This is a genomic window from Streptomyces sp. NPDC046821 (assembly GCF_040645335.1).
GTDB lineage: Bacteria > Actinomycetota > Actinomycetes > Streptomycetales > Streptomycetaceae > Streptomyces.
In genome coordinates, this window is the sequence record NZ_JBEYYB010000001.1 from 277,389 (window position 1) to 334,192 (window position 56,804).

Annotated in this window: 50 protein-coding genes, 1 tRNA gene and 1 pseudogene (2 of these 52 cut by a window edge); 24 read left to right on the plus strand and 28 right to left on the minus strand. The window is 70.6% G+C overall.

The window, feature by feature from the left end:
• On the plus strand, positions 1-180 hold the final stretch of the coding sequence (locus tag ABZ893_RS01415; RefSeq protein WP_361394903.1) for a DUF4389 domain-containing protein. The gene continues 489 nt to the left of window position 1, outside the view; only the last 180 of its 669 coding nucleotides appear in the window; its start codon lies off the left edge, out of view; the stop codon is at positions 178-180.
• 11 nt (positions 181-191) lie between these two features.
• A complete protein-coding gene (locus ABZ893_RS01420) occupies positions 192-1,061 on the plus strand; it encodes a universal stress protein (protein WP_361394906.1) in 870 nt (289 codons plus the stop codon).
• Between the two features lie 30 nt (positions 1,062-1,091).
• Here ABZ893_RS01420 and ABZ893_RS01425 read toward each other — a convergent pair whose 3' ends face one another.
• The 4 genes from ABZ893_RS01425 to ABZ893_RS01440 form a co-directional block, all read right to left on the minus strand.
• Positions 1,092-1,913 (minus strand): ABC transporter permease subunit, encoded by an 822-nt coding sequence (locus tag ABZ893_RS01425; protein WP_361394908.1) that lies wholly within the window; start codon positions 1,911-1,913, stop codon positions 1,092-1,094.
• Positions 1,910-2,860, minus strand: a complete 951-nt coding sequence (locus ABZ893_RS01430; RefSeq protein ID WP_361394911.1) for an ABC transporter ATP-binding protein — start codon at positions 2,858-2,860, stop codon at positions 1,910-1,912. Before ABZ893_RS01430 ends, ABZ893_RS01425 begins: the two co-directional genes overlap by 4 nt.
• A 91-nt stretch (positions 2,861-2,951) precedes the next feature.
• A complete protein-coding gene (locus ABZ893_RS01435; protein WP_361394914.1) occupies positions 2,952-3,134 on the minus strand; it encodes a hypothetical protein in 183 nt (60 codons plus the stop codon).
• Positions 3,135-3,217: 83 nt separating this feature from the next.
• Entirely contained in the window at positions 3,218-4,117 is a 900-nt protein-coding gene (locus ABZ893_RS01440; RefSeq protein ID WP_361396050.1) for a universal stress protein, read from the minus strand.
• Positions 4,118-4,314: 197 nt separating this feature from the next.
• On the opposite strand from ABZ893_RS01440, the gene ABZ893_RS01445 reads away from it, so the two are divergent.
• Entirely contained in the window at positions 4,315-5,055 is a 741-nt protein-coding gene (locus ABZ893_RS01445; RefSeq protein WP_361394918.1) for a VOC family protein, read from the plus strand.
• A gap of 13 nt (positions 5,056-5,068) precedes the next feature.
• Here ABZ893_RS01445 and ABZ893_RS01450 read toward each other — a convergent pair whose 3' ends face one another.
• The 3 genes from ABZ893_RS01450 to ABZ893_RS01460 all read right to left on the minus strand — a co-directional run bounded on the left by ABZ893_RS01450 (position 5,069) and on the right by ABZ893_RS01460 (position 7,235).
• A complete protein-coding gene (locus ABZ893_RS01450) occupies positions 5,069-5,857 on the minus strand; it encodes a hypothetical protein (protein WP_361394921.1) in 789 nt (262 codons plus the stop codon).
• A 47-nt stretch (positions 5,858-5,904) separates the two neighbouring features.
• Positions 5,905-6,468 (minus strand): DinB family protein, encoded by a 564-nt coding sequence (locus ABZ893_RS01455; protein WP_361394923.1) that lies wholly within the window; start codon positions 6,466-6,468, stop codon positions 5,905-5,907.
• A gap of 122 nt (positions 6,469-6,590) precedes the next feature.
• Positions 6,591-7,235 carry a carbonic anhydrase gene (locus tag ABZ893_RS01460; RefSeq protein ID WP_361394926.1) on the minus strand — a complete coding sequence of 215 codons (645 nt, stop codon included), beginning with the start codon at positions 7,233-7,235 and terminating at the stop codon, positions 6,591-6,593.
• Positions 7,236-7,374: 139 nt separating this feature from the next.
• On the opposite strand from ABZ893_RS01460, the gene ABZ893_RS01465 reads away from it, so the two are divergent.
• From ABZ893_RS01465 to ABZ893_RS01475, 3 genes are all read left to right on the plus strand, one after another.
• Complete coding sequence (locus ABZ893_RS01465) at positions 7,375-8,067, plus strand: GNAT family N-acetyltransferase (protein WP_361394929.1); 693 nt, start codon at positions 7,375-7,377, stop codon at positions 8,065-8,067.
• A gap of 102 nt (positions 8,068-8,169) precedes the next feature.
• Positions 8,170-9,369 carry a MalY/PatB family protein gene (locus tag ABZ893_RS01470; RefSeq protein WP_361394932.1) on the plus strand — a complete coding sequence of 400 codons (1,200 nt, stop codon included), beginning with the start codon at positions 8,170-8,172 and terminating at the stop codon, positions 9,367-9,369.
• A gap of 94 nt (positions 9,370-9,463) precedes the next feature.
• Positions 9,464-10,042 (plus strand): dihydrofolate reductase family protein, encoded by a 579-nt coding sequence (locus ABZ893_RS01475; RefSeq protein ID WP_361394935.1) that lies wholly within the window; start codon positions 9,464-9,466, stop codon positions 10,040-10,042.
• Between the two features lie 79 nt (positions 10,043-10,121).
• Here ABZ893_RS01475 and ABZ893_RS01480 read toward each other — a convergent pair whose 3' ends face one another.
• A complete protein-coding gene (locus tag ABZ893_RS01480) occupies positions 10,122-11,087 on the minus strand; it encodes an antibiotic biosynthesis monooxygenase (RefSeq protein WP_361394938.1) in 966 nt (321 codons plus the stop codon).
• Positions 11,088-11,213: 126 nt separating this feature from the next.
• Here ABZ893_RS01480 and ABZ893_RS01485 point away from each other — a divergent pair, with 126 nt between their 5' ends.
• From ABZ893_RS01485 to argG, 4 genes are all read left to right on the plus strand, one after another.
• Positions 11,214-12,041, plus strand: coding sequence for an FAD binding domain-containing protein (locus ABZ893_RS01485; protein ID WP_361394941.1), 828 nt, complete (start codon positions 11,214-11,216; stop codon positions 12,039-12,041).
• 22 nt (positions 12,042-12,063) lie between these two features.
• Positions 12,064-14,781 (plus strand): molybdopterin cofactor-binding domain-containing protein, encoded by a 2,718-nt coding sequence (locus ABZ893_RS01490; RefSeq protein WP_361394944.1) that lies wholly within the window; start codon positions 12,064-12,066, stop codon positions 14,779-14,781.
• A gap of 198 nt (positions 14,782-14,979) precedes the next feature.
• Positions 14,980-15,774 (plus strand): hypothetical protein, encoded by a 795-nt coding sequence (locus tag ABZ893_RS01495; protein ID WP_361394946.1) that lies wholly within the window; start codon positions 14,980-14,982, stop codon positions 15,772-15,774.
• A 148-nt stretch (positions 15,775-15,922) separates the two neighbouring features.
• Positions 15,923-17,359, plus strand: a complete 1,437-nt coding sequence (argG, locus tag ABZ893_RS01500; protein WP_361394948.1) for an argininosuccinate synthase — start codon at positions 15,923-15,925, stop codon at positions 17,357-17,359.
• 80 nt (positions 17,360-17,439) lie between these two features.
• On the opposite strand, the gene ABZ893_RS01505 is transcribed toward argG, so the two are convergent.
• Positions 17,440-19,326, minus strand: a complete 1,887-nt coding sequence (locus ABZ893_RS01505) for an ABC transporter ATP-binding protein (protein ID WP_361396052.1) — start codon at positions 19,324-19,326, stop codon at positions 17,440-17,442.
• A gap of 154 nt (positions 19,327-19,480) precedes the next feature.
• Between ABZ893_RS01505 and ABZ893_RS01510 the strand changes: the two genes are divergently transcribed.
• Positions 19,481-20,245: a crotonase/enoyl-CoA hydratase family protein gene (locus tag ABZ893_RS01510; RefSeq protein WP_361394950.1), complete on the plus strand. Its 765-nt coding sequence runs from the start codon at positions 19,481-19,483 to the stop codon at positions 20,243-20,245.
• Positions 20,246-20,278: 33 nt separating this feature from the next.
• Here ABZ893_RS01510 and ABZ893_RS01515 read toward each other — a convergent pair whose 3' ends face one another.
• Both ABZ893_RS01515 and ABZ893_RS01520 read right to left on the minus strand, forming a co-directional pair.
• Positions 20,279-21,337 (minus strand): DUF4073 domain-containing protein, encoded by a 1,059-nt coding sequence (locus tag ABZ893_RS01515; protein WP_361394953.1) that lies wholly within the window; start codon positions 21,335-21,337, stop codon positions 20,279-20,281.
• 168 nt (positions 21,338-21,505) lie between these two features.
• Positions 21,506-22,381: a GNAT family N-acetyltransferase gene (locus ABZ893_RS01520; protein WP_361394956.1), complete on the minus strand. Its 876-nt coding sequence runs from the start codon at positions 22,379-22,381 to the stop codon at positions 21,506-21,508.
• Between the two features lie 175 nt (positions 22,382-22,556).
• On the opposite strand from ABZ893_RS01520, the gene ABZ893_RS01525 reads away from it, so the two are divergent.
• Entirely contained in the window at positions 22,557-23,567 is a 1,011-nt protein-coding gene (locus tag ABZ893_RS01525) for an SPFH domain-containing protein (protein ID WP_361394959.1), read from the plus strand.
• On the plus strand, positions 23,564-24,463 hold the full coding sequence (locus ABZ893_RS01530; protein WP_361394962.1) for a hypothetical protein: 900 nt from the start codon (positions 23,564-23,566) through the stop codon (positions 24,461-24,463). Before ABZ893_RS01525 ends, ABZ893_RS01530 begins: the two co-directional genes overlap by 4 nt.
• Before the next feature lie 167 nt (positions 24,464-24,630).
• Here ABZ893_RS01530 and ABZ893_RS01535 read toward each other — a convergent pair whose 3' ends face one another.
• Entirely contained in the window at positions 24,631-25,542 is a 912-nt protein-coding gene (locus tag ABZ893_RS01535) for a YceI family protein (RefSeq protein WP_361394964.1), read from the minus strand.
• Between the two features lie 364 nt (positions 25,543-25,906).
• Here ABZ893_RS01535 and ABZ893_RS01540 point away from each other — a divergent pair, with 364 nt between their 5' ends.
• Positions 25,907-27,097, plus strand: a complete 1,191-nt coding sequence (locus ABZ893_RS01540) for a hypothetical protein (RefSeq protein ID WP_361394966.1) — start codon at positions 25,907-25,909, stop codon at positions 27,095-27,097.
• The gene (locus tag ABZ893_RS01545) at positions 27,094-28,383 is read left to right on the plus strand and encodes a hypothetical protein (protein ID WP_361394969.1); all 1,290 of its coding nucleotides are present in this window, start codon (positions 27,094-27,096) and stop codon (positions 28,381-28,383) included. Before ABZ893_RS01540 ends, ABZ893_RS01545 begins: the two co-directional genes overlap by 4 nt.
• Before the next feature lie 16 nt (positions 28,384-28,399).
• Here ABZ893_RS01545 and ABZ893_RS01550 read toward each other — a convergent pair whose 3' ends face one another.
• Positions 28,400-29,875: an NAD-dependent succinate-semialdehyde dehydrogenase gene (locus ABZ893_RS01550; RefSeq protein WP_361394971.1), complete on the minus strand. Its 1,476-nt coding sequence runs from the start codon at positions 29,873-29,875 to the stop codon at positions 28,400-28,402.
• A gap of 271 nt (positions 29,876-30,146) precedes the next feature.
• A complete protein-coding gene (locus tag ABZ893_RS01555; protein WP_361394974.1) occupies positions 30,147-31,406 on the minus strand; it encodes an aminotransferase class III-fold pyridoxal phosphate-dependent enzyme in 1,260 nt (419 codons plus the stop codon).
• Between the two features lie 146 nt (positions 31,407-31,552).
• Between ABZ893_RS01555 and ABZ893_RS01560 the strand changes: the two genes are divergently transcribed.
• A complete protein-coding gene (locus ABZ893_RS01560; protein WP_361394977.1) occupies positions 31,553-32,068 on the plus strand; it encodes an NUDIX domain-containing protein in 516 nt (171 codons plus the stop codon).
• 274 nt (positions 32,069-32,342) lie between these two features.
• On the plus strand, positions 32,343-33,416 hold the full coding sequence (locus ABZ893_RS01565; protein WP_361394979.1) for a mechanosensitive ion channel family protein: 1,074 nt from the start codon (positions 32,343-32,345) through the stop codon (positions 33,414-33,416).
• A 62-nt stretch (positions 33,417-33,478) separates the two neighbouring features.
• On the opposite strand, the gene ABZ893_RS01570 is transcribed toward ABZ893_RS01565, so the two are convergent.
• Positions 33,479-33,907: a VOC family protein gene (locus ABZ893_RS01570; protein ID WP_361394982.1), complete on the minus strand. Its 429-nt coding sequence runs from the start codon at positions 33,905-33,907 to the stop codon at positions 33,479-33,481.
• Positions 33,908-34,054: 147 nt separating this feature from the next.
• Here ABZ893_RS01570 and ABZ893_RS01575 point away from each other — a divergent pair, with 147 nt between their 5' ends.
• Positions 34,055-34,870 (plus strand): alpha/beta hydrolase, encoded by an 816-nt coding sequence (locus tag ABZ893_RS01575; RefSeq protein ID WP_361394985.1) that lies wholly within the window; start codon positions 34,055-34,057, stop codon positions 34,868-34,870.
• Between the two features lie 9 nt (positions 34,871-34,879).
• Here ABZ893_RS01575 and ABZ893_RS01580 read toward each other — a convergent pair whose 3' ends face one another.
• The 8 genes from ABZ893_RS01580 to kdpF form a co-directional block, all read right to left on the minus strand.
• Positions 34,880-35,893, minus strand: coding sequence for a DUF2599 domain-containing protein (locus ABZ893_RS01580; protein ID WP_361394988.1), 1,014 nt, complete (start codon positions 35,891-35,893; stop codon positions 34,880-34,882).
• A gap of 134 nt (positions 35,894-36,027) precedes the next feature.
• Complete coding sequence (locus ABZ893_RS01585) at positions 36,028-37,842, minus strand: APC family permease (protein WP_361394991.1); 1,815 nt, start codon at positions 37,840-37,842, stop codon at positions 36,028-36,030.
• A gap of 136 nt (positions 37,843-37,978) precedes the next feature.
• A complete protein-coding gene (locus ABZ893_RS01590) occupies positions 37,979-40,525 on the minus strand; it encodes a sensor histidine kinase KdpD (protein ID WP_361394994.1) in 2,547 nt (848 codons plus the stop codon).
• A 91-nt stretch (positions 40,526-40,616) separates the two neighbouring features.
• Complete coding sequence (locus ABZ893_RS01595; RefSeq protein WP_361394997.1) at positions 40,617-41,300, minus strand: response regulator; 684 nt, start codon at positions 41,298-41,300, stop codon at positions 40,617-40,619.
• 134 nt (positions 41,301-41,434) lie between these two features.
• Positions 41,435-42,103, minus strand: a complete 669-nt coding sequence (locus ABZ893_RS01600; protein ID WP_361396055.1) for a potassium-transporting ATPase subunit C — start codon at positions 42,101-42,103, stop codon at positions 41,435-41,437.
• 25 nt (positions 42,104-42,128) lie between these two features.
• Positions 42,129-44,270: a potassium-transporting ATPase subunit KdpB gene (gene kdpB, locus ABZ893_RS01605; protein ID WP_361395000.1), complete on the minus strand. Its 2,142-nt coding sequence runs from the start codon at positions 44,268-44,270 to the stop codon at positions 42,129-42,131.
• Complete coding sequence (kdpA, locus tag ABZ893_RS01610) at positions 44,267-45,946, minus strand: potassium-transporting ATPase subunit KdpA (protein ID WP_361395003.1); 1,680 nt, start codon at positions 45,944-45,946, stop codon at positions 44,267-44,269. The genes kdpB and kdpA overlap by 4 nt, the downstream gene beginning before the upstream one ends.
• Before the next feature lie 8 nt (positions 45,947-45,954).
• Positions 45,955-46,044, minus strand: a complete 90-nt coding sequence (kdpF, locus tag ABZ893_RS01615) for a K(+)-transporting ATPase subunit F (protein ID WP_037659531.1) — start codon at positions 46,042-46,044, stop codon at positions 45,955-45,957.
• Positions 46,045-46,416: 372 nt separating this feature from the next.
• On the opposite strand from kdpF, the gene ABZ893_RS01620 reads away from it, so the two are divergent.
• On the plus strand, positions 46,417-47,634 hold the full coding sequence (locus ABZ893_RS01620; RefSeq protein ID WP_361395006.1) for a metallophosphoesterase: 1,218 nt from the start codon (positions 46,417-46,419) through the stop codon (positions 47,632-47,634).
• A 142-nt stretch (positions 47,635-47,776) separates the two neighbouring features.
• Here ABZ893_RS01620 and ABZ893_RS01625 read toward each other — a convergent pair.
• Positions 47,777-47,850, minus strand: a tRNA-Pro gene (locus ABZ893_RS01625).
• Positions 47,851-47,960: 110 nt separating this feature from the next.
• Here ABZ893_RS01625 and ABZ893_RS01630 point away from each other — a divergent pair.
• Both ABZ893_RS01630 and ABZ893_RS01635 read left to right on the plus strand, forming a co-directional pair.
• The gene (locus ABZ893_RS01630; protein ID WP_361395009.1) at positions 47,961-48,485 is read left to right on the plus strand and encodes a DUF309 domain-containing protein; all 525 of its coding nucleotides are present in this window, start codon (positions 47,961-47,963) and stop codon (positions 48,483-48,485) included.
• Positions 48,486-48,584: 99 nt separating this feature from the next.
• On the plus strand, positions 48,585-50,657 hold the full coding sequence (locus tag ABZ893_RS01635; protein ID WP_361395012.1) for an MDR family MFS transporter: 2,073 nt from the start codon (positions 48,585-48,587) through the stop codon (positions 50,655-50,657).
• Positions 50,658-50,735: 78 nt separating this feature from the next.
• Here ABZ893_RS01635 and ABZ893_RS01640 read toward each other — a convergent pair whose 3' ends face one another.
• Complete coding sequence (locus tag ABZ893_RS01640; protein WP_361395014.1) at positions 50,736-51,491, minus strand: sulfite exporter TauE/SafE family protein; 756 nt, start codon at positions 51,489-51,491, stop codon at positions 50,736-50,738.
• A 165-nt stretch (positions 51,492-51,656) separates the two neighbouring features.
• Between ABZ893_RS01640 and ABZ893_RS01645 the strand changes: the two genes are divergently transcribed.
• Entirely contained in the window at positions 51,657-52,298 is a 642-nt protein-coding gene (locus ABZ893_RS01645; protein WP_361395017.1) for a precorrin-8X methylmutase, read from the plus strand.
• 54 nt (positions 52,299-52,352) lie between these two features.
• Here ABZ893_RS01645 and ABZ893_RS01650 read toward each other — a convergent pair whose 3' ends face one another.
• Positions 52,353-53,129 carry a cobalt-precorrin-6A reductase gene (locus ABZ893_RS01650; protein ID WP_361395020.1) on the minus strand — a complete coding sequence of 259 codons (777 nt, stop codon included), beginning with the start codon at positions 53,127-53,129 and terminating at the stop codon, positions 52,353-52,355.
• Positions 53,130-53,170: 41 nt separating this feature from the next.
• On the opposite strand from ABZ893_RS01650, the gene ABZ893_RS01655 reads away from it, so the two are divergent.
• Positions 53,171-54,271, plus strand: a complete 1,101-nt coding sequence (locus ABZ893_RS01655; RefSeq protein WP_361395023.1) for a cobalt-precorrin-5B (C(1))-methyltransferase — start codon at positions 53,171-53,173, stop codon at positions 54,269-54,271.
• Between the two features lie 35 nt (positions 54,272-54,306).
• Positions 54,307-54,432, plus strand: a pseudogene (locus ABZ893_RS01660) (cobalt-precorrin-5B (C(1))-methyltransferase); the annotation flags it as partial.
• 241 nt (positions 54,433-54,673) lie between these two features.
• On the opposite strand, the gene ABZ893_RS01665 reads toward ABZ893_RS01660, so the two are convergent.
• Complete coding sequence (locus ABZ893_RS01665; RefSeq protein WP_361396057.1) at positions 54,674-55,312, minus strand: response regulator transcription factor; 639 nt, start codon at positions 55,310-55,312, stop codon at positions 54,674-54,676.
• A protein-coding gene (locus ABZ893_RS01670) for a histidine kinase (RefSeq protein WP_361395025.1) crosses the window boundary here: on the minus strand, positions 55,309-56,804 show its 3' portion. The gene runs 259 nt beyond the window's last position; only the last 1,496 of its 1,755 coding nucleotides appear in the window; the start codon falls outside the window, past its right edge — the gene reads right to left on this strand; it ends in the stop codon at positions 55,309-55,311. The genes ABZ893_RS01665 and ABZ893_RS01670 overlap by 4 nt, the downstream gene beginning before the upstream one ends.

Genomic DNA, 56,804 nt, shown 5'->3' on the forward strand with positions numbered 1-56,804 from the left:
CTGGCCTTCACCGGCAAGTACCCGCGCGATCTCTTCGATCTCGTCGTCGGGCTCGACCGGTGGGTGCTGCGCGTCGCGGCCTATGCCGGGCTCATGACCGACGTGTACCCGCCGTTCCGCCTCGACATGGGCGGGGACGAGCCCCTCGACGCTGTGCCGGACCCCGTCCGGGAACCCTGAGGATGGCCATCATGAGCAGATTCGTCGCCGTCGGCCTCGACGGCTCCGGGGAGAGTCTGGCGGCCGCCCACTGGGCCGCGGGCGAGGCGCTGATGCGAGGGGTCCCGCTCCGGCTCGTCCACGCGGAAGCGCGGTCGACCGCCCGCAACCTCCTCCCCCACGCCGGTGCCGAGACGCGGGCCCGGTGGGCGGAGAAGCTGCTGAGCGACGCGGCGGACGAGCTGCGCGACAGCCACCCCGGCCTGGACGTCACCACCGAGTCACGCGACGAACCGCCGTCGAAGGCGCTCCCTTCCGTGGCCGACTCGGCGGACATGCTCGTCCTCGGTTCCCGGGGCCACGGCACGCTCCTGGGGTTCGTCCTCGGCTCCGTCGGCATGGCGGTCATCCACGCGACGGAGCGGCCCGTGGTGCTGGTGCGCGCGGGTAAGAACGGCACTGAACTACCCGCTGTGGACAGCGAGTTGGTGGTGGGCGTCGACACCGGCAGGCCCTGCGACGCCCTGCTGGCCTTCGCGTTCGAGGAGGCGGCCCGCCGGTCGGTCCGGCTGCGGGCGCTGCACAGCTGGGACCTTCCTCAGTCGGCCGGATACGGAGGCGCGTACGACCCGGGACTGCGCGCCCAGGCCGAGAAGGAGGCGCAGTCCGGCCTGGACGAGATGCTGCGCCCGTGGAGTGCGACGTACCCCGAAGTCGCCGTCACCGCACAGGCGTCGGTCGGGCGGACGGCGTGGCAGCTCGTGGAGGCGGGGGCCGGGGCGGGGCTCGTCGTGGTGGGCCGGCACATCCGCCGGACCGCGGTCGGCACCCACATCGGCCCGGTCACCCACGCGGTACTCCACCACTCGCGGGCACCTGTCGCGGTCGTCGCACACGAGTAGCCGCGCCCCCGCTCTGGGGGCTGAGTCCGCTCACGGAGCGAGGTCGCGGCGGCACAGCAGGAAGTGCGCCGCCAGGAGCCCCGCCGCGCCGACCCCCACCAGTACGGCGAGCTGCGGCCAGAGGATCGCGCCCCGGGCCAGGGCGTCGCCCGGTGCGTAGTAGTGGAAGGGGCTCACGTACCGCAGGGGTGCGGCCGGGTGCCACGCGAGGGCGATGAAGTTGAGGGCGAACCCCACGGCGCCGATCGCGACGACCGTGCCGAGGACCTGGGACCGTCGCCGTCCAGCCGCGGACACCGCGAGCGCGGGCCCGGTCATGCAGAGCGTGAACGCGTATCCCATGACCCCGGCCGCGAGTACGCCCCGGAGGCCGACGTGCGCGTGGATCTGCGGGGAGAACGCCACTCCGGCCGCGACGGTCAGCGTGCCGGCCGCGACCAGCGCGGCGGAGGCGAGGAGGAGCGCCGCGGTGCGTTCGGCGAGGAGCCGCGTACGGGTGACGGGCCGGACCATGACGAGTTCGACGGTGCCGGATTCCACGTCGGCGGCCACGGCGGCAGCGGCGAGGGAGCCGATCACCGTCAGCTGGAGCGCGATCCAGAACGGGTGGACGAGGCCCGCGCCGAGCAGCCCGGGATAGCTGGCGATGGACACGTCCCCGGTGGAGCCGCTGAACGCCCGGTACGCCGAAGGCGGCTCCCGGCCGGCGGCGGAGAAGATCTGGCCGGGAGGGATCGCGTGGGTCACGACGATGATCAGCGTCTCGAAGGCCACCATGCCGATGAGCACGGCGAGGAGCATTCGCCGCCTGCGGTGCAGGGCGAGCCAGAGCAGTGGCAGGCGGGTTTTCATGACCCGTCGCCCTCGAACGCCCGGTCCTGGTTTCGGTACAGGTCCAGGAACGCCTCGTCGAGGCCCGCCTCCTCGACGGTGATGTCGGCGACGGGCAGGGACAGCAGCTGACGCAAGGTGTCCGTGATGTCACTTGGCGGTACGAGGAGTTCGGCGCGGTCGCCCTGCCAGCGCGGACTCCAGCGGTCGGCCGCCCCGAGGCTGCGAGGACCGGCGGCGCCCGTGCCGTCGAGGGTGACGCGGATCCGGCGCGCACGCGCCTCCCGGAGCGCGGCGACGCGTTCGACGGCGACGAGCCGGCCCTCACGAATGATGGCGACCCGCTCGCAGGCCCGCTGAACCTCCGGCAGGACGTGGCTGGACAGCAGCACCGTGCGGCCTGCCCCGGCGGCCTCCGCCATCAGCGCGTAGAACGTCTCCTGCACGAGCGGGTCCAGGCCCTCCGTCGGTTCGTCGAGCACGGCGAGTCTGGGCTCGTGCTGGAGTGCCTGGACGAGCCCCAGCTTCTGCTTCATGCCGCGCGAATAGCTCTGGACCGGGCGTCGCAGGTCCCGGTCCGAGAGGTCGAGGCGTTCGCACAGCTCCCGGCGGCGGGGCGACGGCGCCTGTTGCAGGGCGGACAGCAGATCCAGGGTCTCGTCACCCGTGAGTTCGGGATAGAACCGCAACTCACCGGGGAGATAGCCGAGTACGGGCGCGAGTCGCGGGTGGTCCAGGGTGGGGTCGAGGCCGAGAACGCTCGCGCTTCCGGTCGTCGGGCGCAGCAGTCCGGCGAGACAGCGCAGGGTCGTTGTCTTGCCCGCTCCGTTGGGTCCGAGGAGGCCGAAGACCTCGCCGGCCTCGACGGTCAGGGTCAGCGATTCGACGCCGACGACCGATCCGTAGCGCTTGGTGAGCCGGCTCAGCTCGATGGCGGGAGTTCCGCCGGGCCCGCCCCGTTCCGACATACGACCGCCCTCCCGCAGCTGGGTCCGAGGACGAAGTGACGCACTTCTTCCTCAAGGATGCACCGGAGGCCGACTCGTGCAGACGGGTCGGTCAGAGAAAGGCCGCCGAGACCTGGACGGTGTGCACGGGACGTTGCGGCAGCTCGTCCTTCACCGCGGGACGCTGGAAGGGCCCGGGTGGCTTGGGCGGCGCGTGGCCGGTGGCCGCGTGGCGTTCGAGTCTGCTCGGCAGAGTCGAGTTCCTGGCGAGGTGACGTCGGTTCCTACGGGGCATAGCCACTCCCCTTCTGTGTCGGGCGGGCTCGCCGACGGCGATACGCGGGTCCCGTCCCACGTGGTGCCGTTCGGCGGGGTTCGTCATGGGGCACCGTCCGCCGGGGACGGGTGGTGCTGCGGTACGACGGCGACCGGGCACTCGGCGTGGTGGAGCGCCCGGTGGGCGACCCTGCCGAGTTCCAGACCGAAGAGTGAGTCCCGCCGTCGCGCCCCGACGACCAGCAGATCGGCCGCTGCGGAGCGCTCGGCCAGCACCCGTCGGGCGGGGCCCTCGACCGTGCTTCTGCTCAGTCGTATCTGAGGGTGCTCGCGCACCATCGGCAACAGGGCCTTGTCGAGGAAGTCCGACGCCCGCCGTTCGAAGTGCGCGTCGAACTCGCCGGTCATGAGCGGGTGGTGGACGGGGTCGCGGGCCGCCCGGCGCCAGGTGCGGACGACGTCGAGTTCGACATTCCGGACGGCTGCCTCGTGGAAGGCGAACCGGACGGCCGGCGAGTCCACGTCGTGATCGCCGATGCCGAGCAGGATCCGCTCGTGGCGCCCCTCAAGTGCGTGCCGGTCCCCGCGGACGACGACGACCGGGCCGCTCGACCGGGCGGCCACGACAAGGCCGACGGACCCGAGCAGCAGCCCGGCCAGCGCTCCCCTGCCACGTGACCCGACGACGAGGAGCACGGCGTCGTACCCCTGCTTGAGGAGCGCGCCGGTCGCGTCCTCGGCGAGGACGTCCGTCGTGATGGTGAGGCCGGGTACGCGCAGGCGGGCCCGGTCCGCGGCCGTGCCGACGATGTTCTCCGCGAGCACCTGGGCGGAGGGCCGCTCGGCGGTCGACGCGAGTACGACGCCTTCGTAGCGTTCCCACAGCGAGGCGTGCACGATGCGCAGCGGGCGGCCGCGCCGCATCGCTTCGTCGGCCGCCCAGTCCAGAGCCGCGAGACTGCCGTCGGATCCGTCGACGCCTACCACCACGGGCGCGTCCATCGCCGCCACCGCCTTCCCGGGCGCGGTCTCCCTCGCAGCCACGCTCGCACCCGGCACGCTCCCCCGGTAGGGCCGGTCGGTCCCGCACCCGGCACCGCAAGCCGGTAGCGCGCAGTATCGCTGCTGGTCAGCGCCTTGATCGTGGCTCGCCAGAAAACCCCTGCGGAGGTCGTCGCAGCGTGCGTAGGGTCGCGGGCATGACACTGCGACCTGTCCTGGTGAACATGAAGGCCGTCGACGACGCGGCGATCGGCCGGTTCTGGGCGGAGGCGCTCGGCTGGCGGATCAGCAGCCAGGAACCGGGCGCGACCGCCGCCAAGCCCGAGGGCTTCGACTGGCGGGACCCGGTCGGCGTCTGTATCGACGTCATCGCCGTCCCGGAACCCAAGACGACGACGAAGAACCGGGTGCACCTCGATCTCGCGACCAGCTCGGCGGCCCATCAGGCGGAGCTGGTCGCCCACCTCCAGGCGCTCGGTGCGAAACCGGCCGACGTGGGCCAAGGTGACGTGCCGTGGACGGTGCTCGCCGATCCGGAGGGCAACGAGTTCTGCGTGCTTGAGCCTCGCGAGTCGTACCGCGACACCGGGCCGCTCGCCCGGGTCGTGGTCGACTGCGTGGATCCGCGTGCCATGGCCCGGTTCTGGGGCGAGGCGGTGGACTGGACCCTGCACAAGGTGACCGACGACCACGCGGTGTGGCGCTCGGCCAAGGGCGTCGGCCCGTATCTCGAATTCCGCCGGGGCGGTGCGAAGACCGTGCCGGACCGGGTTCATCTCGACGTGGTGCCGGACGTCGGTGACGACAAGGCGGCCGAGGTGGCCCGGCTGCGGGCGCTCGGGGCCACCGATCTCGACGTCGGGCAGGGCCCCGACGTCTCCTGGACGTGCCTGTCGGACCCGGAGGGACACGAGTTCTGCGTCCTCTCCCGGTCCTAGTTCACCGCTCAGGTCAGTGCAGGTCCGCCTGGAAAGGGTGGCGGTGGTCGGCCGGGCAGGTGAAGACACGCAGGTCTCCCGACCGGCCGACGACCACGTCCGTCTCGATGTCGCTGGCCGCGGTGAACAGGAGCGTCATGGCCGTGCCGCAGTCGTCGCAGGTGAAGACCCTCGGCTGGTTCAGGTGCCAGGTCGGCCAGCCGCCGAGTTTCCAGCCGGCGAGGCGGGTGATGACGTCGCCGCCGTCGCCGGTCGCGCGGACCAACTCCTCGAGCCGTGGCTGGAGTTCTTCCGGCAGCTCATCACGGAACGGGAAATCGGTCACGGGCTCGGCGGTGATGGTGCAGGCCTGCGGGAGATAGCCGTCCTCCTCGTGGCGCGAGGGCGGGGGCGGAGTCGTCGGCGGGCCGGTCACGTCGGCGGCCCGGCGCCAGCGCAGGGCGACCACCGGGCCGCCTTCGGCCTGCTGGTCCGGCGCGTCCCAGTGCTCGTTCGGGCACCACAGGATCTGCAACAGGTCGACGCCGTCGGGCCACCAGGGTCCCGGCGCGTCATGCCGGAAGATCTGCGCGACGGGCACCATGGCCGTCGCGGGCTCGCCGTCAGGGTCGGTCTCGTCGGGCTCGGCGCACTCGGGCCACGGTTCGTCGCCCGGCCACAGCAGCGGCCCGCCGATCGAGCTGTCGTGAGGGCCCGGCTCCCCGCGCGTGGGGTGCAGGATGACGGCGTCGCGCGCGTGGGGACCCAGCTCGGGCAGCACGCCGAGTATCGCCTCGACCGTCGGACGAGGGGTGCGGATCATCGTTTCTTCCAGTCAACTCGGATGCGTACGTTGGCAGTTCGGTACGGTCAGCAGCCGTAGGGCTGGAGCACGAGGTAGCCGTCGACGCGGCTGAGCAGGTCGGACGCGGGGTCCGACGGGAGCGCGTGGCCGAGGTTCTCGGCGCGGACCTCACCGATCCACTGGTCGTGCTGGTACTCGTGGTTGATCAGCGCGGTCAGCAGATGGGTCGCGACGATGGCCAGCTGATTCGGCGCACCCACACGTCCGGCCGCGATGTCTCCGATACGGGCGTGGACGCGCTCGGCGACGGTGTCGCGGAACGTGGCGAGGCGGTCGACGGTGGGCAGCGCTCCGCGGAACTTCTCCGGGTTGGCGGAGTCCATCACGGCGTCCAGTTCCGGGTCGGGGCTCGGCTCGGCGGCGGTGAGGTTGCGGACCATGAAGTGCGCCACGTGTGCCTGGTGGCCGAGGTGCCAGCCGATGGCGCTGGAGTCCTCGTTCGGGCGCCAGATCACCTCGTCGGGGGTGAGGTCCCGCCACAGGTCGTCGGTGTAGGCGCGGGCACGGTCGTACTCGTGCAGCAGCCCGGTGAGGTCGGGCAGGCTGTGCGGGTTGCGCAGGTCGGGCATGGGGTCTACCTGTCGGTTCCGGGGGGATGGAGCGGCGGGGTGTCGCGATGTGCGTGCCAAGTCAGGCGTTCACCGCGGGGGCCGGTAGGCCCGGCTCCGCCACGCCGAACGCCGACGGCCCCTCAGTCCCGTACCTCGTACTTGTCGCTCAGCCCGCGCGAGGCGATCAACTCCGCCGTTCCGTCGGCGAGTTGGTACGCCATGCCCACGACCGCGACCCGTCCGGCGTCCACACCCTCGGCGAGTGCGCGGGAACGTTCGAGGAGCAGGTCGACCGTGTGCCGGATGTGCTCGTGCAGGATCTCCTGCTCCGTCACCCGTCCGGCGGCACGCGCCGAAAGAACGCTCGGTGTCACCCGTTCCACCACGTCACGCACGAAGCCCCCGGGCGTCGCACCGTCCTCGACGGCGGCGCGGGCAGCGCCGACGGCCCCGCACGAGTCGTGCCCGAGCACCACGACGAGCGGGCAGTCGAGCAGGCTCACGCCGTACTCGATGCTGCCGAGCACCTCGGTGCCCACCACATGGCCGGCGGTGCGCACCACGAACAGGTCGCCGAGACCCTGGTCGAAGATGATCTCGGCGGCAAGACGGGAGTCGGCGCACCCGAACATCACGGCGAAGGGGCTCTGCGACGAGGTGATCTCGGCGCGGCGCGCGGCATCCTGGTTGGGGTGGGCGGACGCTCCGGCCACGAACCGGCGGTTGCCCGCCAGCAGCGTCTCGAAGGCCTCGTCGGGCGTGGTGGGTGTGAGCGCGTCTGTCATGGACGCAGCCTACGATCCGGTTCCGGGCCCGCCCACTCGGGAGTACACCGACGTACGAGTAGACCGTGCACCTGACAGAACGAGCACACCGCGTACGCGGCAGAACGAGTACACCCATGCACTCGGCAGAAGGACACACATGCACGTCCCCCACGACACAGCTCTCGACCACCCGGTCGCCGCGTCGCTCGGCGGCCACCACGCCCACCTGGCCCGCCGGCTCGGCCAAGCGGCCACGTATCACCCGGACGTCGCCACCTTCGCCGCCGTCTCCGCCGCACCGGGGCCGTCCGCGTGGTCCGACCTGGCCACCCTGCTCGGCCCCGGCGAGTTCGCCGACATGTTCAGCTCCCCGGCATCACCCCCGGCCGACTGGGCACCGGTGTTCACCCTCGACGGCTTCCAGATGGTCCACGTGGCGCCCGGCGCTGCTACGAGCCCCGCCCCCGAGGTCGTCGAACTCGGCCCCGCCGACGTCCCCGACATGCTCGACCTCGTGGCCCGCACCAGCCCGGGCCCCTTCCGCACCCGTACGCACGAACTCGGCACGTATCTCGGCATCCGCGAGAACGGCGCGCTGGTCGCGATGGCAGGTGAGCGCCTGCGTCCGCCCGGGTGGACCGAGATCAGCGCGGTGTGCACGGCGCCCGAGGCACGCGGCCGGGGTTACGCCGCCCTGCTCGTCCGGGACCTGATCGGCCGTGTCGAATCCCGGGACGAACGCCCCTTCCTGCACGTGGCGGCCGCCAATGACGCGGCCGTCGCGCTCTACAAGCGCCTCGGCTTCGAGGTGCGCAAGCCCGTGACGTTCCGCGGCTTCCGCACGCCCTGACCTGCCACCTGACTGCCACCTGCACGGATCTTGCGCGGCGGGCCGGGGCCGGGTCAGAGTTTCGGCAGCCGTCAGTCGGACACCCAACCCCGGGGATGAACTGTGAGCGACGAATTCTCGATATTCGACGAGGTCATCGAACGCAAGAAATCCAACTCCATGAAATGGGACACCGCCCCGGAATTCCTCGCCCCCGAGGAAGCGGCGGCGGATCCCCTTCCGATGTGGGTGGCCGACACCGATTTCAAGGCCCCGCGCGCGGTTGTCGACGCACTGCACGAAGCCGTGGACTACGGCATTTTCGGTTATCCCGGCGGTCCTTCCGACGGCTATCTCGACGCCGTGACCGGCTGGCAGGCCAGACGGTTCGGGTGGGAGGTGGACCGGCGCTGGGTCGTCCAGACCGCCGGCATCATCACCAGCCTGAAGACGGCGGTCCAGGCGTTCTCCGCCCCCGGCGACTCCGTCCTCATCCAGCCGCCGGTGTACGCCCACTTCCACGAGGACGTCCTGCTCAACGGCCGCCGCCTCGCGTACGCGCCCCTGCGGCGCACCGAAGACGGCTACGCCTTCGACCCGCGTACGTTCGAGGCCGCGATCCGGCCCGACACCAAGATCTTCATCCTGAGTCACCCGCACAATCCGACCGGGAATGTCTGGTCCGAGGAAGATCTGCGCACGATGGGCGAGATCTGCGCCCGGCACGGCGTTCTCGTCATCGCGGACGAGATCCATCAGGACCTGATCATCAATCCGGCCAGGAAGCACATCCCGTTCGCGTCACTCGGCGAGGAATTCGCCCGTAACAGCATCACGTGCGCGGCGCCCAGCAAGACGTTCAACCTGCCGGGCCTCCAGTGCGCGAACGTCTTCATCCCGGACCGGAGAATGCGGGAGGAGTTTGCCCGCCAGTACGAGCGCAACGTCTTTCCCGTGGCCAATGTGCTGGGCGCGGTCGCCGCCGAGGCCGCATACACGCACGGCGAGCCCTGGCTGGAGGAGCTCCTCACCTATCTGCGCGGCAATCACACGCACTTCGCCGAGGCCGTGAACGCGGCCACCTCCAAGGTGCGGGTGCTGCCCGCCGACTCCCTCTACCTGGCGTGGATGGACTGCCGGGGCCTGGGCATGGACGCGGCGGACCTGGACCGGTTCATGCTGCTCAACGCCCGCCTGTGGCTCGACAAGGGGCAGAAGTTCGGCCGCGAGGGGCACGGCTACATGCGGGTCAACCTCGGCTGCCCGCGCGCCACGGTGGACGAGGCGATCCACCGGCTCACGACGGCGGTCGCCGCACTCTGAGCGGACGCCGCGCGGCTGCGGAAGCGGCGGTCCCACCCGAGGCTTGAGGGGACAGGTCCGGCGGACCTGTGCCCGACCGAGGGAGAGGCCCCGCGTGGGAAAGATCGTGATCAGCGAGAACGTCTCGCTCGACGGCGTCATCCAGGACCCGACCGGCGACGAGGACTTCCGGCACGGCGGCTGGTTCGGCCGCATGGGCGACGAGGACCTGATGGAGTGGACCAAGGTCGAGTACGACGAGGCCCTCGGCACCTCGGCGCTGCTGCTCGGGCGGCGGACCTACGAGTGGTTCGCCGCCCGGTGGCCGTCACGGACCGGCGCGTGGGCGGACCGGCTGAACAGCCTCCCCAAGTACGTCGTGTCCTCGACGCTCGACGACCCCGGATGGACCAACTCGACGGTCCTCATCGGCGAGGTGGCCGCCGAGGTCAGCAAGCTGAGGCGGGAACTGGACGGGGACATCGTCGTGTACGGCAGCGGCAGGCTCGTACGCACACTGATCGAGCTCGATCTGGCCGACGAACTGCGCCTCATGGTCCATCCCGTGGTGCTCGGCGGCGGGCACCGCCTCTTCGGGGAGAACGGCTACGAGACGTCTCTGCGGCTCCTCACCACGCGGAGCGTCGGCCAGAGCCTCGCCCGGCTCACCTACGCGTTCGCCCGGGACGCCTAGCGCCGGAGTCGGTTCCGGGCACATTTCGGAACCGGCGCATTTGGTTCCGGGCACATTTCCCCGGCCGGCCATTGCCAGGTCAGCCCGTCGTCAGGGCGAAGACAAGGATGGTCAGGGCCCAGCACAGGACCACGGCTCCCGCGCCCAGCACTTCGACCCGTACGGTGTGGGTCCGGCCGGGCCGGAGCCAGAAAGTCAGGGCCCGGTTCACCAGCGGCATGAGCAGCCAGGTCAGAATGCTGACGCTCAGTACGTTGCTGAAGAACAGGGCGAGATATCCGGGGACGCCCCAGACGTCGAATTCATGACCCACGCTCAGATTCAGGAGCATGACCGTGGGATAGAGCGCCAGCACGACCGTCATGGCCTGTTTCCAGTTGGCCGGGGCCTCCTCGTCCTCGTCCGAGCCGAACCGGAACCAGCCGCCGAACGCCGACCCCATTTTGCGGACCTCGTAGGACGCGAAATATTCGCGCCCTTCCTTCAGCAGGTCCTCCCTGATGCTGGAATCCAGCCAGGCTTCGAGATGTTCACGGGTGTCGTACCGGAAAACGACCACCCAGTTGTCCTGGATCCCCTCGACGGGACGGAAGAATTCGGCCCCCATGAAGCCGGGGCGCTTCTCCTGTTCTTTCAGGACCTTGTCCTGCCAGCGCTCGAACTCGGCTTCCCGGCCAGGCCGTACCTCGTGCGAGACGACCGCCGTGACCCCCTCCTCCTGGTCGGGCTCCTCGATGTGGCCACCTGCGAGGACTTCCTGGGTCGGGGTGCCGTCGAGCAGCGCGCTGCCTTCGTCGAGCAGCTCCCGGCGTGCGGTCGAGTCGAGCCATGCGGTGAGCTGGTCCGTGCCCGCGAAGCGGAACACCACGACCCATTCGTGTTCGTCCCCGGATCCGGGGGGATAGGTCTCCGTCCCCTTGAATCCGTCGAAGCGCCGAACGGTCCGGTTCACCTTCTCCTGCCAGCGGTCGTACTCGTCGTCAAGGCCGTCCCGCACTTTCTGGGAGGTGACGACGGTCGCGGTGCCGCTTGCACGGATACCCATACGGCGTAGTCTAGTTCAGGGGGAATCGCGACGAAACTTGAATTCTCGCGATACTCGGGGACAGATGCTCGGGGATGGATGCCCGGGGATAACCGTCGCACGATCATCGCGCGAGAGACCGACCCCATGGACCTCAACACCATTACGGAAGTTGTCCGTCGCCCGCTCGATCAGCCCGGCGCGCAATGGCGCGAAGGCGATGCGTGGCTCGCGGGCGGTACGTGGCTCTATTCCGTGGAGCAGCCGAGCCTGCGCCGAATGCTCGATCTGACGGCGCTGGACTGGGCGCCGCTCGTCCCGAGCCGGGATGGGCTGGAAATCGGTGCGACGTGCACCATTCGCGATCTGTATTCCTTCGATTTTCCGGAGGACTGGATCGCCGGCCCCCTTCTCGCCACGAGCTGCGAAGCTTTCCTGTCCTCGTTCAAGGTATGGAATTCGGCGACCGTGGGCGGCAACATCTGTCTGTCCCTGCCCGCCGGCCCCATGATCACGCTGGCGGTCGCGCTGGAGGCGCGGTACGAGCTGTGGGCTCCCGACGGGTCCACCCGCACCGTCGACGCGCTCGACTTCGTGACCGGCGACCACCAGAACGTGCTCGCCCCCGGGGAAATCCTGCGGCGCATCGAGATTCCGGACCGTGCGCTGAGGAAGCGCACCGCCCACCGCCGTTTCACGCTGACCCGTCTCGGCCGTTCGACGGTCTTCCTCGTCGGCACGCGCACGCCGGGCAAGGGAGACCTGCTGCTCACCGTCACGGCCGGTACGACACGGCCTGTGCGCTTCGCTTTCGACGCCCTGCCCGATGCCTCGGCTCTGCGGCAGCGCATCGACGCCGTCCCCTCCGGCCTCTGGTTCGCGGATCCCAACGGGACCCCCGATCACCGCCGCCATCTGACGCAGCACTTCGCCGAAGAGATCCGCCGCGAACTGTCGGACGGTGACGCGCCATGACGTATTCGGACGGTGATGGGCCATGACATATGTCGTGAACGGCAGGAGTTTCGACGAACAGCCGGATCCCGGCCAGTGCCTGCGGACTTTCCTGCGCTCGCTCGGCCATCACGGCGTCAAGAAGGGGTGCGACGCGGGCGATTGCGGCGCGTGCACGGTGTGGCTGGACGACAGTCCGGTGCACAGCTGCATCACCCCCGCGTTCCGCGCGGAGGGCCATGAGGTGACCACGATCGAGGGGCTCGGGTCGCCAGGGCAACTGCACCCGATGCAGCGGCAGTTCCGCGACGCCCCGGGGTTCCAGTGCGGCTTCTGCACCGCGGGGATGATCATGACGTCGGCGACCTTCACCGAGGCGCAGAAAGCGGATCTGCCGCGCGCGCTGAAGGGCAACCTCTGCCGCTGCACCGGCTATCGGGCGATCGAGGACGCGGTGAACGGCGTCGTCGGCGTCGAGACCGCCGCGCCGGGCAAGGCCGTCGGGACGAGCGTCGGCCCGCCGGCGGCCGAGGGCGTGGTGACCGGCCGCGCCGAGTTCACGATGGACACCCATGTCGAAGGAATGCTGCACCTCAAGGTGCTGCACTCACCGCACGCACACGCCCGGATCACCTCCGTCGACAAGACCGCGGCAATGGCGGTGCCGGGCGTGCACCGGGTCTTCACCTGGGAGGACGTGCCGCGTAAGCGGTTCTCCACGGCGATCCACACCGACCACCTAGTCGATCCGGACGACACGTACATCCTCGACGACACGGTCCGCTTCGTCGGCCAGCGCGTCGCCGCGGTCGTGGCCGACACGGTCGGCGCGGCGGAAGAGGGCTGCCGCAGGCTCCGGGTGGAGTACGAGGAGCTGCCGGCGGTGTTCGACCCCGAGGCGGCGATGGCCGACGGCGCTCCCCAACTGCACAGCGCGGACGATCCGTTCGTCCGCGACGTGGCCCACAACGTCCTGCTGGAGCTGCACTCGCACATCGGCGATGTCGACGCGGGGTTCGCCGCTGCCGACGTGATCCATGAAGGAACGTACTCGTCGCCGCGCGTGCAGCACGCGCATCTGGAGACCCACGGCTCGATCGCCTGGGTGGAGGACGGCCGGCTCAACGTGCGGACCAGCTCTCAGTCACCGTCGATCGCGAAGGCCAAGCTCGCGCATCTCTTCGCGCTGCGCCCGGACCAGCTCCACGTGTTCTGCGAGCGGGTCGGTGGCGCATTCGGCGGCAAGCAGGAAGTGATCTCGGAGGATCTGGCGGCGCTCGCCGCCCTGGACACCGGGCGGCCCGTCTGCTTCGAGTACACGCGCGAGGAGGAGTTCACCACGGCCTCGCCGCGGCACCCCATGACGCTCGCGGTCAGGCTCGGCGCGAAGGAGGACGGCACTCTCACGGCGCTCCAGGTCCGCAACGTGTCGAACACCGGCGCCTACGGCAACCACGGCGGCGAGACCCTGTACGCGGGCGGCGCCGCCGTCATGATCTACCGCTGCCCGAACAAGAAGTACGACGCGTACTCCGTCTACACGAACACCGTGCCGAGCGGGGCGCTGCGCGGTTACGGGATGACGCAGCCGGCGTTCGCCGTGGAGTCGGCGATGGACGAACTGGCCCGCGCCGTGCACCTCGACCCGCTCGAACTGCGACGGCGCAACATCGTGAAGCCGGGCGATCCGCTTCTCGCCCTGCACGAGGGTCCCGACGACGTGATGTTCAACGAGGACGGGCTCGGCAAGTGCATCGACGCCGTGGACCACGCCCTGGCCCGCGCGGTCACCGAACCGCCGCCCGGCCCGGACTGGCTCGTGGGGTCCGGGGTCGCGAGTTCCCTGCACGAGACCGCGCCCCCGACCGAGCACCTGTCGGAGGCCTGGGTCACGCTCGGCGACGACCTCGTGTACGAACTGGCCGTCGGTACGGTCGAGTTCGGCGAGGGCACGTCGACCGCACACGTCCAGATCGCGGCCAACCAGCTCGGGACGACGCCTTCGCGGATCCGTCTGGTGCAGTCCGACACCGACCGCACGGGATTCGACACCGGCGCCTTCGCGAGCGCGGGTCTCTTCGTCGCCGGCAACGCGGTGCTGCGGGCGGCCAACGCCGTGCGCGACCGCATTCTGGAATTCGCCGCCGCGCACACGGGGGTCCATGTGGTCATGTGCTCGCTGGGTGACGGGGAGGTCGTCTGCGGGGAGCAGCATGTGCCGCTGGCCGAGCTCGTCGCGCTGGCCCGGACACGCGGAATCCGGTTCACCGCCGCGCGCAAGGCCTACGGGTCGCCTCGGAGCGTCGTGTCCAACACGCAGGGGTTCAAGATCGCGGTCCATCAGGTGACGGGCGAGATCCGCGTCCTCTACAGCGTCCAGGCCACCGACGCGGCCGTCGTCATCAACCCCGCGCAGGTCCGGGGGCAGGTGGAGGGCGGTCTCGCCCAGGGCATCGGCTTCGCGCTGACCGAGAACTACCAGGTCGACGCGGACGGAACCATGGTCAACCCGAACCTCCGGAACTACCGCATCCCCACCTACGCCGACGTCCCCCGTACCGAGCTGCTCCTGGTGAGATCGGCGGACTCCTTCGGCCCCATGGGCGCGAAGGGCATCGCGGAATGCTGCATCAACCCGGTGGCCCCCGCACTCGCGAACGCTCTCCACGACGCCACGGGTGTCCGCTTCCGCGCGCTGCCCCTGACGCCGGAACGCGTCTACAGCCGGCTCAAGAGGAACCGGTCGATACGGACGGCCTGAGCCGGGCCCGTTCAACTCGCTCAATTCGCCGGTAAATCGCCGATATCAGCCACCGGACACTCTTGACCAGGGAATCTGCTCACGCATTCAGGTCGCATTCAGGTTGCATTCGGTTTCGTTGAGAATTGGGGAAACTCCCGTACCAGAAGATCAAAAACAATGGCAAAGGGAGCTGTCCCCCATGGCATCGTGCTCGTCATGACGACAGAGCCCCTCCTCGATGAACTCCCCCGCACCTCAAGGCGCCGAATGGCGAACAAGGTGCCTGAAGTGACGGTCTACTTCTGGGTCATCAAGGTGCTCACCACCGGGATGGGCGAAACCGCCTCGGACTGGATGGCCCGGACGCTCGGCCCGATCCCGGCGGTCGCGCTCGGCGGTCTGGCCTTCGTGGCGGCGCTGGCGGTCCAGTTCTCGCTGCGGCGCTACGTGGCATGGGTGTACTGGACCGCCGTCGTCATGGTCAGCGTGTTCGGCACGATGGCCGCCGACATCCTGCACGTGGGCCTCGGAGTTCCGTACACCCTGTCGACGCCGGCCTTCATGGTCGTACTGGCCGCCGTCTTCTTCATCTGGCACGCGAGCGAGGGGACGCTGTCGATCCACAGCATCCGGACCCGTCGCCGCGAGACGTTCTACTGGGCTACGGTCCTCGCCACCTTCGCGCTCGGCACGGCGGCCGGTGACCTCACGGCCGGCATCGGGCTCAGGTACCTGGGATCGGCCGTCCTGTTCGCCGCCGCCATCTGCGTACCGGCCGTCGCGTTCCGGGCGGGCGTTCTCAACGCGGTGGGCGCCTTCTGGGCGGCGTACGTGATCACGCGGCCTCTCGGGGCGTCGCTCGCCGACTGGATGGCGCTCGGTCAGGCCCGGGGCGGTCTCGGGTTCGGTCTCGGGCCGGTGACGCTCGCGTGGACCGTCGCCATCCTCGGCCTCGTCGCCTATATGGCCGTGACGAAGCGCGAGTCCCGCGGCGAGACCCTGGCGGCCTGAGCGTCGAGCCCGACACGCGAAATTCCGGCGCCTCCAGGGGTGCGCCGCGCCCCCTCCACCGTCACGATGGAGGGGGCGTTCTCATGCTCACGCACATCGCCCGCCCCCGGGCTTTGCATAACCATTCTTAAGGATGCATACTCTTCCCATGTCTAAGGTTCTTACCTCCCTGCCCGCCGGCGAGCGCGTCGGCATCGCCTTCTCGGGCGGCCTCGACACCTCCGTCGCGGTCGCGTGGATGCGCGACAAGGGTGCCGTCCCGTGCACCTACACGGCCGACATCGGCCAGTACGACGAGCCCGACATCGCGTCGGTGCCCGGTCGCGCCAAGACCTACGGTGCCGAGATCGCGCGCCTGGTCGACTGCCGTGCGGCGCTGGTGGAGGAAGGCCTGGCCGCGCTCGCCTGCGGCGCGTTCCACATCCGCTCGGGCGGCCGCGCGTACTTCAACACGACGCCGCTCGGCCGCGCCGTCACCGGCACACTCCTCGTCCGGGCGATGCTCGAGGACAACGTGCAGATCTGGGGCGACGGCTCGACGTTCAAGGGCAACGACATCGAGCGGTTCTACCGCTACGGCCTGCTGGCCAACCCGCACCTGCGCATCTACAAGCCGTGGCTCGACGCCGACTTCGTGACGGAGCTGGGCGGCCGCAAGGAGATGTCCGAGTGGCTGGTGACCCACGACCTGCCGTACCGGGACAGCACCGAGAAGGCGTACTCCACCGACGCCAACATCTGGGGCGCCACGCACGAGGCCAAGACCCTCGAGCACCTCGACACCGGCGTCGAGACCGTCGAGCCGATCATGGGCGTGCGCTTCTGGGACCCGTCGGTCGAGATCGCCACCGAGGACGTGACGATCGGCTTCGACCAGGGCCGCCCGGTCACGATCAACGGCCAGGCCTTCGCCTCCGCCGTCGACCTCGTGATGGAGGCCAACGCCATCGGCGGCCGCCACGGCATGGGCATGTCGGACCAGATCGAGAACCGCATCATCGAGGCGAAGAGCCGCGGCATCTACGAGGCGCCCGGCATGGCGCTGCTGCACGCCGCGTACGAGCGTCTCGTCAACGCGATCCACAACGAGGACACCCTCGCCCAGTACCACAACGAGGGCCGGCGCCTGGGCCGCCTCATGTACGAGGGCCGCTGGCTGGACCCGCAGGCGCTCATGGTCCGCGAGTCGCTGCAGCGCTGGGTCGGCTCGGCCGTCACCGGCGAGGTCACGCTGCGGCTGCGGCGCGGTGAGGACTACTCGATCCTCAACACCACGGGCCCGGCGTTCAGCTACCACCCGGACAAGCTGTCGATGGAGCGCACCGAGGACTCCGCGTTCGGTCCGGTGGACCGGATCGGCCAGCTCACCATGCGCAACCTCGACATCGCCGACTCTCGTGCCCGCCTGGAGCAGTACGCGGGCCTCGGCATCGTCGGCACGACCCACCCCGAGCTGCAGGCCGCGGCGACGGGCCTGATCGGCACGATGCCGGAGGGCGGCGCCGAGGCGATCGCCTCCCGCGGTGAGGTCTCGGGCGACGACGAGGCCCTGGACCGCGCGGCGATGGAGTTCGGCACCGACTGACCTCCGTCAGATGCGCGAAAGGGTGTAGGGGGTGGCCTGCGGGCCGCCCCCTACACCCCTTTTGGCTATACGGTTTTCGGCTATACGGCTTCGACCACGTTCATGGGGTCCGTCGGGTCCGCGAACTGCGTGCGGTACAGCTCCGCGTAGCGGCCGTCCTCGGCGAGCAGCGCCTCATGGGTGCCGCGTTCCACGATGCGGCCGTCCTCGACGACGAGGATCTGGTCGGCGGACCTGATCGTGGACAGCCGGTGCGCGATCACGACGGCGGTACGGCCTGCCAGTGCCTCCGCGAGCGCTTCCTGCACGGCCGCCTCGGACGTGTTGTCCAGGTGGGCGGTCGCCTCGTCGAGGATCACGACGCGCTGGCGCGCGAGGAGCAGCCGGGCGATCGTCATGCGCTGGCGCTCACCGCCGGAGAGCCGGTAGCCGCGCTCACCGACGACAGTGTCGAGGCCGTCGGGCAGGGAGTTGACCAGGTCCTCCAGGCGGGCACGGCGCAGGACGTCCCACAGTTCGTCCTCGCTCGCACCCGGCCTTGCCAGGAGGAGGTTGGCGCGGACTGAGTCGTGGAACAGGTGGCCGTCCTGGGTGACCATGCCGAGCGTCTCGCGCAGGGAGACGGCGCTCAGGTCCTTCACGTCGACCCCGCTGATGCGGACGGCACCTTCGTCGGTGTCGTAGAGGCGGGGCATGAGCTGGGCGACGGTCGACTTGCCCGCGCCCGAGGAGCCGACGAGGGCGACGGTCTGGCCGGGTTCGGCGCGGAACGAGATGCCGTGCAGGACCTCGGCTCCCCCGCGGGTGTCGAGCGACGCGACCTCTTCGAGGGAGGCGAGGGAGACCTTGTCGGCGGCGGGGTAGCCGAAGCGGACGTCGTCGAACTCCACGGAGACCGGGCCCTCGGGCACCGCACGGGCGTCGGGCTTCTCGTCGATCAGCGGCTTGAGGTCGAGCACCTCGAAGACGCGTTCGAAGCTGACGAGTGCGCTCATGACCTCGACGCGGGCGCCGGCCAGGGAGGTCAGCGGGGCGTAGAGGCGGGTGAGGAGCAGGGCGAGGGACACGACGGCGCCCGCTTCGAGGGTGCCCTCCATCGCGAAGTAGCCGCCCAGGCCGTAGACGAGCGCGAGGGCGAGGGCCGAGACGAGGGTGAGGGCGGTGATGAACGCGGACTGCGACATGGCCGTACGGACGCCGATGTCCCGGACGCGGCGGGCGCGCTCGGCGAATTCGGCGGACTCGTCGCCGGGCCGGCCGAACAGCTTGATCAGGGTGGCGCCGGGCGCCGAGAACCGCTCGGTCATCCGGGTGCCCATGGCGGCGTTGTGCTCGGCCGCCTCACGCTGGAGGCGGGCCATACGGGTGCCCATGCGCCGGGCGGGCACGACGAACACCGGAAGGAGCACGAGCGCGAGGAGCGTGATCTGCCAGGACAGCGTGAGCATGACGGCGAGGGTGAGGATGAGCGTCACGATGTTGCCGACGACCCCGGAGAGCGTGTTGCTGAAGGCTCTCTGCGCGCCGATCACGTCGTTGTTGAGCCGGCTGACGAGGGCGCCGGTGCGGGTCCGCGTGAAGAAGGCGACGGGCATCCGTTGTACGTGATCGAAGACGGCGGTACGCAGGTCGAGGATCAGGCCTTCGCCGAGGTTGGCCGAGAGCCAGCGGGCGAGGAGGCCGAGCCCCGCCTCCGCGAGCGCGATCACGGCGATGAGCAGGGCGAGCCGGATGACCGTGCCCTGGCGCTTGCCCGCGACGATGGCGTCGACGACGTGCCCCGCGAGGACCGGGGTGGCCACGGCGGTGAGCGCGGTGACCACGCTCAGGACGAGGAACTGGGCGATACGGCGGCGGTGCGGGCGCGCGAAGGCGGCGATGCGGCGCAAGGTCGCGGGGTGGAAGGGTCGGGTGTCGCGCTGGGCGTTCATGACGCTGTGCAGCTGCGTCCACGCCGTGGTCTCCATGCTCATGATGAAGAAGGTAAGACCTCAAGCTTCCTTGAGGTCAACGCGGAGTCGATTCCCGCTCGAAGTCCGGCACTCCCCGACGGGTGGTGACTGTCACACTGGCGGCCACCCAGCCACGTACACGCAGCGACGAACACCAGGAGGGTCCCGGATGCCGGTCCGCGTCGAGCGCCGAGGGCATGTCACCACCGTCGTCCTGTCCCGCCCGGAGGTCCGCAACGCGGTCGACGGGCCCACGGCCGCCGAACTGGCCGCCGCCTTCAGGGAGTTCGAGGCGGACGACACCGCCCGCGTCGCGGTGCTCTGGGGTGAGGGCGGCACGTTCTGCGCGGGCGCCGACCTCAAGGCCGTCGGTACGGAGTCCGGCAACCGGGTGGCCGAGGACGGGGACGGGCCGATGGGTCCGACGCGCCTCCGGCTGTCCAAGCCGGTGATCGCAGCGGTGAGCGGGCACGCGGTGGCGGGCGGCCTGGAGCTGGCGCTCTGGTGCGATCTGCGGGTCGTCGAGGAGGACGCGGTGTTCGGGGTGTTCTGCCGCCGCTGGGGCGTGCCCCTCATCGACGGCGGGACGGTGCGGCTGCCGCGCCTCATCGGCGAGAGCCGCGCCATGGACCTGATCCTCACGGGCCGCCCGGTCCCGGCCCGGGAGGCGTACGGGATGGGGCTCGCGAACCGGGTCGTGCCGCCGGGCCGGGCGCGCGCCGAGGCCGAGGCGCTCGCGGAGCACATCGCGGGCTTCCCGCAGGCCTGTATGCGCGGCGACCGGGCCTCCGTGCTCGACCAGGGCGGGCTGAGCGAGGAGGCGGCGATGGTGGGTGAACTCGCTTACGGGAAAGCCGTGTTGGCGGAGGGTCTTGAGGGGGCGGCACGCTTCGCGTCGGGGGCGGGGCGGCACGGGTCGTTCACCGACGACTGACCCGGCAACCCCTCCCCCGGCGCGGGCGGCCGGTCAGCCCTGGTTGTGCAGCGGGACCGTCAGCTGCTTGAGCCACGTGTTGGTGGTGAAGTCACGGGCCTTGATGACGACCTTCTGCTGGTCGACCTCGATCTGGAGGCCCTGGTTGAAGGCGCCGCCGAGCGAGACCTCGCCGCCCTTGCCGTCGTCCTTCCAACCCACCTGCACAGCGGCCGTGTTGACGACGGTGAACCCTTCGAGGTTGCCCGTGCCGGGGACGACGCGGCGCACCACCCAGTCGGACAGGTTGAGGTCCCAGTGGGTGTGTCCGGAGAAGAGGAACACGTCCTTGTACTTGCCCAGGATGCCCAGGAGCCGGTCGGGCTGGAGGTAGTCGCTCATGTAGAGCTTGTTGTGCGTGCCGGACACCGTGTTGGGCAGCGGGTGGTGCGTCAGGACCATGACCGGCTTGCGGCGGCGCGCCCAGTACGCGAGCCGGTCCTCCAGCCACGTGAACTGCTCGTCGCTGATCCACACCTCGTCCCACAGCTTGGCGTCGTGGTAGTGGGAGTACTGCTCGGTGCCGATGACGAGAACGGGGACGCCGCCGAACGAGGTCTCCGTGTAGACCTTGCCGCGCTCGGCGAAGTTGTAGAAGCTCTTGAAGAGGGAGTCCTCGGTGGTGCCGTTGGGCCAGGTGGCCTGGGCGAGGGTGTTCGGGTCGCTGTACTTCGGCACGTAGAACTCGTGGTTGCCGATCGCCCACGCCACGGTCTTCGGGTGCGGGTGCTTGTCGATCATCTGGCGCACGGCCGCGTACTCGAAGTCGTAGCCGCGCGGGGTGATGTCGCCGGCGACGCCGAGGCCCACGCTGCCCGGGTTGATCGTGTGCAGGTCGTCGAGGGCCTTGCCGAAGTCGGACAGGTCGCCCTGGATGTCGCTGATGATGTTGAAACGTATGGTCCCGTCACCCTCGCCCTGCTGGGCGGGAGAGGTGTCGGCGGCGGGTGCGGCGGTGGCCGCGGGCGCGGAGAGCAGCGTGCCGGACGCGGCGAGCGCGCCGCCGGCGAGCGTGGCGCGCCCCGTCGTGGCCATGAACGATCTGCGGTCCATCGGTGATTCCTCCAAAGCGACTGCCCCCGTGTGCGGTGGTCGGTCGCCTTCACCCTGTCCGGCCGCGATGTCCCGCCGCCGTCCCGGAGATGGCCACCGCCTTAATTGGTCTAGCCCGGTTACCGTCTTGAGATAACCGGCCCGTCAACCGCTTGTGAGAGTCCCTTTTCAGCCGAGTTCGAGCGTGGTGACGCCGAAGATCCGCTCCCCGGCGAGCGGCCGCACGGGACCCGTGTACATACGGGCCGTCGCGAACCCGGGGGTCAGCCCGTACGACTCGGCCAGCTCGACGGCCGCCGGGTTGGACCCGGGTACGTCCACGGCGACCGCCGCGCCGCCGACCGACGCGTGCAGCGCGTCGAACAGGGCGCGCGCGTCGTCCTGGGTGTCCGCGAACAGCGGGCCGATACGGAAGGTGTCGCGCGCCGGGCGGACGACGCCGTATCCGGTGACGCGGCCGTCGACGACGCGGGCGAGCGCGTGGTGGCCATCCCCGGTGAGCCAGGAGGCGAGGAAGCGGGGGCGCTCGGCGGGGTAGCAGCAGCTGTCGTAGATCGCGATGCTCTTCAGGCCGCCGGCCTGGGCCACCGGGACGACGGAACCGGGCTCGGGGTCGCCGGTGGACGGGCTCGGCTGCGGGATCCCGCTGTAGCGGATGGTGGCGTGGGCGAGGTCGAAGCCGGACTTGCGGTAGTTGCCCTGCTGGGCGGGGACCCCGTCGAGGCCGACGGTCCTGGCGCCGGCGTGGACGAGGCCCGCCTTCCAGGTGGCGATGCCGTAGCCGCGGCCGCGCAGGTCCGGGCGTACGAGGTAGAAGCCGAGGAAGGCATAGTCCTCGCCGTAGTTGACGACGGAGACCGCGGAGACGGGCTCGCCGTCGATGCGGCCCATGAAGAAGCCGTCGGGGTCCTGGGCGAAGAAGCTGCGGCTGTCGGACAGGCCCGGGTTCCACCCCTCGTCCGCCGCCCAGCCGCCGACGATCTGCCAGTCGTCGGGCGTGGCCCGGGTGATGTCGAGCCGCGCGTGGGGGTCCGGTCGCTCCATGGCCACCTGTCCGTTCCTGTTCCTTGATCCGTAACGAGAACTCAAACTACGCCCCTCCGTACGGGAGTTGGCCGCACGCAACGCCGCTTCACCCACTCCATTAATAGTCACCTTGACTATATTCAGGATCCCCCCTTATCGTCGTCATGACGAAAACAACTAGGGGGTTCCCACCATGGCCGACATCAAGCGGACGTTCGGACTGCACCACCTGCGCTCGGCGCCCACCGCCCACATCCGGCACCACAAGCGCGGGGAGCTCGCGCACGACGGGACGGGGCTCAGCTTCTGGTTCCGCGCCCTGAGCGCGGCGCTGTCCGAAGTGCCCATCGACGACCGGGAGTTGGCGGTCACGTTCCACGCCCGGACGGCCGACTTCCAGGACGTCGCCGTGCAGGCCTCCGTGACGTACCGGATCAGTGACCCGGCGCTCGCCGCCGCGCGGCTCGACTTCTCGCTCGACCCGGACACCGGCGCCTGGCGCGGCACGCCCCTGGAGCAGCTGTCCGCACTCCTCACCGAGACGGCACAGCAGCACGCGCTCGACGTCCTGGCGCGCACCCCGCTCGCGGAGGCCCTCGCCGACGGCGTCACCTCGGTACGCGAACGCGTCGCCGCCGGCCTGGCCTCGGAGCCCCGGCTGCCCGCGACCGGCGTGGAGGTCGTGACCGTTCGCGTCGTGGCGCTGCGTCCCGAGCCCGAGGTGGAGCGGGCGCTGCGCACTCCGGCCCGGGAGCTGATCCAGCAGGAGGCGGACCGCGCGACGTACGAGCGGCGGGCGGTGGCGGTCGAACGGGAGCGCACCATCGCCGAGAACGAGCTCGCCAGCCGTATCGAACTGGCCCGCAGGGAAGAGCAGTTGGTGGAGCAGCGCGGCACGAACGCGCGCCGAGAGGCCGAGGAGAACGCGGCGGCGGACGCCGTGCGGGCCGAGGCGGAGGCCGCGCGGCTGGTGCGTCTCGCGGACGGTGAGGCGGAGGCGGCGCGCGCGGTCGGTGAGGCGCGGGCGCACGCGCAGGAGGCGTGGCTGCGGGTCCACTCCGAGGTGGACGCCGCGACCCTGCACGCCCTCGCCGCCACCCAGCTGGCGGAGAACGTGCCGCGGATCGAGAACCTGACCCTGTCCCCCGACGTGCTCACGGGCCTGCTCGCCCGGCTCGGCAACGACCGGGGTGACCGGCGGTGACACTCGCCCCGCGCGCCGTCCTCGTCCACCGGACCACGGAGTACGAGGAGTTGCTGGCCCGGCACGGCACGCACGGGCAGGCGGCGTTCTTCCTGTCCTCGCGCGGACGCTCCGTCGACGAGGTGGCCGAGCGCCATCACCGTACGCGGCGGGCGCTCGCGGAGGTCGCGGCGGCTGTGCCGCTCGCGTGGCGGCAGACGCGGCTCGAGCGGACGGATCTGGACCGGTTCCTGTTCGGTCCGGAGGACGTGGTGGTCGTCGTGGGACAGGACGGCCTGGTCGCGAACGTCGCGAAGTATCTGTCCGGTCAGCCGGTGGTCGGCATCGACACGGATCCGGGGCGCAACCCCGGGGTGCTGGTGCGGCACCGGGTGGCGCAGGCGGCGAAACTGCTGCGGGCGGCCGGGCTCGGGCGGGCCGGCGTCGACGAACTCACCATGGTCGAGGCGGTCGCCGACGACACCCAGCGGCTGCTCGCGCTCAACGAGATCTACCTGGGCCCGCCGTCGCACCAGACGGCCCGTTACCGGATCGGGCCGGACGACGACGCGTACCGGCCCGAGGCCCAGGCCTCCTCGGGCGTGCTCGTGGGCACGGGGACCGGTGCGACCGGCTGGCTGCGCTCGCTGTGGACGCAGCACGCGAGCGTGCTCCAGCTGCCCGCGCCGGCCGAGCCCCGGCTGCTGTGGTTCGTGCGCGAGGCGTGGCCGTCCCCGGCCACCGGCACGTCCCTGGTGGAGGGTTCACTGGGCCCCGCCGACCGCCTCCGCGTCACGTCCGAGTCCGACCGCCTGGTCGTGTTCGGGGACGGGGTGGAGAGCGACGCGCTCGACCTGTCCTGGGGCCAGACGGTGCGGGTGGGCAGGGCGGAGGAACGGCTGCGGCTCGTGACGTGAGCGGGGGCTGGGGCCGGGGGGCCGGGGGGCCGGGGGGCCGGGGGGCCGGGGGGCCGGGGGGCCGAGGGTCGGGGACCGGGGGCCAGGGCCGGGAGCCGGAGGCCGGGAGCCGGAAGCCAGAGGCCAGGGGCCGGGAGCCGGGGGCCTAGGGCCGGAGGACGGGGCTGCTACTCCGGCGGGGTCGGGGTGTCGTGGCTGCGGTACATCGCCTGGATGTCGAGCTCCAGCTTCACCGTCGGACCGACCACCGCGATGCCGCGCGCGAGCATACTGCGCCAGTCCAGCGTGTAGTCCTCGCGGTGGAGTTCGGCCGTGGCGAGGGCCGCGCAGCGCAGCTCCTCCGCGTAACCGCCGTTGACCATGCCGAGGTAGCCGGTGTCCAGGTCCACGGTGCGGCTGACGCCGTGCATCGTGAGGGCGCCCTGGAGCGTCCACTTGGTGCCGCCGCGGTAGATGAACCGGTCGGACGAGAAGTCGATGTACGGGTACCGCTCGACGTCGAGGAAGTCCGCCGAACGCAGATGGTTGTCGCGGGTCTTGTTGCCCGTGGTGATGCTCGACGCGTCGATCCGCACGTCGACGCGCGAGTCCGCCATCTCGGGCGCGACCTGGATTCCGCCCTCGAAGCGGGTGAACCGGCCGTGGACGTGGGCCATGCCGACATGCTTGGCGATGAACCGGATCGCGGTGTGCGGCGGGTCGAAGAGCCAGGTGCCGGGCTGCGGCAGCTCCGGCGGCTGCCCGAAGTGCAGCTGTACGGAGGTCAGCGGAAGGGTCTCACCGGCGACGACGTCGAGGGTCTGCTGGTGGGGGTGCAGGCCGTCGGCCGCGACCAGGCAGCCGTAGCGGCCGGGCGGCAGCGTGAGGAAGACGAGCCCGTACGGGTCACTCGTGGCCTTGGCGACGGGGCGGCCGGAGCCGAGCGACGTCACGGTGACCGAGGCTCCCACCATCGGCTCTCCCATGGGGTCGAGCACCTCGCAGTGGAGGACGCCGGCGCCCTGCGGCACGGGGTGGACCAGGCCTGCCCCGCGCCCGTCACGTCCGGACCGCCTCCTCCTGAACAGCGCGAGGGGCATTCAGATCACCTTCCGATTTCGGCCGCCGGACCTCCGCAGCGGGCTCGCACACACGATCCCATGCCGACGTTCTACGCAGATCGGGGCCGCTCAGGTGTTACCGCCGGAAACTGCGTGGCGAATACACGGGAATCCGGCATTCCCGCCGCGCGAACGTGCCAGACTCCACATTTCTCTCACTTTTCGCCCACGTATTGGCCATGGGGGTGCGGGGGCTCCTGCCCATGAGGGTGCGGGGGCGTCAGGCGGCGGGAGCACGGGGGCGGTTGGCCGGGGGCACAGGGCCGCTTCCGCGCCATATCTCAGCCGATCACCCTGACAACCGTTGACTCCCCCGAACCCGCTCTGACAGATTCTCGACCCCATGGATGCGACAGAGCCCGATCTCTCCGCCCGGTGGATTCGGTTCGCCGAAGCGCACTGGGGCAGGGAGCCGGTGGCGGTCCCGTTCGCCCCGGGCCTCCGGCCGGAGCAGGCGTACCGGGTGATCGCCGCCGCCTGCGCGGCGCCTGCCTCCGCCGTCCACTTCGCCACCGCACGGGGGCGATTACCCACCCCCGGCACGCTCCTACCCGGCCCGGACGACCGGGATCTCAACACATACGCGAACCGCCTGGGCCGTCAACTCGACGAATCCGGCTGGCTGTTGAGCGCGCGGCAGCCTCTGTGGCGCGACTTCGAGATCTGGTCGCGCGTACGCGATCTGCTCGCCGGACTGTGGGGTGCGGTGGGCCGGCCCGCTCTGCCGGTGACGGCCGAGCTCTCCGTGGGACAGCACTGCGCGGGCCCCGACGCGCCTGCGCCACGCCCCGGCTCGATCGCACTCACGTGGGTGCTCGACGGCACGATGACGGTCAGGCTCTGGCCCGAACACACCGGCACCGAGTTCCAACTGACCGCTGGTGCGGGCGACTTGGTGTACTGGCCCGCCGGTTGCCGCCACCTCGACCACTATCTCGACCGCTGCACCACGCTACGGATCACCGTCCCCGCCCACCCCGCCGCCGCCCTCACCCACGTACGGGAACTCATCGCGGAACGAATGCAGCAGGACTCCGTTTACGCGGGAGCCCCCGCCGCCCTGCCGTTCCCTCCCCCGGCCGGGCCGGACGGCCGGATCGGCGCGGCGGAACCGGTGGCCGGTGCCGCACGGCTCTTCTCCCGGCTGGCCGCCGGCCCGGAATTGCCCCGGGAGCTACGAATCACCTGGGCCGCCCGCCACTCGGCCGCGGGGCTCGAACCGGTACCTCCACCGCGCGCGGCCTCGCGAGTGGACCCCGGGGTGCGCATGCGGGCATCGGCCGAACTGTTCCGGATGCCCGACGGTCCCGGCCGTGCGGTGTGGGCGGCGAACGGGCACACGCTCCCGGTCGAGGGCGCGGCGGCCGAGCGGGTCGGCGACCGGCTGGGGTCGGGCGCCGCATTCACCGCCCGCGAGCTGGCCCGCGAGACGGGAACGCCCGCCGAGGCTCTGGTCCCACTCCTGTCCGACCTCTACCGGATACGCGCCATCGAGCCGGTGGACGTAGACCGAGACGAGGACGGGTCCGTATGAGGGAGGAACCCCGCACCCCCGAGCCCGCCCGCACCCCCGAGCCCACTCACGTAGACGAGCCCACCCAAGTAGACGGACCCGCCCACGTAGACGAGCTGCACGAACTCGACTGGCAGGCCTTCGCCGAGCGGTACTGGGACCGGCGGCCCGTGCTGCTCAAGCGGGTCGCACCCGCCCCCTTCGACGCGCATGAGGTGTTCGAGACGGCCGTGGCCGCGGCCCACCGCTGCGGCCCCTTCGGCGCGCCGCCCTACGCGGAGTTCACTGTCGGCGGCGAACCCCAGACCGAGCCCGGCGACTTCCTGCCACAGCCGCGTGACGGCTCGTTCGCCGGTTACCACCAGCGTCTCGTCCGGCAGCTGTCCGGTGAGCCGTACTCCCTGTCCCTGCGGGCCCTGCACGCGTTCCACCATCCGCTGTGGGCGCGCGAACGCGACTTCTACGCCGGGCTGTGGGCCCGGGTGGGACAGCCCGCGCCGAGCGCGTTCACGACGCTGGTCCACGGCACGTACGAGCAGCCGATCGCCGAGGCGCTGCCCGGACAGCGCCTCTCGACGTTCCTCTTCACGCTGAACGGGCGGCAGCGGATGCGGTTCGACTCGGACGACCCGAGCTCTTCCTTCACGGTCGAGGCCGGGCCGGGCGACCTCTTGTACTGGCCCGCGCACCAGTCCCCCGTCGCCGACCCCTACGCCGGGTGGGCGTCGACGGGCGTGCGCGTGAGCGTCGTACGCGAGGGGCGGAACGCGGCGTCCGAGCTGTACGACCTGCTGTACGGCGTGACGCCGGAGACGCTGCTCGCGCCGGACCCCGATCCCGCGAGGCCCGGCCCGTCCGGCACGTCCGGCGAGCAGAGCCTGCTCGTGCCGGACGCCCAGACGGGAGGCGACCTCAGCGAGACGCCCGCGACCCCTCTGGAGCACGCCCTCGCCCACTTCCGGGCGGCCGGTGCCCGTGGCCCGCTCGCCGAGCGCGTCGCCCGGCAGTCCCTGCGGCAGTGGACGGCCGGCGGTTTCCTGCCCGTGCCGCCGCCCGCGCCACGCGGCACGTTCGGCGACGACGACGTGGTGCGGGCCACGGAGCGCGTGCTGTGGACGGAGGCCGCCGGGCGCCGCCTGTTCTCGGCGTGCGGCCATGTCGCGGCCACCGACCTTCCGGCCGGTGACCTGGCCGCCGTACTCCGTCTCCTGAACTCCAAGCGTCTGCTGTCAATACGTGAACTGGCGCCTACGGCAAGGGTGTTGGTGTCCCAGCTCATGGCGTTCCGCGCACTGGAACGCCTCTGACGTCACGCGGCACGGGTCACCGCGAGGGCGCCGGGATCGCCAGATACTTGTACTCCAGGAACTCGTCGATGCCGACGCGGCCGCCCTCCCTTCCGATGCCGGACTGCTTGACGCCGCCGAAGGGGGCGGCCGGGTTGGAGACGAGTCCGGTGTTGAGGCCGACCATGCCGGTCTCCAGGCGTTCCCCGACGCGCAGCGCCCGGTCGAGGTCGCGGGTGAAGAGGTAGCTGACGAGGCCCCATTCGGTGTCGTTGGCGGCGCTCACCACCTCGTCCTCCTCCTCGAAGGTGAACAGCGCGGCGACGGGCCCGAAGATCTCGGTCTCGTTGAGGCCGGCGTCGCGCGTCACCCCGGCGAGGACGGTCGGCGGGTAGAAGTAGCCCTCCCCGTCCGGGAGTTCACCTCCGGTGAGGACTTTCGCCCCGCGCTGCACCGCGTCGCGTACGAGCCCGTCGACCTTCTCCCGTCCGGCGGCGTCGATGAGCGGGCCGACGTCCGTGCCCGGCTCGGTGCCGGGGCCGACGTTGAGGGCACTCATGCGGGAGGCGAGACGGGTGGCGAACTCCTCGGCGACGGCACTGTGCACGAAGATGCGGTTGGCGGCGGTGCACGCCTCGCCCATGTTCCGCATCTTCGCCACCATGGCGCCCTCGACGGCCGTGTCGAGGTCCGCGTCCTCGAAGACGATGAGCGGCGCGTTCCCGCCGAGCTCCATCGAGGTACGGACCACGGTGTCGGCGCACTGGGCGAGGAGGATCCGGCCGACCTGAGTGGAGCCGGTGAAAGACAGCTTGCGGATGAGGCCGCCGCGCAGCATCGGTTCGACGAGGGCCGCCGCGTCCGTGGTGGTGACGACGTTCAGGACGCCGTCGGGCAGGCCGGCCTCCGTGAGAATCCCGGCCAGGGCGAGTGTGCAGAGCGGTGTCTGCGGCGCGGGTTTGACGACCATGGTGCAGCCGGCCGCGACGGCGGGGCCGATCTTGCGGGTGCCCATGGCGAGCGGGAAGTTCCACGGCGTGATGAGCAGACAGGGGCCGACGGGCCTGCGCATGACCAGGTGGCGGCTGCGCCCGTCGGGCGAGGGCGCGAACCCTCCCTGGATCCGGACGGCCTCCTCGGAGAACCAGCGGAAGAACTCGGCGGCGTACGTGACCTCGCCGCGCGCCTCGGCGAGAGGCTTGCCCATCTCCAGGGTCATGAGGAGGGCGAGGTCGTCGGCGCGTTCGATGATGATCTCGTAGGCGCGGCGCAGGATCTCGCTGCGGGCGCGGGGTGCGGTGGCGGCCCATGACTCCTGTGCGGCAGCGGCGGCCTCGGCGGCACGCCGGCCGTCGGCGGGGGCGGCGTCGGCGACTTCGCAGAGGGGTTTGCCGGTGGCGGGGTTGGTGACGGTGAAGGTGCGTCCGCCGGCGGCGATCTGGAAACGTCCGCCGATGAGGAGCTCTTTGGCCACGTCCTCGACGACTTGGGGGGTGGGCTGAGTCGATGTCATACGGGATTCCTCGGTGGGTGGTCAGGGGGCGTGATGGCGGTCGGCCTGTGGTCGGCGGGGCGTGATGCCAGTCGACCCGTGGTCGGCGGATCGTGGTGACCACAGGCCCGGTGGTCGGCGGTGCGTGGCGCCGGTCGGTCGGCGGTCAGCCGGTCGTGGAGCCTTTCGGCCCGGCGGTCAGCCGGGCGTGCCGCCGACCGGTCAGTGGTCATCGGAGCGTGGTGTCGATCGGCCCGGTCGTCAGGGGGCGTGGTGCCGTTCGGCACCGTGGTCAGCGGGTCCCGGTAGCCGTCTCCACCGCGGCGGCCCAGGCCCGTAGCCCGTCGTCGATCTGCCCTTCGTTAACGATGAGCGCGGGGATCATGCGGACGACGTTGCCCGCGGGGCCGCAGGTCAGGAGCAGGAGTCCCTCGTCGGCGGCGGCCTGCTGGGCGCGTACGGCGGTGGCCGTGTCGGGTTCGCCGTCGGCGGTGGTGAACTCGCTGGCGAGCATCAGGCCGAGGCCTCGTACGTCGCCGATGGCCGGGGTCTTCGCCGCGACGTCCTCCATACCGGAGCGCAGCCGGGCGCCCATCGCGGCCGCGTTGGCGACGAGCCCTTCCTCCTCGACGACTTCGAGGGTGGCGACGGCGGCGGCACAGGCGACGGCGTTGCCCCCGTACGTGCCGCCCTGCGAACCGGGCCGCGCCTTGTGCATCAGCGCCTCGGGCGCGGCGATCCCCGACAGCGGGAAGCCGCTCGCGAGTCCCTTCGCGGTGATGAGGATGTCGGGCCGTACGCCGAAGTGGTCGTGGCCCCAGAAGCGGCCGGTGCGTCCGACGCCGGTCTGCACCTCGTCGAGGACGAGCAGGATGCCGTGCCGGTCGGCGCGCTCCCTGAGGCCTTGCAGGAAGGCCGAGTTGGCGGGGACGTAACCGCCCTCTCCCAGGACAGGTTCGACGAGGATCGCGGCGGTGTCGTCGGGGTCGGAGACGGTCTGGAGGAGGTAGTCGAACTCGCGCAGCGCGAACCGCGTGGCCGTCTCCTCGTCCCAGCCGTAGCGGTAGGCGTTCGGGAACGGGGTGATGGCGACGCCCGCCATCAGGGGGCCGAAGCCGGTACGGATCTTCGTGCCGGAGGTGGTGAGGGAGGCGGCGGCGACGGTACGGCCGTGAAAGCCGCCGTGCGCGACGACGATGTTGGGCCGGCCCGTGGCCTGCCGCGCGAGCCGCATGGCCGCTTCGACGGCCTCGCTCCCGGAGTTGGCGAAGAAGAGGCTGTCGAGCCCTTCGGGCAGGACGGTGCCCAGTTTCTCGACGAGGCGCTGGAGGGGGCGGTGCAGGACGGTCGTGTACTGGCCGTGGATGAGGGTGGCGACCTGTTCCTGGGCGGCGGCGACCACGCGCGGGTGGCAGTGGCCGGTGCTGGTGACGCCGATCCCGGCGGTGAAGTCGAGATAGCGGCGGCCGTCGGTGCCGTAGAGATGGACGCCCTCCCCGCGTTCGGCGACGACGGGGGTGGCCTGGCGCAGATGCTCGGACAGTCGAGTCATGACTCCACCCTCACGGCTGGCCCGAAAGGACGTCAATGGGCCATCTGTGGCGATCCGCCCCGTAGCGGACGATCAGTCACCTGACTCGTGGGCGTTCAGTGCGGAACTGGTATACCGGCCGCCTCGCTCTCTGCCATCGTGTCCGCATGACTGAACTGGTGGACCGAGTGGACGAGCAGGACCGCGTCCTCGGCACGGTGGACCGGAGCACCGCTGTCCGTGAGGGATGGCTGCACCGGGTGGCGACGGTCGTGTGCCGCGACCCCGCAGGACGGATCCTGGTGCATCGCAGGCCGTCGCACGCGTCCCGTTTTCCCGGGCGCTACAACTGGCTGATCGGCGGGGCGGTGGACGCCGGCGAGACGTACGAGGCCGCGGCGGCCCGCGAACTCGCGGAGGAACTCGGCGTGACCGCGAAGGTGCGCCCCGCCTTCAAGTACCTGTGTCACGGCGAGCTCGGCCCGTACTGGCAGGCGGTGCACGAGGCCACCATCGAGGGACCGGTCTCGCCGCTCCCGTCCGAGGTCTCCTGGCACGACTGGCTCACCGAGGCCGGCCTGACGAACGCGATGCGCCAGTACCCGTTCGTGGCGGACAGCCTGGAGGCGTACGCGCGCTACGCCGCCCTGCGCCGCGACGGGGGCCCGGACACCGGGCCCTGACACCGGGCCCTGACACCGGGCCCTGACGGGCTACCGGCCATCGGCTACCGCTTGTTGACTGCTCATCAGCCTTCCGTATGTGACGGTGATGTGAGCAAGGCGTGGGCATCCCGCCCGTACGTGTGATGAAGGCGTGCGGGAGGATGACCCGGCCGCGTCGGCGCAGACGCGCGCGGCTCCACCCACGGACAAGCAGGTAGCAAGTGACGATTCATCACATACGGCCGCTCCCGGCGGCATCCGACGATCCCGGTCGCCGCACGGGAGGGCGCCGATGAACCGGGGTGTGACGCCGGACGATCTGATCGTGGCGGGGATCGCGGTCGCCGCGGGGCTCGCGGCGGCGGTGCTCCTGCGCATGGTGCTGCGCTGGCTGGCGGTGCGCGCCGAGCGGACGCGGTGGGGCGGTGACGACGTCATCGTGGACACGCTGCGCTCGCTCGTCCCGTGGTCGGCGGTCGCGGCCGGCGTGGCCGTGGCGGCGTCCACGTTGCCACTCACCACGCGGACCCGGCACAACGTCAACATGACGCTGACGGCGCTGCTGATCCTGGTGGCGTCGTTCACGGCGGCGCGGGTGATCGCGGGGCTCGTGCGGTCGGTGGCGCAGTCCCGGTCCGCGGTCGCTGGTTCGGCCACGATCTTCGTGAACATCACGCGGGTCGTGGTGCTCGCCCTGGGCTTCCTCGTGGTCATGCAGACCCTGGGCATCTCCATCGCCCCGCTCCTGACGGCCCTCGGCGTGGGCGGACTCGCGGTGGCGCTCGCGCTCCAGGACACGCTGGCGAACCTGTTCGCGGGCGTCCACATCCTGGCGTCCAAGACGGTGCAGCCGGGTGACTACATCCGCCTCAGCAGCGGCGAGGAGGGCTACGTCGTCGACATCAACTGGCGCAACACGGTCGTACGCCAGCTCTCCAACAACCTGGTCATCATCCCGAACGCGAAGCTCGCCTCGACGAACATGACCAACTACAGCCGCCCGGAACAGCAGATGACGCTGCTTGTGCAGGTGGGTGTGGGGTACGACAGCGATCTGGAGCACGTGGAGAAGGTCACGGCCGAGGTCGTGACCGGCGTCATGACTGACATCACCGGCGCCGTTCCCGAACACGAACCGGCCATCCGCTTCCACACGTTCGGCGACTCCCGCATCAGCTTCACGGTCATCCTGGCGGTGGGCGAGTTCAGCGACCAGTACCGGATCAAGCACGAGTTCATCAAGCGCCTGCACGCGCGCTACCGCAAGGAGGGCATCCGCATCCCGTCGCCGGCTCGAACGGTGGCACTCCAACAGGGCACGGTGACGATCCCGCAGCAGCGGGGGGCCACGCCACCGCTGCCGTAGGGGGCACTCCCGTGGGGCGCCCCCACCGCGGGTGGCGCCCCGCGCGGGAGGTGGCCCGCGCCTCAGTCGAGACAGAACTCATTACCCTCGACGTCCTGCATCACGATGCACGAATCGTGGCCGTCATACAGAAGTCGCACCCGCACCGCGCCGAGCGGGATCAGCCGCGCGCACTCGGCCTCGAGGGCGGCCAGCCGCTCCTCCCCCACAAGCCCCGTACCGACCCGCACATCAAGATGCACCCTGTTCTTGACGACCTTGCCTTCGGGAACCCGCTGGAAGTACAGCCGCGGCCCCTCACCCGAGGGATCAACACAGGCGAACGCCGCCCCCTGCCGCTCAGCCGGCAGCGACCGATCAAACGCGTCCCACGTGCCAAACTCCTCGGGCGGCGGCGGCACGACGTACCCCAACACCTCACACCAGAACCGAGCCACACGCTCAGGTTCCGCACAGTCGAAGGTGACTTGGAACTTCTTGATCACTGACATCGGCGCACTTTAACAGGGCAACGTCAGGACGATGTTGACGTGAGCTGTCGGCAGATCAACCCATGGCCCAGCCGTGCTGCCTCCATCAGGTCCTCGCGGGTAGCACCCAGGTTGGACCGCACGGACAACCCGTGCCACAGGGCCTGGATGAACCCTGTCAGTGCCGCCGCATTGGTCCCGTCGGCGAGACTGCCGGTCGGCGGAGGTAGTTGGGTCACGGTCGATGTGTACGGGGAGCCGGATGCGCCGGGCCTCGTCATCGTCCCGGGCGTGATGAGCGATGCCCATACGTGGCGCCACGTCGCAGGTGCCATCGACGCCTGGCCGTCCGTGGCAGTCGTGAACCGCCGAGGCCGCACCCCCTCGGGGCCGTTGACCGACTCGTACTCGCTGCGGACAGAGGTCGAGGACCTCTGCGTGGTCCTCGACGAGTTCGACGGCACGCGCGCGCTCTTCGGCTGGAGCTACGGCGGCCTGATCGCGCTGCTGACCGCCGACGAGCGTCCCGTCCACCAGACCATCGCCTACGAACCGGTGATGCGGCCGTTCGGCCATCACGCGCTTCCGGACCTGAAGATCGCGGACGACACGGCCGACCGGGACCGCAGCGTCGAGATCGTCAATCGGCAGATCTCCGGATTCCCGGCGGCGCGTGTCGCAGACCTCCGGGCCGACCGGCTCGCATGGGCGGCCTTGTGCCGCTTGAGCGGACCGCTGTACGCGGAGCTGAGCGCCCTCAACTCCGCGCCAGACACAGGTGCGTTGGCACGACAGGCAGGCCAGGTCGACCTGATCATCGGCCGACGCAACCGCGGAACGGCCCCCTACGGGACGTCGTTCGACGACATCCGGCAGCGCGTCACCGGCGCCGAGGTCCACGAGCTCGCGGGCCAAGGCCACCTGGCCCACGTCGAGGCGCCGGCCGCACTCGGCCGGCTCCTCAACGAACTCGCCATCGTCTGATGCCGCCGGTCAGGTCCAGTTGCACTGGTGGAACACGACCGACAGCGGGTTCAGGGCCTTGTCCCAGGAGACGTCGGGGCGCCAGGATTCCAGGTCCCAGCTGTCGCCCGTCACGTGGCTGCCGTCCGGCCACTCGTAGGCGTAGCGCGAGTGGCAGGCGAGTTGCTTGTACATCGAGGAGCCCTGCGAGGCGCTGAGGCCCTTCGGGTACGGGACGGCGTCCCACGCCTGGTTCCACAGGGTGTCGTAGTTCGTGTCCGCGTCGTCGAACCCGGCTGCGGTGGGGTACACGAACACGTCGATGTCACCGTTGTGGAGGGCCTTCCACACCTTCGTCTGCTTGACCCAGGGGACGTTCGTGGTGCCCTCGTAACCGACGCACTCCCCGATGCACGTGCCGTTGGTGCCGCCCATGCCGGGCGACCAGAACAGGCTGATGTGACGCGCGCTGAAGTTCTGCCGCACGCCCTTCACGTCGGCGTCGGCGTACTCGTCGCTGGTGGGGTAGCCGAATTCGCCGCCCTCCCAGCCGTACTCGCCCCACAGCTCGCCGATCCTGCCCCACACGGCGTGGGCGCCGTTGGACAGGGTCGGGTGCCAGTACATGGTGCCGTTCTCGAACTGCTGCCGTTTGCCCTGGCCGTCGGGGTTGGTCAGCTCGTCCCCGGCCGGGTAGCCGAGCTTGCCGGCCTCCCAGCCGAGCGCCGCCCACTTGTCGCGGATCGCTCCCCATACGGGGTGCGCGCCGGTCGCGGCCGTCCAGTAGATGGAGCCGCCGTCGAAGGTGTTGTAGCGGCCACGGCCGTCGGGAGTCGGCAGCTCGTCGGAGGTCGGGCAGCCCAGCGGGCCCCCCTGTCCTCCGATGGACTGGTACTTGGCGAGGATGTCGCCGCCCACCTGATGACCGCAGATGTTCTCGTCGGCGGCCGCCGGAGACGCCTGGGCGGTGAGTGCGGTGAACGCGAGCGCACCGGACAGGAACGTGTTCCTGAGAAGCACCACAAGGCGGAGTTTGGTCGTCAACTCTCTTCCCCCTGTTGATCGTTGGATACGGACCGCCGCATGATGCCCGAGTCCGCTTCAATTCATAAGCGCGGTTCGACGCTCGGTACGGTTTCCGGACAATCCGCGACCGGCGGGCTACAGAGGGACGGCGTTCAAATACTCAGCCGGTACGGCACCACGCACACGACCACGTCCGTGCGGGCCCGGAGTGCGGCCGCGAGGAGGAGGCCGCGCTGGTTCTGGAGGATCTGGTAGCGGCGGTGGCGGGGTTCGACCTCGGGGATGAGGACGGCGATCTGGCGTCCGTCCTGCGCCTCCCGCTGGACGTAGTCGACGATGGGCTGCACGAGCGATCGGTGCGGGCTGTCGATGATCACGAGCCGGACGCCCGGCTTCCAGCGGTCCCAACTCGCCTCCAACGCACGGGCTTTGGCGGGATCGCCGTGCACCGCGACGGCCACGACCTCGCGGCCCAGGGCGCGAGCGGCGGTCAGCGCGTGCTCGGTGAGCTTGCTGACCTCGCCGACCGGCACGATCACGAGGGAGTCGGTGACGCGCGGCGGTGGCGGCACCTCGCCGAGCCCCAGCTCCTTGCCGACCTCCGTGTAGTACCGCTGGACGCGGGCGAACAGCAGCATCAGGAGCGGCACCGCGACGACCACCACCCAGGCCCCCTCCAGGAACTTGGTGGCCAGCAGGACGACGCCCGCCACCGCGGTGAGCACCGCGCCGACCCCGTTGAGCACCGCACGCCGCAGCCAGCCGGACGGCCGCTGCGCCGCCCAGTGCCGCACGAGCCCGACCTGGCTGATCGTGAAGCCGATGAACACACCGATCGCGAACAGCGGGATCATGCGGTGCGTGTCCGCGTTCACGGCGATCAGCAGCAGCGCCGCGAGTACGGCCAGGGCGACAACTCCCCAGCGGTACACGGGACGTTCGGTGCGCAGCCCGAAGAGGTGCGGCAGCCGGTGGTCCCTGGCGAGCAGGCTCATCAGGACGGGCAGACCGCCGAAACTCGTGTTGGCGGCGAACGCGAGCGCGAGGGTGACGACGAGGTTGGTCGCGTAGTACGCCCACCCCGTCCCGTACGAGCCGGCCGCGAGCTGCGCGAGGACCGTCACGCCGCCGCGCGGGGCCACGTGGTCGCGGTGGATCAGCACGGCGAGTCCGACGAGCATCAGGCCGAGCAGCGCGCCCAGCATCAGCTCGGTGCGCTGCGCCCGTTTCACGCGCGGCTCGCGGAACGCGGGCACGCCGTTGGCGATGGCCTCCACACCGGTGAGCGCCGAACATCCGGAGGAGAAGGCCTTCAGGAGCAGCAGCACCCCCAACGCCTCGGTGGCATGGACGGGTTGGGAGGTTCCGACGATCGCTACGGGATGGCCGCGCAGCAGTCCCAGCACGATGATGCCGAGGATACTCACGATGAACAGCACGGTGGGCAGCATCAGTACCCGCGCGCTCTCGGCCACTCCCCGCAGATTCACGACGGTGAGCAGCGCTAGCCCGGCGAGGCAGATTTCGAGCGGGTACGGGCCGAGCGAGGGGAAGGCGGAGACGAGACTGGCCGCGCCCGCCGCCAGGCTGACGGTCACCGTCAGCACGTAGTCGACGACGAGGCTCGCCGCCGCGAGGTAGCTCGTCTTCGGGCCGAGATCCTTCTTGGCCACCGCGTAGGCGCCACCGCCGTCCGGGTGGACGGCGATCACCTGTCCGTACGACACGACGAGCACCGCCAGCAGGCCCGCGATGACCAGGGTCACCGGCAGCGTGGCGGTGAGCGCCCCCGTACCGGCCGCGATCAGGACGAGCACGATCGCCTCGGGTCCGTACGCGACCGAGCTCAGCGCGTCCAGGGACAGCGCGGCGAGCCCTTCGAGGCTGGTCAGGTGGTGGCGTTCCCCTTCTCCGGGCCGCAGCGGAACTCTCGGCCGCAGTTCGCGGCGGGCCAAACCGAATGCCATGGGGGACCTCGCGGTACAGGGTGCGACGGGTGTGGGAGCCGTTCGGGGTCAGTGTCACCGGATGGGGCGGCGAGGCGCGTCAAGGACGCGCCAGGGCCGCACACAGCTACGAGCAATCCGCGTGCCGGCCGCGAGGCTAGGGCGCGGGGGGCGCCGGAAGGTCCGGGCCGGCCGGCCCGAAGCCGTTCGCGGTCGGCAGGGTGAGGACCATCGTGAGGCCGCCACCGGGGGTGTCCTCCGCGCTGAGTGTGCCGCCCATCGCCTCGGCGAATCCCCGGGCGACCGCGAGGCCGAGGCCGATGCCCGCGCCGCCCGGGGCGTCCCCGTAGCGCTGGAAGGGCTCGAAGATGCGGTCCTTGGCCAGGTCGGGGACGCCGGGGCCACGGTCCACCACCCGCACTTCCACCCGGTCGGCGATGGCACTCGCGGACACCAGGACCCGCTCGTCGAAGGCGCTGTACTTCACCGCGTTCTCCACGAGGTTGGCCACCGACCGCTCCAGCAGGCCCGGGTCGACGGTGACCATCGGCAGGCTCTCCGGGATGTCGAGCTCGACACTGTTCTCGGGGACGCCGCCGAGCGCCATCGGCACCACCTCGTCGAGGTCGATCTCACGGATCAGCGGGGTGACGGTGCCGGTCTGCAGGCGGGACATGTCCAGCAGGTTCCCCACCAGGTGGTCGAGGCGGTCGGCGCCCTCCTCGATGCCCGCGAGCAGTTCCGCCTGGTCCTCCTCGGACCAGGCCACGTCGGCCGACCTCAGCGAAGAGACCGCCGCCTTGATCCCGGCCAGCGGTGTACGCAGGTCATGGCTGACGGCGGCCAGCAGCGCCGTACGGATGCGATTGCCCTCGACCAGGCCGCGGGACTGCTCGGCCTGGACCTGGAGGCGCTGGCGGTCAAGCACCACCGCGGCCTGGGCGGCGAACGCGGCCAGAACGCGCCGGTCCTCCGCCGGCAGCACCCGCCCGGACAGCGCCAGCGCCATCCGGTCACCGACCGGCATGTCGACGTCCGCGTCCTCCGGACGAGCGACCACCGGTCCCGTGCCCACACTGCCCGCGCAGGTCCACGGGTCCATGTCGCCGGCCCGCTCGAGAAGCGCCACCGAGTCCAGCGCGAAGGTCTCCCGGACCCGTTCGAGCAGCGCCTCCAGGCTGTTCTCCCCGCGCAGCACGCTGCCCGCGAGGAAGGAGAGGATCTCCGACTCGGCGCGCAGCCGGGCCGCCTGATGCGTACGACGTGCGGCGAGGTCCACCACGGAGGCGACCGACACGGCGACACCGACGAAGATCGCGATGGCGACGATGTTCTTGGGGTCGGCGATGGTCAGGGTGTGGATAGGTGGGGTGAAGAACCAGTTCAGCAGCAGGGACCCGACGAGCGCCGACGCGAGCGCCGGGTAGAGGCCGCCGAGGAGGGCGGCGGCCACCGTCAGGGTGAGGAACAGCAGCATGTCGTTGGCCAGGCCGACGGCGGGGGTGAACCGGGTGAGCAGCAGCGTGAGCAGGGCGGGTCCGGCCACCCCGGCCAGCCAGCCCCAGATGACCCGGGACCGGCCGAGCCGCGCACCGCGGGCGACCGGCAGGCCGCGTCCCTTGCCCGCCTCGTCGTGCGTGATCAGGTGGACGTCCAGATCGGGGCCCGATTCCCGGGCGACGGTGGCGCCGACGCCCGGCCCGAAGACGTACTGCCAGCCCTTGCGGCGGGACACGCCGAGGACGATCTGGGTGGCGTTGACGCCGCGCGCGAAGTCCAGGAGTGCGGCCGGGATGTCGTCGCCGATGACGTGGTGGAAGGTTCCGCCGAGGTCCTCCACGAGGGTCCTCTGGACCACCAGTTCCTTCGGCGACGCGGAGGTCAGTCCGTCGCTGCGGGCGATGTAGACGGCCAGCACCTCACCGCCCGCGCCTTTCTCCGCGAGCCGCACAGCACGGCGGATCAGCGTGCGGCCCTCGGGGCCACCGGTCAGGCCTACGACGATGCGCTCGCGCGAGCCCCAGATCGCCGAGACCTCGTGCGCGCTGCGGTACTCGGTCAGATAGGCGTCGACCCGGTCCGCCACCCACAGCAGGGCGAGTTCGCGCAGCGCGGTCAGGTTCCCGGGGCGGAAGTAGTTCGACAGCGCCGCGTCGACCTTGTCGGGTTTGTAGATGTTCCCGTGCGCCATCCGCCGGCGCAGGGCGGGCGGCGACATGTCGACCAGCTCGATCTGGTCGGCGCGGCGAGCCACCTCGTCCGGGACGGTCTCGCGCTGCCGGATACCGGTGATGGACTCGACGACGTCGCCGAGCGACTCCAGGTGCTGGATGTTGACCGTCGAGATGACGTCGATGCCGGCGGCGAGGAGTTCCTCGACGTCCTGCCAGCGCTTGGCGTTGCGCGAGCCGGGGATGTTGGTGTGTGCGAGTTCGTCGACCAGGACGACCTGGGGGTGCCTGGCGAGCACCGCGTCGACGTCCATCTCGGTGAAGACGCTGCCGCGGTAGTCCAGGTCCTTGCGGGCGATCTGCTCCAGGCCGTGCAGCATCACCTCTGTGCGCGGCCGGTCGTGGTGCTCCACGAAGCCGACGACGCAGTCGGTCCCCCGCTCGACGCGACGATGCGCCTCGGAGAGCATCGCGTACGTCTTTCCGACGCCCGGTGCCGCACCGAGGTAGATCCGAAGCTTGCCGCGTGCCATCTTCTCGTCTCTGCTCTCTGCGTATCTGCGTCTCTGCGGGCGGAGGCAGGGGGGTGGTGGGCCGGCTCACGAGAGCCCGGTTCAGGCCGGCTCAGCCCTCGAAGCGATATCCCATGCCCGGCTCGGTGATGAGGTGGCGCGGGTGCGCGGGGTCCGTCTCCAGTTTGCGCCGCAATTGCGCCATATAGACGCGCAAATAGTTGGTCTTGTCGCTCCGGGACTCGCCCCAGACCTCCTGGAGCAGATGCTTCTGCGTGATGAGCCGCCCGGGGTTGGTGACCAGGATCTCCAGCAGGTGCCACTCGGTCGGGGTGAGGCGTATGTCGCGTCCGCCCCTGCTGGCCTTCTTGGCGGCCAGGTCGATGGTGAACTCGTCGGTCGTGACGCGGACGATGTCCGGCGCGAGCGGAGCCGCGTCGGTCCGCCGGACGGCCGCCCGCAGGCGGGCAAGGAGTTCGTCCATGCTGAACGGTTTGGTGATGTAGTCGTCGGCGCCCGCGTCGAGCGCCGCCACCTTCTCGTCGGAGGCCCTGCGGGCGGAGAGCACCAGGATCGGTACCCGGCTCCAGCCTCGCAGGCCCCTGATGACGTCCGTTCCGTCCATGTCGGGCAGGCCCAGGTCGAGGATGACCGCGTCGGGCTGACGGGCGGCGGCGAGGCTGAGCGCGGTGGCTCCGTCGGCAGCCGAGTCGACTCCGTATCGGCGGGCCCGCAGGTTGAGCACGAGGGCGCGGACGAGCTGGGGATCGTCCTCCACCACCAGCACCCGTGTCATCGGCGTGCGCCTCTCCTGTCTGTACGGATGTCTGCACGAAGGCCGACCCCGTGGAACCGGCCTTGTGGTCGAGGGAGTTGACGGACCAGGGCCTCACCCCGTCCGTCAACTCCCTCTCTGCGCGCCAAAGGCCGTCAGCTCTTCGCCGCGAGTCCCTTGAGCGCGATGTTGAGTTCGAGCACGTTCACCCCGGGCTCACCCATGAAGCCGGCGACGCGCCCATGGGTGTGCTCGTCCACCAGCTTCTGCACCTGGGCGACGGCGAGGTGGTTCCGGTCGGCGACGCGGTGGACCTGGAGGTCGGCGTAGGCCGGGGAGATGTCCGGGTCGAGGCCGGAGCCGGAGGACGTGACGGCGTCGGCGGGGATGGCGGCCTTGTCGACCTTGTACCCGGGCGCCTCGTTGTCCTTGATGACCGCCTTCTGCGCGTCCTGGATCTGCTTGACGAGGACCGGGCTGTCGCCGGCCAGGTTCGTCGCCCCGGACACGATCAGCTTGTACTGAGTGTTGACGGTGTTCTCGGCGAGGCCGTTGGAGGGACGCGGCTGGAACCACTTGAGGTCGGGCTCGGCCGTCTGCTGCCCCTTCTTGAGCGGCAGGTCGTAGCGCTGGCCGATGAGGGACGAGCCCACGACCTTGCCCTCGGACTTGATCTCGGAGCCGTTGGCCTTGTCGTGGAACAGGGCCTGTGCGACGCCGGTGACGGCGAGCGGGTAGATCACGCCGCAGACGACGGTCAGGACGATCAGGGCCCGCAGACCGGCCCACAGCAACCGGCCGGTGTTCGTAACCGAGTTGTTCATGGTGATCAGCACGCTTTCAAAAAAGTTACAGCCCGGGGATGAGGGAGATGAGTACGTCGATGATCTTGATGCCGATGAACGGGGCGATCAGACCGCCGAGGCCATAGATCCCGAGGTTCCGGCGCAGCAGCTTGTCGGCGCTCACCGGCCGGTACTGGACGCCCTTCAGGGCGAGCGGTACGAGCGCGATGATGATCAACGCGTTGAAGATGACGGCCGAGAGGATCGCGGAGTTGGGCGAGGAAAGCTGCATGATGTTGAGCTTGTCGAGGCCCGGGTAGACCGCTGCGAACAGTGCCGGGATGATCGCGAAGTACTTGGCGACGTCGTTGGCGATCGAGAATGTGGTCAATGCGCCGCGGGTGATCAACAGTTGCTTGCCGATCTCGACGATCTCGATCAACTTGGTCGGGTTGGAATCGAGGTCGACCATGTTGCCGGCCTCCTTCGCGGCCGACGTACCCGTGTTCATCGCCACGCCGACGTCCGCCTGGGCCAGCGCGGGCGCGTCGTTGGTGCCGTCTCCGGTCATCGCGACGAGCTTGCCGCCCGCCTGCTCGCGCTTGATGAGCGCCATCTTGTCCTCGGGAGTGGCCTCCGCGAGGAAGTCGTCCACGCCCGCCTCGTCGGCGATCGCCTTGGCGGTGAGCGGGTTGTCGCCCGTGATCATGACGGTCTTGATGCCCATGCGGCGCAGCTCGTCGAACCGCTCCCGCATACCTTCCTTGACGACGTCCTTGAGGTGGATGACGCCGAGCACGCGGGCGCCCTTGTCGTCCTCGACGGCGACCAGCAGCGGCGTACCGCCCGCCTCGGAGATCTGGTCGGCGAGGGTGTCGGCGTCGTCGGAGACCCGTCCCCCCTGTGCCTGGACCCAGGCGATGACGGAACCGGCCGCGCCCTTGCGGGTCCTGCGTCCGTCGACGTCCACGCCCGACATACGGGTCTGGGCGGTGAAGGCGATCCATTCGGCGCCGGTCAGCTCGCCCTGATGGCGCTCGCGCAGCCCGTACTTCTCCTTCGCGAGGACGACGATGGACCGCCCCTCGGGGGTCTCGTCGGCGAGCGAGGAGAGCTGGGCGGCGTCGGCGAGTTCGGCGGCGGTGACGCCCTTGACGGGGACGAACTCGGCGGCCTGCCTGTTGCCGAGGGTGATGGTGCCGGTCTTGTCGAGCAGCAGCGTGGAGACGTCACCGGCGGCCTCGACCGCGCGGCCGGACATGGCGAGGACGTTGCGCTGCACGAGGCGGTCCATGCCGGCGATGCCGATCGCGGAGAGCAGCGCGCCGATCGTGGTCGGGATCAGGCAGACCAGCAGGGCCACCAGGACGACCATGGTCAGGTGCTTGTGCGCGTAGTCGGCGAACGGCGGCAGCGTGGCGACGGCGAGCAGGAAGACGATCGTGAGCGACGCGAGAAGAATGTTGAGCGCGATCTCGTTGGGCGTCTTCTGCCGGGCCGCGCCCTCGACCAGGTTGATCATCCGGTCGATGAAGGTCTCGCCGGGCTTCGTCGTGATCTTGATGACAACGCGGTCGGAGAGGACCTTCGTACCGCCGGTGACGGCGCTGCGGTCGCCGCCCGACTCGCGGATGACCGGGGCGGACTCACCGGTGATGGCGGACTCGTCGACGCTGGCCACGCCTTCGACGACGTCTCCGTCGCCGGGGATGATGTCGCCCGCCTCGCAGACCACGAGGTCGCCGATCTTCAGCTCCGTACCCGGGACCTGCTCCTCGGCGGAGCCGACGAGTCGCCGCGCGACGGTGTCGGTCTTGGCCTTGCGGAGCGTGTCCGCCTGCGCCTTGCCGCGGCCCTCGGCGACCGCTTCCGCCAGGTTCGCGAAGATGACGGTGAGCCAGAGCCACGCGCTGATCGTCCAGCCGAACCAGTCCGTCGGGTCCTTGAAGGAGAACACGGTGGTCAGGGCCGAGCCGACGAGCACCACGAACATCACGGGCGACTTGACCATGACGCGCGGGTCGAGCTTGCGGCACGCGTCCGGCACGGACTTGAGCAGCTGCTTCGGGTCGAAGAGACCCGCGCCGACACGTCCGTCGTCCTTGTGACCTGACGGCACGTCGCTGTGCGGCGCCCGGGTCGGGATGGGTGTGGACATCGCGTCCTCGTCGTTTTCTCTATGGGTCTTCGCGGTACGGGAGGTCATGACGCCAGTCCTTCCGCGAGCGGGCCGAGGGCCAGGGCCGGGAAGTAGGTCAGACCGGTGATGATGAGGATGGTGCCGACGAGCAGCCCGGTGAACAGCGGCTTCTCGGTCCGCAGGGTGCCGGCGGTGGCGGGTACGGGCTTCTGCTCGGCGAGGGACCCCGCGAGGGCGAGGACGAACACCATCGGCAGGAACCGGCCGAGCAGCATCGAGAGCCCGATCGTGGTGTTGAACCAGTTGGTGTCGGCGCTGAGTCCCGCGAACGCGGAACCGTTGTTGTTCGCGCCCGACGTGTACGCGTAGAGGATCTCCGAGAAGCCGTGCGCGCCGTGGTTGAGCATCGAGTGCGGTGGCGTGGGCAGGGCCATCGACACGGCCGTGAACACCAGGACGAGCGCGGGCGTGATGAGGATGTAGCAGGCCGCGAGCTTGATCTCGCGGGTGCCGATCTTCTTGCCCAGGTACTCGGGCGTACGGCCGACCATCAGACCGGCGATGAACACCGCGATGATGGCCATGATCAGCATCCCGTAGAGGCCGGAACCCGTACCGCCGGGTGCGATCTCGCCGAGCTGCATACCGAGCATCGTGATGCCGCCGCCGAAGCCGGTGAGCGAGGAGTGGAAGCCGTCCACCGCGCCGGTCGAGGTGAGCGTCGTGGAGACCGCGAAGATCGACGTACCGCCGATGCCGAACCGATTCTCCTTGCCCTCCATCGCGCCGCCCGCGAGGTGGAACGCCTGGCCGCCGTGGTGGAACTCCGTCCACATCATCAGCGCGACGAAACCGATCCAGATCGTCGCCATGGTCGCGAGGATCGCGTAGCCCTGCTTGAGGTTGCCGACCATGCGGCCGAAGGTGCGGGTGAGGGCGAACGGGATGACAAGGATCAGGAAGACCTCAAAGAGGTTCGTGAAGCCGTTGGGGTTCTCGAAGGGGTGGGCGCTGTTGGCGTTGAAGTAGCCGCCGCCGTTCGTGCCCAGCTCCTTGATGGCCTCCTGCGAGGCGACCGCGCCGCCGTTCCACTGCTGCGAGCCACCAATGCTGTGTTGATTCAGAAATTGACCGACCTCATGGATCCCGGCGAAGTTCTGGATCGCGCCGCAGGCGACAAGGATGAGGGCGCCGACCACGGAGATCGGGATCAGGATGCGCACGGTGCCGCGCACCAGGTCGGACCAGAAGTTGCCCAGCTCACCGGTGCGGGAGCGCGCGAAACCGCGCACCAGGGCGACGGCCACGGCGATGCCCACGGCCGCCGAGACGAAGTTCTGCACGGCGAGACCGCCGGTCTGCACGACGTGGCCCATGGCCTGCTCGCCCGCGTACGACTGCCAGTTGGTGTTCGAGACGAACGACGCCGCGGTGTTGAAGGCCTGGTCGGGGTCGATCGACTTGAAGCCGAGCGAGCCCGGCAGGCTGCCCTGGAAGCGCTGCAGCAGGTACAGGAAGAGGACGCCGACCGCGGAGAAGGCCAGCACACCACGCAGATACGCCATCCAGCGCATCTCGGTGTCCGGGTTGGCGCCGATGCCCTTGTAGATCCACTTCTCGACGCGCAGGTGCTTGTCGGAGGAGTAGACCCGGGCCATGTAGTCGCCGAGGGGACGGTAGGCGAGTGCCAGTGCCGCTATGAGTGCGAGCAGCTGGAGCACGCCGGCGAGTACGGGGCTCATATCGCTTCTCAGAACCTCTCCGGGAAGATGAGGGCGAGGACGAGATAGCCCAGCAGGGCGACGGCCACGATCAGGCCGACGATGTTCTCGGCGGTCACAGCTTCGTCACCCCCTTGGCGACGAGAGCCACCAGCGCGAACACCGCGATCGTGGTGACGACGAAGGCCAGGTCGGCCATCGCGAGCTCCTAGATGAGGTTCGGATTCAACGGACGGTTCGAGGAAACCGCCTCCCTGACCGAATTCGAGCGCCGTTGACGCCTCCCATACGGAAGCGCGTCCGCCTTTGACAGAACTCTTACGGCCAAGTCATCCGTCGGTACGAAACCCGCTCCGCCATCCGCGCGAATACGCCGATGGCCCGCACCGGCGAGGTGCCGCCGTATCCGACGCTCGCACCCCGTCCGGCCAAGCCGGCGGTGGGCGGATACAGTGCGCGAACGCAGCCCGGTTTGCCCGAGGAGGGGAAGCGTGACCGATACCAGCGAGACGCGATCCGATGACAGCGCAGCGCGCGAGGCCCAGCGGGGAGGGCTGCATCGCCTGATGCGCTACATCCCCCTGATCGCCCCGGTTCTGCTGTGGACCGTGCCCTGTTGGCTGCTGCTGTACTCCGGTCAGCACTGGCCGCTCGCTGTCACACTGGCCGGCACCGCTCTGTTCGCCCTCGGCCTGGTCGGTATGCCGCTCGCGATGGGGCGCGGTCACGGCAAGCGGCAGCAGGACCGGGCGGCGATCGTCGGGGACACCCTGCTGGGCGCAAGCTGGGTTCTGTTCACCTGGTCCGTGCTGCTCGGCGTCCTGCTGCGCCTCGCCCTGACCGTGGCGGGCGTCGGCGACAGCCAGGACCGGGCCAGGATCGTCACCTGGGCGACCCTCGGCACAGCCGCCGTGCTGCTCGCCTGGGGGTACGCCGAGGCGCGCCGGGTGCCACGGGTGCGCCGGCTCGACGTCGAACTCCCGCGCCTGGGCGCCGGGTTGGACGGCATCCGCGTCGTCCTCATCACCGACACCCATTACGGGCCCCTCGACCGCGCCCGCTGGTCGGCCCGGGTCTGCGACACGGTGAACGCCTTGGAGGCCGACCTGGTCTGCCACACCGGCGACATCGCGGACGGCACGGCCGAACGCCGCCGCGCCCAGGCCGCCCCGCTCGGCACCGTAAAAGCCACCCGGGCCCGGGTCTACGTCACCGGGAACCACGAGTACTACAGCGAGGCCCAGGGCTGGGTCGACCTCATGGACGAGCTGGGCTGGGAGCCGCTGCGCAACCGCCATCTGCTGCTCGAACGCGGGGGCGACACCCTCGTGGTGGCCGGCGTGGACGATGTCACCGCCGAGTCCTCCGGTCTGGCCGGCCACCGCGCCCATCTCGCCGGAGCCCTGCACGGCGCCGACCCCGACCACCCCGTCCTGCTCCTGGCCCACCAGCCCAAGTTCATCGACCGGGCCGCGGCCGGCGGCGTCGACCTCCAGCTCTCCGGCCACACGCACGGCGGCCAGATCTGGCCCTTCCACTACCTCGTCCGCCTCGACCAGCCCGCCCTCGCCGGCCTCACCCGCCACGGCGCCCGCACCCTCCTCTACACGAGCCGCGGCACCGGCTTCTGGGGCCCGCCCTTCCGCGTCTTCGCCCCCAGCGAGATCACTCTGCTCGTACTCCGCTCCCCACAGCCCCAGCGGGGCTGACCCAACTGAGATGGCCGGTCAGGCCGTTGGACAAGCGGCCGCCCAGGCATCAGCCCGCGAAGGGCGAGAAAAGGGGGACAAAAAAGATCGGCGGCCGTTTCAAATTCCTTTGAAACGGCCGCCGATCTGCGACTTCGAAAAGTCGGGACGACAGGATTTGAACCTGCGACCCCTTGACCCCCAGTCAAGTGCGCTACCAAGCTGCGCCACGTCCCGATCGCGCCGTTCTTGCGGGAGTCCCGCTCGGCGGCGCAGAAAGAACAATACCCCAAGCTCAGGGGTGGTCCGTGCCTGGTCCGGCGGCTCGGACGCGGGACAATCTCGGCATGAGTGACGTGACCAGCGGCGGTGGCAGGGAGCGGGATCGCGACGAGGAGGGGCGGGCCAGGAGCGCGCGGCCGCGCGACGGGCTCGGCCGGCCGCTGCCCTACGGGGCCGAAGGCGTCGAGCGGCAGCCGGAGGGGGTGCCGCGCAGTCCCGACGAGACCGTCGTCGAGGCGCAGGCGCTGCTCGACGCGGGGCGGCCGTTCCACGCGCACGAGGTGTTCGAGGACGCGTGGAAGTCCGGCCCCGACGCGGAGCGCGGCCTGTGGCGGGCCCTGGCCCAACTCGCGGTCGGCCTCACGCACGCGGCCCGCGGCAACGTGACCGGCGGCGCCCGCCTGCTCCGCCGGGGCGCGTCGGGCGTCACGGCGTGGACCGAGGCCACCGGCCGGCACCTCCCCTACGGGATCGACACGGCGGCCCTGACCACATGGGCGACGACGCTGGCCGCCGAGGTCGAGGGCGCCGGCACCCCGGTGGACGCGGCGGCCCACGCGCCACGGCTGAGGGACGGCGAAGGACGCTGACGACGTAGGAATGGGTGGCGCGCCAAGAAACCCCAAAAAGCGCCCCCGTCCTCACCCGCTCGCCGTGCGGGAAACCGCTGTTGGTGTGACCCTGGCCCAGTGACCACCACAACGGAGACCGCGGAGCCCGCGGCGCAGCAGCCCCCCGTGCTCGACCGGCGCCGCCGCAACGTCATCTTCGTGACGATCGTGCTCGGCATGCTCCTCGCCGCACTCGACCAGACCATCGTCGGCACGGCGCTTCCGACGATCGTCTCGGACCTCGGCGGCGCCGCGCACATGTCGTGGGTGGTGACGGCGTACCTCCTCGCGGAGACCGTCGCCACGGTGCTCGTCGGCAAGTTCGGTGACCTGTTCGGACGCAAGGTGGTCTTCCAGGTCTCGGCGGTCATCTTCATCACCGGCTCGTTCCTGTGCGGACTCGCCACGAGTATGCCGCTGCTCATCGCCTGGCGCGGGGTGCAGGGCGTCGGCGCCGGTGGCCTGATGGTGACGTCGATGGCGCTGATCGCCGACGTCATCCCGCTCCGGGAGCGCGGCAAGTACCAGGGCGCGATCGGTGCCGTCTTCGGCGTCGCCACCGTCGTCGGCCCGCTCCTCGGCGGCCTCTTCACGGACCACCTCTCGTGGCGCTGGGCGTTCTACGTCAACGTGCCCATCGCGATCATCGTGGTCATCGCGGCGGCCCGGACGATTCCCGTGGTGAAGTCGGCGGTGCGGCCCGTCATCGACTATCTCGGCATCGCGCTCGTCGCGGTCGGGGCGAGCGCGCTCATCCTGGCGACGAGCTGGGGCGGCAACGAGTACGCGTGGGGTTCGGCGCCGATCATCGGCCTGTTCGCGGGCGGTGTCGTCGCGCTCGGGGCGTTCTGCTGGGTGGAGACCCGGGCGTCGCAGCCGATGCTTCCGATGCGCCTTTTCGCCAACCCCGTGTTCACGGTGTGCTCCGTGCTCAGCTTCATCGTGGGCTTCGCGATGCTGGGCGCGATGACGTTCCTGCCGACCTATCTCCAGTACGTCGACGGCGACTCGGCCACGATCTCCGGGGTCCGCACCCTGCCGATGGTGATCGGTCTGCTCATCGCGTCCATCTTCAGCGGCAACGTCGTCAGCAAGACCGGGAAGTACCGGCTCTTCCCCATCGTGGGCTCGCTGATCATGGCGCTCGGGCTCTATCTGCTGTCCCTGATGAACAGTTCGACCAGCACCTGGCTCGCGTCCATCTACATGTTCGTCCTGGGTCTCGGCATCGGTCTGTGTATGCAGGTCCTGACGATCGCCGTGCAGAACACCGTCGACTACGCGGACCTCGGCACGTCCACGTCGGGTGTCACCTTCTTCCGTACGCTCGGCAGCTCCTTCGGCACCGCCGTGTTCGGGACGATCTACGCGAACACGCTGAAGACGAATCTCGCCGACGGAGTCGTCGCCGCCGCGAAGACGGGGGTGGCGCCGCCGGCCGTCATCGCCAAGGCCGCGCAGAGTCCGGAAGGCGTGCACCGGCTGCCCGGCCCGGCGCGCGACCCGATCGTGTCGGCCTACGCGGACACGCTGCACACGGTGTTCCTGTGGACGGTTCCGGTGGCGCTGCTCGGCTTCGTCGTGGCGCTGTTCCTGAAGCAGGTGCAGCTGCGCGACAGTGCGCGGATGGGGTCGTCCGACATGGGCGAGGGGTTCGGTTCTCCGCAGGGCCCGGAAACGGTGGTTCTGGAGCGGGCGGTCGGCGACATCGTCAAGTCGGCGGACCTGGACACCGCCCGCCGCATCCTCGCGGACTCCGACACGCGGCTCGACATCGCGGGCGCGTGGGCGGTCATGCAGGTCGAGTTCTTCACGCGGTTGGTGGGGCACGCGAGCCTCGGCATGATCGCGGCCCGGCGCCGGATGCCGCCGGAGGTCCTTGTGCCGGTCTTCGAGCGCATGGTCGACGAGGGCTATCTGTCGCGTGCGGACTCGTACTTCTCGCACACGGCGGCGGGGCGGCGCGAGGCGGACGCGATCGGCCGCGCGTGGGGCACGTGGCTGAGCGGGCGGGTCGAGGCCGACCTCGGCCGGCCGGCGGGCGACGACCTGCGGGCCGCCGTGGACACGATCGCGAAGCGGCTGCTCGCGGAGGACCTGGAGAACGGCCTGGCGCCCGCGAAGCGGAGCGACGCCCTGACCGTGTCCTGAGGGCGTCCTGACCGTGTCCTGAGGGCGTCCTGAGGGTGCGTCAACTCAGCCCTCAGGGCAGCCTTCAGCGCGCAGCTCTCAGCGCAGCAACAGCTGAACGCCGCCCACGACCGTCGCCAGGATCACGAGGCGTTCGAAGAGGCGCTCGTTGATGCGGTGCACGCAGACCTTGCCGATGTACGCGCCGGGTACGACGAACAGTACGACAGTCGCGTCGAGGAGCAGTGAGTGCGCGTTGATGAGGCCGAGGCCCGCGCTGAAGGGGACCTTGGCCGAGTTGACGATGAGGAAGAACCACGCGGACGTGCCGAGGAAGCCGAGTTTCCGGAAGCCGGCCGACAGCAGGTACATCGACATGACGGGCCCACCGGCGTTGGCGACCATCGTGGTGAAGCCGCCGAGCACCCCGTAGGAGCGCGCCTTCACGCGGCCGGCGCGGCTCGCCTTCTCCTCGACCTGCGGCGCGTCGAGGCGGCGTCTGCGCCACAGCGTGACGGCGGACATGAGCAGCAGGATCGCGCCGATCGACGTACGGACCTCGGAGTCGTCGGCCCACATCATGAAGAGGGTTCCGAGGACAACTCCCGCGCCCACGGCCGGGAACAGGCGCCAGAGGGTGGGCCAGTGGGCGTGTCTGCGGTAGGTCATGACGGCGAGGATGTCGCCGGCGATGAGGATGGGGAGCAGGACGCCTGTGGACTCGCGGGCTGGCAGGACCGCGGCGAAGAGGGCGAGGCTGACCGTGTTGGCGCCGCTGACGGCCGTTTTCGAGAATCCGACGAGCACGGCCGCGAGGGCCAGTGCGGCGAATTCCCAGAGTGTTATGGAGTACATACCGAGGACAGATGCTAGGCGCATCTATCCGGCGGCGGGAGAGGGCGTCTCCCCTGTCGGGGTCTTGTGGTTCCGCCGGCTCCGCTCGGCGCCGGGCTTCAGGCGCGTTCGACGAGGACGGCCCCGCACCCTGTGAAGTGCGCGCCGCTGGATAGGCTCCCCGCCGTGAACACAGCGTTCGAGTACGAGAAGTCCGGGGCGGAGATCTACCGCCGGTCCTTCGCCACGATCCGTGCCGAGGCCGATCTCAGCGGGATGCCTCCGGAGGTGGCGCAGGTCGCGGTCCGCATGATCCACGCGTGCGGGATGGTCGATCTGGCGGGTGACCTCGCGTACTCGCCGGGGGTCGCGATCCGTGCGCGGGAGGCGCTGCGGGGCGGCGCGCCCGTTCTGTGTGACGTCTCGATGGTGGCCAGTGGCATTACGCGTAAGCGGTTGCCTGCCGGCAACGAGGTGGTGTGCACGTTGGCCGACCCGTCGGTCGCGGAGCTTGCGGAGCGGCTCGGTACGACGCGTTCGGCGGCGGCGCTCGAGCTGTGGCGGGAGCGGATGGGTGGGGCGGTGGTCGCCGTGGGGAATGCGCCGACCGCGTTGTTCCGGCTTCTCGAGATGGTTCGGGAGGGGGCGGAGCCGCCTGCGGCGGTGATCGGGGTGCCGGTGGGGTTTGTGGGGGCGGTCGAGTCCAAGGACGCGTTGGCGTTGCACGCGGCGGAGTTGGGGCTTGAGTATCTGATCGTGCGGGGGCGCAGGGGCGGTAGCGCGATGGCTGCGGCTGCGGTGAATGCCGTGGCCAGTGAGGTGGAGTAATCCCCCACCCCGCCCCTTCCCGAAACTCTGGGGCGCTGCCCCAGACCCCGCTCCTCAAACTCCCCCAGACTCCGTCCGGGGGGACCCCCAGGGGCTGAGTTGACCGAGCCAATCCATTACCTCGGCCACCGAACCCACCCGTTGCACTGACGCCAGTACGGGTGGACGTTCCACCACGATCACCGGGATGCCTGCCTCTCGCGCAGCGACCAGCTTCGCTGACGTCGCTGAACCCCCGGCGTCCTTCGTGACCAGTACGTCGATCTGGTGCTCCTGCAACAGCGCCCTCTCGTCCTCCAACGTGAACGGGCCCCGGCTCAGGAGGACTTGGGTGTGGCCCGGCAGCGGAGGCTCCGGTGGGTCCACCGCGCGTACAAGGAAGAAGACGTCGTCCACCGACGCGAAGGCCGGGACGCCCTGGCGGCCCACCGTCAGGAATGCTCTGCGGCCCAGTGCCGGCAAGCTGGTCGCCGCGTCCTCCAGCGAAGCGACCCGGTGCCAGTTGTCGCCCTCAGTAGGGACCCAGCCGGGGCGGCGCAGAGCCAGCAAGGGAACATGGGCCTCCGTGGCGGCCGTCGCCGCGTGGAAACTGATCGTTCCGGCGAAGGGATGGGTGGCGTCGATGAGCGCGTCCACGTGGAGTTCGCGCAGCGCGCGGGCCAGGCCGTCGGCTCCCCCGAATCCGCCCGTCCGCACCTCGCCCACGGGCAGCAGCGGCCGGGCGACGCGGCCCGCGAGCGAGGTCGTCACGCGCCATTCGGGGCGGGCGTCGCACACGGCCTGCGCCAGGCGGCGGGCCTCGGTCGTGCCGCCGAGGATCAGTACGTGCACGGGTGCGGGGTCCCATCGTGGGTGAGGCGGGCGGGCGTGTCATGGGTGAGGCGGGCGGGCGTGGTGCCCAACTCAAGCACACCGGTCTGCGCCCCGGCTGGACGACCGGTGCGTGCGCGACCGGCGCGACCACGGCCGCGTACACCGCACTCCTTACCGGGGAGTTTCCCGACCCGGTGACGGTCACGTTGCCGAAGGGGGAGACGCCCGCGTTCGCGCTGGGTGCCGAGGAGTTGACCGGGTCGTACGCCATGGCCGGCATCGTGAAGGACGCGGGTGACGACCCGGACGTGACGCACGGCGCGCTCGTGCGGGCCACTGTGCGGCTGCTGCCCGCCGGGGCGGGCGTCGTGTTCAAGGCGGGCCCCGGGGTCGGGACCGTGACCCGGCCTGGGTTGCCCCTCGACGTCGGCGAGCCTGCGGTGAACCCCGTGCCGCGCCAGATGATGCGGGAGCACATCGCGGCCGTCGCGGCGCGGTACGGCGGCACGGGGGACGTCGAGATCACGCTGTCCGTCGACCACGGCGAGGAGATCGCGCGCTCCACCTGGAATCCGCGCCTCGGCATCCTCGGCGGGCTGTCGATCCTGGGGACGACCGGCATCGTGGTGCCGTACTCGTGCTCGGCGTGGATCGACTCGATCCGGCGCGGAGTGGACGTGGCGCGGGCCGCCGGGCGTACGCATGTGGCGGGTTGTACGGGGTCGACGTCGGAGAAGACCGTCGTCGCGGAGTACGGGCTTCCCGAGGACGCGCTGCTCGACATGGGGGATTTCGCGGGGGCCGTCCTCAAGTACGTACGCCGTCATCCCGTCGACCGGCTCACCGTCTGCGGCGGGTTCGCGAAGCTGTCGAAGCTCGCGGCCGGGCATCTCGACCTGCACTCGGCGCGTTCGCAGGTCGACAAGTCGTTTCTCGCCGGGCTCGCCGAGCAGGCGGGCGCGGGGGCGGAGATCACGGCGGCGGTGGCGTCGGCCAATACGGGCCTTGCCGCGCTCCAGCTCTGGCCCGCGCTCGGCGACCTGGTGGCCGCCGCCGCCCGCGACGAGGCGCTGCACGTACTGCGCAGCGCGCCCGTCGTGGTCGACGTGCTGTGCATCGACCGGGCCGGGGCCATCGTCGGGCGCTGCGAACCCCGCTGACCTCAACTCATCCACGCCCCGGCCCACCACGCCGGCTCGGCGACCTCGTAGCCGCCGCCCGAGACAAGGCCCTGCACGTACTGCGCGGCGCGCCCGTCGTGGTCGACGTGCTGTGCATCGACCGGGCCGGGGCCGTCGTGGGGCGCTGCGAACCCCGCTGACCTCGACTCATCGAACCCCGCTGACCTCAACTCAGCGACCTCTGCGCCGCTGATCCGGTAGTGATTGTTCCGGATCTCAGGGCTGACCCTGATGTGCCGGCCAGCGCGCGCTCCCTAGTCTTGGGCGCACCGGCACCGCTCCGCAGTCGACGTACGGGGGAGCCACGGGGGCACACGGGGGACGACGTCGCCTTCGGAGCGGTCAGCCGGGACCTCTTCCGTCGCGCAATCTGTCAGCGACTCAGGCTTGCAGGTACGTGAGGACCGCGCGTACGCGCCGATTTCCCAGCAGGTCCTGTTCCAGGCGCAGCTTGCCGAAGATGTTCCGTACGTGCGTCTCGACCGTCTTGCCGCCGATCACCAGGCGCTGGGCGATCGCCTCGTTCGAGTGGCCCTCGGCCATGAGGGCCAGCACGTCGCGTTCCCGGCCCGTGAGTTCGTCGAGGGGGCCCGGGGCGCGCGGGGTGTCCATGAGGCGGGCCACCACGAGCGGGTCGAGGACGGTCTCGCCGTAGGCGACGCGCTTGAGGGCGCCGCAGAGTTCGTCGACGTCGGCGACGCGCTCCTTGAGCAGGTAGCCGAACCCTTCGGGGTGCAGGGCGAGCGCCCGTACGGTGTCGGTCGTCTCGACGTACTGGGACAGCAGCAGCACGCCCGTGCCGGGGTGGGACTCGCGGATGCGGGCGGCGGCGACCAGGCCCTCGTCGGTGTGCGTGGGCGGCATCCGGATGTCGAGGAGGACCGCGTCGGGGCGGTGCCGGGCGACGAGGGCCGGGAGCGGCCGCGTGTCGGCGCAGTCGGCGAGCACCTCGACGCCCTCGTCCGACAGGAGTCGTACGATCCCCTGCCGCAGCAGCGCCGAGTCCTCGGCGACGATCACTCGCACGGAAGCTCCGCCCTGATCCGGGTCCCGCCACCGGCGGGACTGTGTATGTGCAGCACGCCGTCGACGGCGGCGACCCGGTCGGCGAGGCCGCGCAGGCCGGTGCCGCGCTTGCTGTCCGCTCCCCCGATGCCGTCGTCCACGGTCTCGACGACGAGCCGGCCGTCCTCGAGCGTGGCCGAGACGCTGACGGCGCGGGCCCCGGCGTGCTTGGCCGCGTTGGACAGAGCCTCGCAGACGGTGAAGTAGGCCGTCGACTCGACGATCGCGTCGTAGCGCCGGGGTTCGGCCGCGACGACGACGGGCAGGGCCGCCTCCCTGGCCAGCGCCGTCAGCGCGGGGCCGAGGCCCTCCCGGGTGAGGACGGCAGGGTGCAGCCCGCTGGCGAGACCCCGCAGCTCCTCTATGGCGAGCCGGACGCTGGACTCGGCCTCGCTCACGGACTCGCGCAGGCCGGCGTCCGGGTGGTCGGCGAGGCCACGCTCGACGCGTCGCAGGGCCATCAGGGCGAAGACGAGGCGGGCCTGGGCGCCGTCGTGGAGATCGCGCTCCAGGCGCTTGCGCTCGGAGTCGGCCGCCTGGACGATGCGCGAGCTGACGTCCCGGGCGTGCGAGCGCAGCCACACGTTCTCCAGGGCGAGGCGCAGCGCGGCGGCGACGGAGGCGAGAAGTTCCGGGTCGTCCATGAGGGCGGGGTCGTGGTGCAGCAGGGCGAGCGGGCGGCCGTCCGCCGCTCCGACGGGCGTACGGCCGGGTCCGTCCGCCGTCACGTCGCGCCCCGACCCGTCGACGTAGGCGCCCCGTTCCTCGCGCCACAGGCCGAGCCGCAGCGTCGGGTCGCCGAGGACGCGGGCCAGGGCCTCGCTCAGGCGGGCCGGGTCGGGGTCGGTGCCGACCGAGATGACGAGGCCGCTGGCCTGGGCGCGCTGGAGGTGCATCCGCAGGAGACCGGCGAGGAACGCGAACGGGACGGCGACCTGCGCGAGGTCGGACAACAGGAAGACGGCCTGTTCGCCGGTGCCGCCGACGTGGCCGAACCACGGCACGACGTAGAAGAGCATGTCCCACATCAGGAACACGACCGCGATGCCGATGCCGAGCCAGGCCGGGAGCAAAGCCTGCCGGCGGGCCGGGGAGGCTTGCCGCCAGCGCTGGACGATCGCCACGGCGGCGACGGCGGAGACGACCCAGGCGGCCGCGTGGTAGACGGTGTCGACGGGGGCGAAGAGGTCGTGGGTGCCGGGGATGTACAGGGCGTTCGGGCCGCAGCTCGTGCAGTCGAGGTAGGTCGCGCCGGTGGCCTTCCCCGGGTCGAACAGCAGCGTCCGTACGAACCCGCCGATTGCGACGAGCCCGTACGCGAACTGCACGAGGCGGCGGGTGAGGACGGTGGTGAGGCGGCCCTCGGGGAACGACAGGACGAGGTGCAGGAGGATCGCCATGTTCAGCGCCTCCCACCAGGCGCCGAACGCGAAGAGAACAGGTACCG

Bases quoted from the DNA above. Each gene is read 5' to 3' on its own strand.
- ABZ893_RS01420 (WP_361394906.1), top strand. From the start codon at position 192: ATGAGCAGATTCGTCGCCGTCGGCCTCGACGGCTCCGGGGAGAGTCTG.
- ABZ893_RS01425 (WP_361394908.1), bottom strand. From the start codon at position 1,913: ATGAAAACCCGCCTGCCACTGCTCTGGCTCGCCCTGCACCGCAGGCGG.
- ABZ893_RS01430 (WP_361394911.1), bottom strand. From the start codon at position 2,860: ATGTCGGAACGGGGCGGGCCCGGCGGAACTCCCGCCATCGAGCTGAGC.
- ABZ893_RS01435 (WP_361394914.1), bottom strand. From the start codon at position 3,134: ATGCCCCGTAGGAACCGACGTCACCTCGCCAGGAACTCGACTCTGCCG.
- ABZ893_RS01440 (WP_361396050.1), bottom strand. From the start codon at position 4,117: ATGGACGCGCCCGTGGTGGTAGGCGTCGACGGATCCGACGGCAGTCTC.
- ABZ893_RS01445 (WP_361394918.1), top strand. From the start codon at position 4,315: ATGACACTGCGACCTGTCCTGGTGAACATGAAGGCCGTCGACGACGCG.
- ABZ893_RS01450 (WP_361394921.1), bottom strand. From the start codon at position 5,857: ATGATCCGCACCCCTCGTCCGACGGTCGAGGCGATACTCGGCGTGCTG.
- ABZ893_RS01455 (WP_361394923.1), bottom strand. From the start codon at position 6,468: ATGCCCGACCTGCGCAACCCGCACAGCCTGCCCGACCTCACCGGGCTG.
- ABZ893_RS01460 (WP_361394926.1), bottom strand. From the start codon at position 7,235: ATGACAGACGCGCTCACACCCACCACGCCCGACGAGGCCTTCGAGACG.
- ABZ893_RS01465 (WP_361394929.1), top strand. From the start codon at position 7,375: ATGCACGTCCCCCACGACACAGCTCTCGACCACCCGGTCGCCGCGTCG.
- ABZ893_RS01480 (WP_361394938.1), bottom strand. From the start codon at position 11,087: ATGGGTATCCGTGCAAGCGGCACCGCGACCGTCGTCACCTCCCAGAAA.
- ABZ893_RS01485 (WP_361394941.1), top strand. From the start codon at position 11,214: ATGGACCTCAACACCATTACGGAAGTTGTCCGTCGCCCGCTCGATCAG.
- ABZ893_RS01490 (WP_361394944.1), top strand. From the start codon at position 12,064: ATGACATATGTCGTGAACGGCAGGAGTTTCGACGAACAGCCGGATCCC.
- ABZ893_RS01495 (WP_361394946.1), top strand. From the start codon at position 14,980: ATGACGACAGAGCCCCTCCTCGATGAACTCCCCCGCACCTCAAGGCGC.
- argG (WP_361394948.1), top strand. From the start codon at position 15,923: ATGTCTAAGGTTCTTACCTCCCTGCCCGCCGGCGAGCGCGTCGGCATC.
- ABZ893_RS01505 (WP_361396052.1), bottom strand. From the start codon at position 19,326: ATGGAGACCACGGCGTGGACGCAGCTGCACAGCGTCATGAACGCCCAG.
- ABZ893_RS01510 (WP_361394950.1), top strand. From the start codon at position 19,481: ATGCCGGTCCGCGTCGAGCGCCGAGGGCATGTCACCACCGTCGTCCTG.
- ABZ893_RS01515 (WP_361394953.1), bottom strand. From the start codon at position 21,337: ATGGACCGCAGATCGTTCATGGCCACGACGGGGCGCGCCACGCTCGCC.
- ABZ893_RS01520 (WP_361394956.1), bottom strand. From the start codon at position 22,381: ATGGAGCGACCGGACCCCCACGCGCGGCTCGACATCACCCGGGCCACG.
- ABZ893_RS01525 (WP_361394959.1), top strand. From the start codon at position 22,557: ATGGCCGACATCAAGCGGACGTTCGGACTGCACCACCTGCGCTCGGCG.
- ABZ893_RS01535 (WP_361394964.1), bottom strand. From the start codon at position 25,542: ATGCCCCTCGCGCTGTTCAGGAGGAGGCGGTCCGGACGTGACGGGCGC.
- ABZ893_RS01540 (WP_361394966.1), top strand. From the start codon at position 25,907: ATGGATGCGACAGAGCCCGATCTCTCCGCCCGGTGGATTCGGTTCGCC.
- ABZ893_RS01545 (WP_361394969.1), top strand. From the start codon at position 27,094: ATGAGGGAGGAACCCCGCACCCCCGAGCCCGCCCGCACCCCCGAGCCC.
- ABZ893_RS01550 (WP_361394971.1), bottom strand. From the start codon at position 29,875: ATGACATCGACTCAGCCCACCCCCCAAGTCGTCGAGGACGTGGCCAAA.
- ABZ893_RS01555 (WP_361394974.1), bottom strand. From the start codon at position 31,406: ATGACTCGACTGTCCGAGCATCTGCGCCAGGCCACCCCCGTCGTCGCC.
- ABZ893_RS01560 (WP_361394977.1), top strand. From the start codon at position 31,553: ATGACTGAACTGGTGGACCGAGTGGACGAGCAGGACCGCGTCCTCGGC.
- ABZ893_RS01565 (WP_361394979.1), top strand. From the start codon at position 32,343: ATGAACCGGGGTGTGACGCCGGACGATCTGATCGTGGCGGGGATCGCG.
- ABZ893_RS01570 (WP_361394982.1), bottom strand. From the start codon at position 33,907: ATGTCAGTGATCAAGAAGTTCCAAGTCACCTTCGACTGTGCGGAACCT.
- ABZ893_RS01575 (WP_361394985.1), top strand. From the start codon at position 34,055: ATGAACCCTGTCAGTGCCGCCGCATTGGTCCCGTCGGCGAGACTGCCG.
- ABZ893_RS01585 (WP_361394991.1), bottom strand. From the start codon at position 37,842: ATGGCATTCGGTTTGGCCCGCCGCGAACTGCGGCCGAGAGTTCCGCTG.
- ABZ893_RS01590 (WP_361394994.1), bottom strand. From the start codon at position 40,525: ATGGCACGCGGCAAGCTTCGGATCTACCTCGGTGCGGCACCGGGCGTC.
- ABZ893_RS01595 (WP_361394997.1), bottom strand. From the start codon at position 41,300: ATGACACGGGTGCTGGTGGTGGAGGACGATCCCCAGCTCGTCCGCGCC.
- ABZ893_RS01600 (WP_361396055.1), bottom strand. From the start codon at position 42,103: ATGAACAACTCGGTTACGAACACCGGCCGGTTGCTGTGGGCCGGTCTG.
- kdpB (WP_361395000.1), bottom strand. From the start codon at position 44,270: ATGACCTCCCGTACCGCGAAGACCCATAGAGAAAACGACGAGGACGCG.
- kdpA (WP_361395003.1), bottom strand. From the start codon at position 45,946: ATGAGCCCCGTACTCGCCGGCGTGCTCCAGCTGCTCGCACTCATAGCG.
- ABZ893_RS01630 (WP_361395009.1), top strand. From the start codon at position 47,961: ATGAGTGACGTGACCAGCGGCGGTGGCAGGGAGCGGGATCGCGACGAG.
- ABZ893_RS01640 (WP_361395014.1), bottom strand. From the start codon at position 51,491: ATGTACTCCATAACACTCTGGGAATTCGCCGCACTGGCCCTCGCGGCC.
- ABZ893_RS01655 (WP_361395023.1), top strand. From the start codon at position 53,171: ATGGGTGAGGCGGGCGGGCGTGGTGCCCAACTCAAGCACACCGGTCTG.